The organism is Pseudomonas sp. B329 (assembly GCF_023127835.1).
GTDB classification, from domain to species: Bacteria; Pseudomonadota; Gammaproteobacteria; order Pseudomonadales; family Pseudomonadaceae; genus Aquipseudomonas; species Aquipseudomonas synxantha_A.
Map to the genome: position 1 here is coordinate 1 of NZ_SPKP01000027.1, position 55507 is coordinate 55507.

Annotated in this window: 40 protein-coding genes and 2 pseudogenes; 29 read left to right on the forward strand and 13 right to left on the reverse strand. The window is 54.9% G+C overall.

Translation table 11 applies throughout. From position 1 onward, the window contains the following. Window positions 1–1357: Ig-like domain-containing protein (locus tag E4P00_RS15660; RefSeq protein WP_248131964.1), on the reverse strand; the 1357-nt coding region annotated here is incomplete at its 3' end. A 729-nt stretch (window positions 1358–2086) separates the two neighbouring features. Between E4P00_RS15660 and E4P00_RS15665 the strand changes: the two genes are divergently transcribed. Beyond that, entirely contained in the window at window positions 2087–2713 is a 627-nt protein-coding gene (locus E4P00_RS15665; protein WP_248131966.1) for a response regulator transcription factor, read from the forward strand. After that, window positions 2714–6406, forward strand: a complete 3693-nt coding sequence (locus E4P00_RS15670; RefSeq protein ID WP_248131968.1) for a transporter substrate-binding domain-containing protein — start codon at window positions 2714–2716, stop codon at window positions 6404–6406. Here E4P00_RS15670 and E4P00_RS15675 read toward each other — a convergent pair. Beyond that, the gene (locus tag E4P00_RS15675) at window positions 6386–7315 is read right to left on the reverse strand and encodes a LysR family transcriptional regulator (RefSeq protein WP_248131970.1); all 930 of its coding nucleotides are present in this window, start codon (window positions 7313–7315) and stop codon (window positions 6386–6388) included. The two genes, E4P00_RS15670 and E4P00_RS15675, sit on opposite strands and share 21 nt — an antisense overlap. Window positions 7316–7441: 126 nt before the next feature. Here E4P00_RS15675 and E4P00_RS15680 point away from each other — a divergent pair, with 126 nt between their 5' ends. The 4 genes from E4P00_RS15680 to E4P00_RS15695 all read left to right on the forward strand — a co-directional run bounded on the left by E4P00_RS15680 (window position 7442) and on the right by E4P00_RS15695 (window position 13123). Beyond that, entirely contained in the window at window positions 7442–9193 is a 1752-nt protein-coding gene (locus tag E4P00_RS15680; protein ID WP_248131972.1) for a DUF1302 domain-containing protein, read from the forward strand. Window positions 9194–9231: 38 nt separating this feature from the next. Next, window positions 9232–10593, forward strand: coding sequence for a DUF1329 domain-containing protein (locus E4P00_RS15685; RefSeq protein ID WP_248131974.1), 1362 nt, complete (start codon window positions 9232–9234; stop codon window positions 10591–10593). Between the two features lie 78 nt (window positions 10594–10671). Then, the gene (locus E4P00_RS15690) at window positions 10672–11901 is read left to right on the forward strand and encodes an MFS transporter (protein WP_248132134.1); all 1230 of its coding nucleotides are present in this window, start codon (window positions 10672–10674) and stop codon (window positions 11899–11901) included. A gap of 43 nt (window positions 11902–11944) precedes the next feature. Continuing rightward, the gene (locus tag E4P00_RS15695) at window positions 11945–13123 is read left to right on the forward strand and encodes a M20 aminoacylase family protein (RefSeq protein ID WP_248131975.1); all 1179 of its coding nucleotides are present in this window, start codon (window positions 11945–11947) and stop codon (window positions 13121–13123) included. A 13-nt stretch (window positions 13124–13136) separates the two neighbouring features. Here the strand turns inward: E4P00_RS15695 and E4P00_RS15700 are convergent. After that, window positions 13137–13250, reverse strand: a pseudogene (locus E4P00_RS15700) (outer membrane lipoprotein carrier protein LolA); the annotation flags it as partial. Window positions 13251–13265: 15 nt separating this feature from the next. Here E4P00_RS15700 and E4P00_RS15705 point away from each other — a divergent pair. The 9 genes from E4P00_RS15705 to E4P00_RS15745 all read left to right on the forward strand — a co-directional run bounded on the left by E4P00_RS15705 (window position 13266) and on the right by E4P00_RS15745 (window position 26522). After that, window positions 13266–14678: an amidase gene (locus E4P00_RS15705; RefSeq protein WP_248131977.1), complete on the forward strand. Its 1413-nt coding sequence runs from the start codon at window positions 13266–13268 to the stop codon at window positions 14676–14678. Between the two features lie 29 nt (window positions 14679–14707). Continuing rightward, a complete protein-coding gene (locus E4P00_RS15710; RefSeq protein WP_248131979.1) occupies window positions 14708–16609 on the forward strand; it encodes an acyl-CoA synthetase in 1902 nt (633 codons plus the stop codon). Between the two features lie 149 nt (window positions 16610–16758). Next, window positions 16759–17751 carry a hypothetical protein gene (locus E4P00_RS15715; protein WP_248131981.1) on the forward strand — a complete coding sequence of 331 codons (993 nt, stop codon included), beginning with the start codon at window positions 16759–16761 and terminating at the stop codon, window positions 17749–17751. After that, window positions 17748–18776: a hypothetical protein gene (locus E4P00_RS15720; RefSeq protein ID WP_248131983.1), complete on the forward strand. Its 1029-nt coding sequence runs from the start codon at window positions 17748–17750 to the stop codon at window positions 18774–18776. Before E4P00_RS15715 ends, E4P00_RS15720 begins: the two co-directional genes overlap by 4 nt. A 162-nt stretch (window positions 18777–18938) precedes the next feature. Beyond that, entirely contained in the window at window positions 18939–20123 is a 1185-nt protein-coding gene (locus tag E4P00_RS15725) for an EAL domain-containing response regulator (protein WP_248131984.1), read from the forward strand. 137 nt (window positions 20124–20260) lie between these two features. After that, on the forward strand, window positions 20261–20887 hold the full coding sequence (locus E4P00_RS15730) for a response regulator transcription factor (protein WP_248131986.1): 627 nt from the start codon (window positions 20261–20263) through the stop codon (window positions 20885–20887). A 180-nt stretch (window positions 20888–21067) separates the two neighbouring features. Next, complete coding sequence (locus tag E4P00_RS15735) at window positions 21068–24514, forward strand: transporter substrate-binding domain-containing protein (protein WP_248131989.1); 3447 nt, start codon at window positions 21068–21070, stop codon at window positions 24512–24514. A gap of 150 nt (window positions 24515–24664) precedes the next feature. Then, a complete protein-coding gene (locus E4P00_RS15740) occupies window positions 24665–25855 on the forward strand; it encodes an EAL domain-containing response regulator (protein ID WP_248131991.1) in 1191 nt (396 codons plus the stop codon). Between the two features lie 277 nt (window positions 25856–26132). Next, entirely contained in the window at window positions 26133–26522 is a 390-nt protein-coding gene (locus tag E4P00_RS15745; RefSeq protein WP_248131993.1) for a hypothetical protein, read from the forward strand. Between the two features lie 85 nt (window positions 26523–26607). Here the strand turns inward: E4P00_RS15745 and E4P00_RS15750 are convergent, their stop codons facing one another. Then, window positions 26608–26988 (reverse strand): type 1 fimbrial protein, encoded by a 381-nt coding sequence (locus E4P00_RS15750; RefSeq protein ID WP_248131995.1) that lies wholly within the window; start codon window positions 26986–26988, stop codon window positions 26608–26610. 703 nt (window positions 26989–27691) lie between these two features. Here E4P00_RS15750 and E4P00_RS15755 point away from each other — a divergent pair. The 5 genes from E4P00_RS15755 (at window position 27692) to E4P00_RS15775 (ending at window position 32482) form a co-directional block, all read left to right on the forward strand. After that, window positions 27692–28267 (forward strand): fimbrial protein, encoded by a 576-nt coding sequence (locus tag E4P00_RS15755; RefSeq protein ID WP_248131997.1) that lies wholly within the window; start codon window positions 27692–27694, stop codon window positions 28265–28267. Between the two features lie 80 nt (window positions 28268–28347). Further along, complete coding sequence (locus tag E4P00_RS15760) at window positions 28348–29085, forward strand: fimbria/pilus periplasmic chaperone (RefSeq protein WP_248131999.1); 738 nt, start codon at window positions 28348–28350, stop codon at window positions 29083–29085. A 40-nt stretch (window positions 29086–29125) separates the two neighbouring features. Next, window positions 29126–31831 (forward strand): fimbria/pilus outer membrane usher protein, encoded by a 2706-nt coding sequence (locus tag E4P00_RS15765; RefSeq protein WP_248132001.1) that lies wholly within the window; start codon window positions 29126–29128, stop codon window positions 31829–31831. A 97-nt stretch (window positions 31832–31928) separates the two neighbouring features. Then, window positions 31929–32210, forward strand: coding sequence for a hypothetical protein (locus E4P00_RS15770; RefSeq protein WP_248132003.1), 282 nt, complete (start codon window positions 31929–31931; stop codon window positions 32208–32210). A 44-nt stretch (window positions 32211–32254) separates the two neighbouring features. Continuing rightward, window positions 32255–32482 (forward strand): hypothetical protein, encoded by a 228-nt coding sequence (locus E4P00_RS15775; RefSeq protein WP_248132005.1) that lies wholly within the window; start codon window positions 32255–32257, stop codon window positions 32480–32482. Between the two features lie 65 nt (window positions 32483–32547). Here the strand turns inward: E4P00_RS15775 and E4P00_RS15780 are convergent, their stop codons facing one another. Beyond that, window positions 32548–32805 carry a hypothetical protein gene (locus E4P00_RS15780; RefSeq protein WP_248132007.1) on the reverse strand — a complete coding sequence of 86 codons (258 nt, stop codon included), beginning with the start codon at window positions 32803–32805 and terminating at the stop codon, window positions 32548–32550. A gap of 271 nt (window positions 32806–33076) precedes the next feature. Between E4P00_RS15780 and E4P00_RS15785 the strand changes: the two genes are divergently transcribed. From E4P00_RS15785 to E4P00_RS15800, 4 genes are all read left to right on the forward strand, one after another. Next, the gene (locus E4P00_RS15785; RefSeq protein WP_248132009.1) at window positions 33077–33631 is read left to right on the forward strand and encodes a fimbrial protein; all 555 of its coding nucleotides are present in this window, start codon (window positions 33077–33079) and stop codon (window positions 33629–33631) included. 127 nt (window positions 33632–33758) lie between these two features. Next, window positions 33759–35033 (forward strand): HlyD family efflux transporter periplasmic adaptor subunit, encoded by a 1275-nt coding sequence (locus E4P00_RS15790; RefSeq protein WP_248132011.1) that lies wholly within the window; start codon window positions 33759–33761, stop codon window positions 35031–35033. Between the two features lie 13 nt (window positions 35034–35046). Beyond that, on the forward strand, window positions 35047–37206 hold the full coding sequence (locus E4P00_RS15795) for a peptidase domain-containing ABC transporter (protein ID WP_248132013.1): 2160 nt from the start codon (window positions 35047–35049) through the stop codon (window positions 37204–37206). Continuing rightward, window positions 37206–38621, forward strand: coding sequence for a TolC family protein (locus E4P00_RS15800; protein ID WP_248132015.1), 1416 nt, complete (start codon window positions 37206–37208; stop codon window positions 38619–38621). Before E4P00_RS15795 ends, E4P00_RS15800 begins: the two co-directional genes overlap by 1 nt. On the opposite strand, the gene sfnG is transcribed toward E4P00_RS15800, so the two are convergent. From sfnG to E4P00_RS15815, 3 genes are read right to left on the reverse strand one after another with little or no spacing between them, the layout of a single operon-like run. After that, on the reverse strand, window positions 38622–39683 hold the full coding sequence (gene sfnG / locus E4P00_RS15805) for a dimethylsulfone monooxygenase SfnG (protein ID WP_248132018.1): 1062 nt from the start codon (window positions 39681–39683) through the stop codon (window positions 38622–38624). Window positions 39684–39685: 2 nt separating this feature from the next. Then, complete coding sequence (locus E4P00_RS15810; RefSeq protein WP_248132020.1) at window positions 39686–39994, reverse strand: hypothetical protein; 309 nt, start codon at window positions 39992–39994, stop codon at window positions 39686–39688. A gap of 11 nt (window positions 39995–40005) precedes the next feature. Continuing rightward, window positions 40006–41496 (reverse strand): sodium:solute symporter, encoded by a 1491-nt coding sequence (locus tag E4P00_RS15815; RefSeq protein ID WP_248132022.1) that lies wholly within the window; start codon window positions 41494–41496, stop codon window positions 40006–40008. Window positions 41497–41742: 246 nt separating this feature from the next. On the opposite strand from E4P00_RS15815, the pseudogene E4P00_RS15820 reads away from it, so the two are divergent. After that, window positions 41743–41901 (forward strand): annotated as a pseudogene (locus tag E4P00_RS15820) (IS630 family transposase); the annotation flags it as partial. Between the two features lie 3 nt (window positions 41902–41904). Here E4P00_RS15820 and E4P00_RS15825 read toward each other — a convergent pair. From E4P00_RS15825 to E4P00_RS15845, 5 genes are all read right to left on the reverse strand, one after another. Next, window positions 41905–43299 (reverse strand): efflux transporter outer membrane subunit, encoded by a 1395-nt coding sequence (locus E4P00_RS15825; protein WP_248132025.1) that lies wholly within the window; start codon window positions 43297–43299, stop codon window positions 41905–41907. A gap of 132 nt (window positions 43300–43431) precedes the next feature. After that, complete coding sequence (locus E4P00_RS15830) at window positions 43432–46527, reverse strand: efflux RND transporter permease subunit (RefSeq protein WP_248132136.1); 3096 nt, start codon at window positions 46525–46527, stop codon at window positions 43432–43434. Next, window positions 46527–47702 carry an efflux RND transporter periplasmic adaptor subunit gene (locus E4P00_RS15835; RefSeq protein WP_248132027.1) on the reverse strand — a complete coding sequence of 392 codons (1176 nt, stop codon included), beginning with the start codon at window positions 47700–47702 and terminating at the stop codon, window positions 46527–46529. Before E4P00_RS15835 ends, E4P00_RS15830 begins: the two co-directional genes overlap by 1 nt. A 564-nt stretch (window positions 47703–48266) precedes the next feature. Beyond that, window positions 48267–49673, reverse strand: coding sequence for an ATP-binding protein (locus E4P00_RS15840; protein WP_248132029.1), 1407 nt, complete (start codon window positions 49671–49673; stop codon window positions 48267–48269). Next, the gene (locus E4P00_RS15845) at window positions 49670–50389 is read right to left on the reverse strand and encodes a response regulator (RefSeq protein WP_248132138.1); all 720 of its coding nucleotides are present in this window, start codon (window positions 50387–50389) and stop codon (window positions 49670–49672) included. The genes E4P00_RS15840 and E4P00_RS15845 overlap by 4 nt, the downstream gene beginning before the upstream one ends. Before the next feature lie 596 nt (window positions 50390–50985). Between E4P00_RS15845 and E4P00_RS15850 the strand changes: the two genes are divergently transcribed. The 4 genes from E4P00_RS15850 to E4P00_RS15865 all read left to right on the forward strand — a co-directional run bounded on the left by E4P00_RS15850 (window position 50986) and on the right by E4P00_RS15865 (window position 55296). Continuing rightward, window positions 50986–51507 (forward strand): rhodanese-like domain-containing protein, encoded by a 522-nt coding sequence (locus E4P00_RS15850; protein ID WP_248132031.1) that lies wholly within the window; start codon window positions 50986–50988, stop codon window positions 51505–51507. Between the two features lie 80 nt (window positions 51508–51587). Then, window positions 51588–52601 (forward strand): serine O-acetyltransferase EpsC, encoded by a 1014-nt coding sequence (epsC, locus tag E4P00_RS15855; protein WP_248132033.1) that lies wholly within the window; start codon window positions 51588–51590, stop codon window positions 52599–52601. Between the two features lie 18 nt (window positions 52602–52619). After that, window positions 52620–53552, forward strand: a complete 933-nt coding sequence (locus E4P00_RS15860) for a family 2A encapsulin nanocompartment shell protein (RefSeq protein WP_248132035.1) — start codon at window positions 52620–52622, stop codon at window positions 53550–53552. Next, window positions 53527–55296: a family 2A encapsulin nanocompartment cargo protein cysteine desulfurase gene (locus tag E4P00_RS15865; protein WP_248132037.1), complete on the forward strand. Its 1770-nt coding sequence runs from the start codon at window positions 53527–53529 to the stop codon at window positions 55294–55296. Before E4P00_RS15860 ends, E4P00_RS15865 begins: the two co-directional genes overlap by 26 nt. Window positions 55297–55507 lie beyond the last annotated feature (211 nt).

Sequence of the window (55507 nt, forward strand, 5' to 3'; positions counted from 1 at the left end):
GGCCAGTTGGTGCAGGCGGTGGTGTGGTATCGACGCTGTTGTCCGCAACGAAACTCACTGTGGCCGGGGCACTAGGATTACCCGCCGCATCAGTAGCAACGGCGGTGATCGTGCCATTAGGCTGTGCGGTGTTGCTGGTCAGTTCGAAGGCACCGTTAGGCCCTGCGGTGACCTGTTGGGTGGTGCCATCGGGCAAGGTCACGGTGACCTTGCTGTTGGCTTCAGCGCTGCCGCTGACCTTGACCTTGCCATCGGGCAAGGTGACCGCAACCAGGCCTGCGGGGGCTGCTGGCGGCGTAATATCTACGGCCGGATCAGCCGTGAAATGACCCGTGACGGAAGTACCTTTATTGCCCGCGGCATCGCTCACAGTCACGCTGTAATCGCCATTGGGTTGTGAGGTGCTGCTGGTGAGCGTAAAGCTGCCGTCCGGTTTTGCGATAACCGAACCCGTAGTGCCGTCCGGAAACTTGACATCTACTGTGCTGCCCGGCTCGGCCTTGCCGGTGATGGTCATCTTGCCGTCCCCCAGCGTTTTGACAAGCAAATCGCTGGCAGTCGCGGGTGGCGTAGTATCAGATTTAGGGTCAGCAATGAACTGGCCGGTAGTCGGTTTACTGGCATTATTGGCCGCATCTGTCGCCGTGGCGCTGTATGTACCCTGTGGCTGAGGGACATCACTGGCAAGGCTGAAGCTTGCATCGGCGCCAACCATCACGCTCTTTTTGGAGCCGTCAGGAAATGTGAAATCAATGCGGCTACCTGGCTCGGCAGTACCGCTAACGCTCATTGTACCGTTGGCCTTGGTCCCTACCTTGATTTGCGGTGCATCAGGGGCCGTCGTATCAACGCCGCCGGGACTCACACCTCCGCGATTATGGGAACCGCCACCACCGCTGCCACCGGCTTGCGTCAGTGCATAAACACCCAGGCCTGCCCCCGCCAGGACTGCACCCTTGCTCAGCGTCGACAAATCACCGAATGCGGCGCCAAGCTTCTCCAGTACCGAGGTGCTGTTCGCTGCCTCGGCAGCGGCATGTTCAAAAGGTTCATACTGCAGGACCAGCGAGTCTCCCAAGCCGGATGACTCAGCGATGACCACTTCTGTCAGTTGGCCCGCGTCATCTATGACAAGAGTGCTTTTCTCTCCATCGGGGCCATCGAAGTAAGGCTTGATGACCAGTTTTTCCCCCCCGAGAAACTCGATGACCAACGATTGACCGTCGCGCGTCATCTGTTTGATGGCACCTCGCGTAGTGGAAATTACCACCGTTGAGGCAGAATCGAGCGCTATCGTTGGGCTGGCAGCCGAGACTTGTACGCCAGTTTTTTTATCAATGACTAGTACGTTTGGCATTACAAACCTCTTGGCTATTAGGGGCGAGCGGGCATACTTATCAAACCCCCACTGGGGGTGGGAGTAAAATTAGCTTTAAAGCGCCTCGGCTGCGTTAATCGTAGTTGACCCATGAAATGTAGCAACGACGAGTGAGGTTGGCTGTGGGAAAATTCACCACGACCCTTTCCGTACTGAACTTGGGCGCTGTGACGATTGTGGCGCCCCGGGCAGGCACCACGTCGGTTGAGTATCCGAAAGTGGCTATTTAGAGCCATCTGCTTAAAAAAGCCTGAAGGATAGGATGCCCCTTTGCGGGCCACGTTATCAGGGCGAAATAGACAAGGCTTTTGAGGGCCTCGGCGCCTGGCAGAAAAAAATCCGCCAACCTTTTGGAAGAAGCGATTCGGGCGGCACTGATACGTTTAGTTGATAATCGTACAACCTGGAAAAACTAATGGATTAACTATAATTAAATACAATCACTGGATTTTTATATCGATCTGTCTAGTACGCGACCTGGTAGTTGAAATTCCTGTTTTTCAACGCGCAACAAGGCGTAGCAGGGCTGTTTGGTCTCAGGCCGATCGTTCATGCCGGTATCCGTCGCTCAGGCTGATGAGAAGGCAGGTTTGAATCGATAAAAAATGACGTCAAAAAAACAACTCTTCCAATTTGAGCTATTTTTAAGCAGTGATGCGACGAACATTACATTGCTTATAACTAATTCATCTATTAGGCAGGGGTGGTATGTTAAAAGCGTTGGTGGTAGATGATCATCCGTTTATTCGGGCTTCCGTAAAAATGGTTTTAGCGAGCGCAGGCCTTGAGGTGGTTGCCGAGGCGGGAAATGGTGTGGAGGCCCTTCACTTGGCGCGCACACATAAGCCTCAATTGATTTTGTTGGATATTTCCATGCCCCTACTTGATGGGTTGGGTGTGATTGACCGTGTAACGAAGCTTGAGTTGAACAGCAAGATTCTTGTCTTAACAAGCCTAGAGCCAGCTTTTTATGCCCAGCGTTGTATGAGTGCCGGGGCACATGGCTATGTCTCGAAATCCGATGATTTGAAAGAGCTGAGTCGGGCGATAAAAGCGCTGATGAGTGGTTATACTCATTTTCCAATATTGTCCAGCAGCTCGGTACGTCAAATCGATGCGGCCAGCTCCGAGCAGGAGTTAGTGCAAAAGCTTTCAAATCGTGAATTAGCGGTCCTGCAACAACTTGCACGAGGCTTCAGTAACAAAGAGATCGGCCATGCCATGTTGCTGAGTAACAAAACGGTCAGTAATTATAAAAATCGGTTAATAGAAAAGCTGAATGTAAAATCACTGATTTACTTGGCTGAGTTTGCCAAGCGTAATAAGCTGATTTAAATGAAGCTCCTTCTGTGGTGCCTGATATTGGTATGCAGTTCTTCAGTGTATGCTGACCACGCGGCAGTGCCTGCCGAAGGGTTGAAGTTGCTGGGGCGCTCGCATGCTGCGGACATACTTGAATTGAGTGAGGCTGATCAGAAATGGTTGCACGCTAAAGGTTCGTTTACGCTTGGCACTTCGATGGAGAGGCCAGCTCCGTTTGAGCTGTTGTCCAGTAAAAACGACTATGAAGGAATAACCGCGGATTACGCCGAACTGCTGGCTGATTTGTTACATGTAGGAATTCATGTACGTCGTTACCGTGATGAACATGAAACAATTGACGCATTGAAACGAGGGGAGATTGATTTAATGGTCACAGGCGGGGAGGGTAAGTCAAGGGACCCTCAACTTCGCTTTTCAAATGTCTACGCGAGTGATCAGCCGGTGTTGGTAACGCGTAGAGATATTAAGCAGCCAATGCCTGAGCACTTAAAAGGGTTGCGGTTGGCGATGTACGAGCATTACCTCACTTCCTCTAAGGTCGCTGAACGCTACCCGGAGGCGGCGCTCACTATTTATCCTTCAGCAGATAAAGCAATGAATGCGGTCGCGTTCGGTCAAGCGGATGTTTATATGGGTGGATACATCGAGGCTAATTACTTAATTAAGAGGAATCATTTTACTGGCTTGCATTCTTCTGACATTGCCATCGCCAAGAAGTACAGTGTCGGATTTGTCACGCGTCAGAAAGAAACGCAATTGTTGGCATTTATAAATCGCGCGTTAGATGCTGTTTCCCTTCAGGAAAAAATGGCGATTATTCGGCGATGGAGCGCCGTGCCTTCTGACGCGCTAGGTATGCAACCCATCCGTTTTAGCCCGGAAGAGGAGCAGTGGCTGGCTACGCATTCGAAGGTCAAGGTCGCCGTGATGGACGCCAATCCACCTATCGCATTTATTGACGGCGCGAAACAGTTTCGCGGTATCAGCGCGGACATTTTAGAAAAAATCAGCAGTCGCATTCCGTTGACATTTGACGTCGTACTCGGCAGGTCAAATGAAGAGCTGATTGACATGGTACAGCGGGGGGACGCAGATATTGTCTCAACCTTTCATACGGCACATCGTAAGTTGAATTTTACCCGACCGTATTGGACCAGCCCTTATGTATTCAGTAGCCGCTTGGGGGCAGAGGCACCCGATAGTCTCAACGACATGGTGGGTAAACGATTGGCTGTCGTCACTAACAGCAGGATGCTTGATTATGTCACCAAGTTCTACCCCGGCGTTATTTTTGTGCCATCGGCGAACGCTGCGCAATCCTTGGCGCTACTGGCTTCTGGCGACGCCGATGGCGTCATCAGCCCGCTGATAAACACCCAGTATCTGATTTCAAATTATTATAAAGATCAAATACGAATCATCGGTGCCGTTGGATCGTCGTTGGCGCAACTTTCGTTGGGTACACATCATGGCGAAATGGAGCTGCATTCAATTCTGGAGAAAGTTTTGATCAGTATTCCTCCTGATGAGATTGAAGGAATGACTAATCGTTGGTTCGGTAGTTCAATCGTGGAGCGCGATTATTGGAAAGAGCATCGAGTATTGATCTTTCAAGTGGTTGCATGTTTTGGGTTATTGCTGGTAGGTGTATTTTGTTGGGTTTTTTATCTAAAACGGTTGATCGATAAGCGCAATGCCGCCGAACTTAAATTTAACGAGCAGATTGCGTTCATGCGCACGCTCATCGACAGCTTGCCCCATCCGATTCTTGCACGTGATTACGAGGGTTATTTGCTGCTTTGCAACAAAGAGTATTTGCAGGTTGTGGGAGGGGCTGCTTACGAGGCGGTAGTTGGTACCCGTGTCACCGATTGTGAAGGCATCAGCCCTGAGGAGGCTGCAAGATTCGAACAAGAGTACCAGGAGGTCATGGAGAGCGGTGAACCCCGGATAGAAGACCGTTTTTTCTTGACGGCAGAGGGTGCATCGGTCGCGTTATATCACTGGACTGTCCCTTTCCGGGGGATGGATGGGAAAGTCCGGGGTGTCATTACAGGCTGGATCGATATCAGCGAGCGTGCGCGCTTGCTTGATGAATTGAAGAGTACCCAGTTGGACGCAGAAAACGCCAACCGTGCGAAGACGACCTTTCTGGCGACGATGAGTCATGAAATCCGCACACCCATGAACGCGATTGTCGGCATGCTCGAACTTGCGATGAAAAAAGCTGACAAGGGTGAGCTTGATCGCTTTGCTATCGAGGTTGCGTTCGGTGCCGCGCAAGGGATGCTGGGCTTGATCGGCGATATCCTGGACGTGGTACGCATCGAGTCAGGGCACTTGGTGCTGAATCCTCAGAGAACGTCTTTCAAACCACTGGTTGAATCGGTAATACGCGTATTTGAAGGCTTGGCGCGGCAGAAGCAGCTGGAACTGATATTACAATTCGATGTGCAGGCGGAGCGGGAGGTGTTCGTTGACCCCCTGCGCTTCAAGCAAATCCTCTCCAATCTGGTCAGCAACGCGATTAAATTTACCTTGGAGGGGAAGGTCGTGGTTGAGGTGTGCGCGACGTTAGTGTCGGACGGTGCATATCTGCGGATTCAAATACACGTGCGCGATACCGGCGTCGGCATTTCCAAAGAGGATCAGGAGCGCCTGTTTCTTCCGTTCAGCCAGGTCGGTGCCGTCGGACAGCAGCATAGTGGTGGTTCGGGGCTGGGGCTCATGATCAGCCGCACTCTGTGCGCGATGATGCAGGGTGAATTGAGCCTGCACAGCGTTTCAGGCATTGGCACACAGATCGATGTGGTGCTTGAGGTACCGATTCTGGACGCATTGCCTCAGGTGGAAGCCGAGGCCGTGGTGGAACCACCCCACAGGGTATTGAACGTCTTGGTGGTAGATGACTACCCAGCCAACCGTCTGCTCCTGCAGCAACAGTTGACCTATCTGGGGCACGAGGTCAGTGATGAACCGGATGGTGCCCATGGTCTGAGAGCCTGGCGCTGCGGTCATTTTGACGTGGTGATCACCGACTGCAATATGCCGGTTATGAGTGGTTATGAATTGGTCAGAAATATCCGTGCGGAAGAGGCGCGTTCCGGTGCGGATCGCTGCCTGGTGCTGGGGTTTACTGCCAATGCTCAAGTCGACGAAGTCGAACGCTGCCGTGAGGCGGGCATGGATGATTGTCTGTTCAAACCTATCAGCATGCAGGCGTTGGCTGCCAGGATTTCAGGTGCGGTGCCGATCTTTACCTCCTCGACCGATAACGATGGAGAAACGCTGAAGGCGCTCGACGGTTTTGATCTGAGCAGCCTGGAGCAATTGACCTACGGCAACAGTGCATCGATTGCGCATTTGCTGGGTGACTTGGCTCAAAGCAATGAAGAGGATATGTCGCGTCTGGTCAAGCTATTCAGCGAGGGGGATGTTTCTGCCATCGCCGATCTCACACACCGGATCAAAGGCGGTGCACGGATCATCAAAGCTCAACGGTTGATCCAGTGTTGCGATCAAGTGGCTCACGATTGCAGTGAGCACGATGCAACCGCGCTGACGGAGTCTGTCGATACCCTGCATCAGGCTATGGACGCGTTGGCGCAGATGCTGGCGAGCTACATAGATGACGTCGAAGACCAACCGGGAGGCGAGGTGAGCCGCAACAGCAATAAGGACATTCTAGGTGCTACGGGCATTTGAAACGATCGAAGCGACGGCCTGTTGAGCGATAGGTGACAGCGTACGTCCTGCCTGGCATACCACGGCGTTTCTGATGGTCAGCAGCTCTGCTGGCCAGCCAGGCTTTATGCGCGGCACCAGGTCCACCAGCAAGCCTTCACACAGGTCGTTGTCCAACCAGGATCGCCAGGTTAGAAGCAACGAGTCGCTGGTCAATGTGGTTTCGCGCAACAGGCTTAAATCATTGGAACTCAAGGTCCACGGCAGCAACGTTCCGGGTGTCAGGTCGAACAACGCGTACAGTGACGCTTCGTTTGACGGCACAACACCGCTCCATGGGTAACCCAGAATCTGTGCACGGGAAATCGGGCCGTCCTGCTGCGCCAGGGGATGGGCGCTGCGACAAAAAATCGAGGCGGGTTGTGGTGACAGGTGGGTGATGGCGAAGCGTGGGTCGAACGTCTGGTCGGCCCTGAGCGTAGCCACCACAAATTCCAGTTGATCGGTTTCCAGTTGATGGGACAGGTGTTCCCAGAAATTAACCTGAACATTCAGTACCAGCCTGGGGATGTCTTTGCGTAGCTTGATGAGCACGTCGGTCGTATTGAGATTGGCGGCCATCGGTGTAACGCCAAACTTCAGTTCGCCACCCTCGGTACCGGCAAGATCATTGGCTTGGGCCTGCATTTTTTTCGCACAACTGAGCAGCTCATGGGCGCGCCCGATCATTTGTTTGCCGGCTTCGGTGAGCGTCACCGAGCGGGTATCGCGGTCGAACAGGCGAACTCCCAAGTCGGCTTCCAGTGACTGAATACTCCGACTGAAAGCGGTCTGTGACAAATGGGCACGGGCTGCCGCCCGAGAAAAATGTAACTCCTCGCTCAGGTAGACCAGATGGCGCACCCGTTTCAAGTCGATTAAGTCGTCCATCGCATTAATTCCCCATCATATTTGCATTGGACACTGTTATCACGCTACCAGAAGATTCTCCAGCGCCAACATCGCTCGGCAGACGACACGTACTGCCTCCAATAATAAAAACGATGGGGAAGTTTTGTGGCAAACCAATTTCAGCTTGATCGCATGCGCCCCTGGACATTCACGGCCGCGCTGGTACTCGGCGTCAGCAGCCAGGTGCAGGCCGTCACCTTCAACGTGGGTGAGGTCCAGGGGCAGTTCGATTCGTCCTTATCCATCGGCAGCAGTTGGGCGCTACGCAATGCCGATCCGGCTTATGTGGGGACCTGGAACGGCGGCCACGCCTCCAGCCAGAGCGCAGACGACGGGCGTCTGAATTTTCGCAAGGGCGAAACGTTTTCGAAAATCTTCAAGGGCGTGCACGACTTGCAACTGAGCTACGGCGACAGCGGCATCTTTATCCGCGGCAAGTACTGGTACGACTTTGAACTCAAGGATGAAAGTCGCCGTTATTTACCCATCAGCGACAGCAATCGCAAGGAGGCGGCCAAGTCATCCGGCGCGCAGATCTTGGATGCGTTCATCTACCACAACTACTTTATCGACGGGCAACCGGGCAACGCGCGGGTAGGCAAGCAGGTGGTCAGTTGGGGTGAAAGTACCTTTATCGGCAACGGAATCAACGTGATCAACCCCACCGATGTGGCTGCCTTTCGCCGGCCGGGAGCCGAGATCAAGGAAGGGCTGATTCCGGTCAACATGCTGTTTTTATCCCAAGGGTTGAGCGACAGCTTGTCTGCCGAGCTGTTCTACCAGTTGGAATGGGACCAGACCGTGGTGGACAACTGCGGTACGTTTTTCGGCTCCGACGTGATGGCTGACGGCTGTAACACGCGCATGGGGTTTTCGCCGCCTTGGGACCCGACCGGGCAGTACCATTTCACCCGCGGCGCTGATCGTGATGCGCGCGACAGCGGCCAGTTTGGCGTGGCCCTGCGCTGGCAGGCCGAGGCGCTGAACAATACCGAGTTCGGGTTGTACGCCATGAACTATCACAGCCGCGCGCCTTTTGTCGGCGGTCGGGTAGGGGACAGCCCGTTTGCGGTGAAGCCTGGCAGCCGCGCGTCGAGCGCTGAATACTTTGTCGAATACCCGGAAGACATCCGTCTCTACGGCCTGAGCTTTTCCACCACCCTGGGCACCACCGCCGTCTCCGGTGAGCTCAGTTATCGGCCTAACATGCCGTTGTCCCTCAATGGCAGCGATGTGACGATTTCCGCCATGGCCGGGTCGATGGCGGCGGATCTGGGCAGCCCGATTTTCGCCAGTGGCTTTGCCCGGCCAGTGCCCGGTGAAGACTTCCACGGCTATGTGCGCAAGCCCGTGAGCCAGGCACAGGTGACGTTCACCCATTTTGTCGATCAGGTATGGGCTGCCGAACGCCTGACGCTGATTTCCGAGGTGGGCTACAACCACCTCAGCGACGTCAACAGCAGCGCCCTGCGCTTTGGTCGCGACAGCATCTTCGGCAACGGCGAGCTGCCGGATAACCGCAATTGCGTGACGGCGGGCAACCCGGTCAATCCGCAAAACTGCAATAACAAGGGCTTTTACACCCGTAACTCCTGGGGCTATCGCGCGCGGGCGATTCTGGATTATCAGAACGTATTCGCCGGGGTAAACCTCAAACCCAGCCTGTCGTGGTCCCACGATGTAGAAGGTTATGGCCCCAACTTCAACGAAGGCAGCAAGGCCGTCAGCCTGGGTCTGGACGCGGACCTGAAAAATACCTACACCGCGAGCCTTTCCTATACCGATTTCTTTGGCGGTGATTACAACACCGCGACTGATCGCGATTTCGTCGCCCTGAGCGTCGGTGTGAGTTTTTGAACCTGCCATCCAATAACTAGAAAAAAGGATTGAGCCCGATGAATGCATCGACCCCCGTTCTGTATGGCAGCACCTTGGCGCTGCTGCTCTGTACTTCTGCGATGGCCGCGGTTTCCCCGCAAGAGGCCGCCCGTTTGGGTACGACATTGACGCCACTGGGTGCCGAAAAGGCCGGCAACGCCGACGGCTCGATCCCGGCCTGGACCGGCGGGTTGCCCAAGACGGCCGGCGCGGTCGACGGTGCCGGGTTCCTGGCCGATCCGTTTGCCAATGAGCGGGTGCTGTTCACCATCACCGCGCAGAACGTCGGGCAGTACCAGAAAAACTTGTCCCCGGGTCAGGTGGCGATGTTCAAGCGCTACCCCGACTACACCATGAATGTGTACCCCACGCACCGCAGCGTCAGCGTGCCACCGGCGATTGTCGAGGCCGCCCGCAAAAATGCCTTGAACACCCAGTTGGTTGCCGGTGGTAACGGCCTGGAGAACTTCACCAAGGCCTATCCGTTCCCCATTCCCAAGGATGGCCTGGAGGTGATCTGGAACCATATCACCCGCTACCGTGGCGCCAGCATGAAGCGCCAGATGGTGCAGATTGTCCCGGATGTACGCGGCGTGGGCACGCCCGTTACCTTTGATCATCTCTATGCGCTGCGCGAAAGCCTGGCCGACTACGACCCGGCCAAACCCAGTAACGTGCTGTTCTACAACAAACAGACGATCACCGCCCCAGCTCGCCTGGCCGGTAACGTCGAATTGGTTCACGAGACCCTCGATCAGGTCAAGGAGCCCCGCCAGGCGTGGATCTACAACGCCGGCCAGCGGCGTGTACGCCGTGCGCCGCAAGTGGCTTACGACGGGCCTGCCGGTAGTACCGACGGCCAGCGGGTGGTGGATAACTACGACATGTTCAACGGCGCGCCAGATCGCTACGACTGGCAGTTGGTGGGCAAGCAGGAACTGTACATCCCCTACAACAGCTACAAGCTCGACTCACCCAAACTCAAATACGCCGACATCACCAAGGCCGGTCATATCGATCAAGGGTTGGCGCGTTATGAGTTACATCGGGTCTGGCACGTAGTCGCAACCTTGAAGCCCGGCCAGCGGCATGTCTACGCCAAGCGTGACTTCTACATTGATGAAGACTCCTGGCAGGCAGCAGTGATTGACCACTATGACGGCCGCAATACTTTGTGGCGTGTGGCTGAAGCCCACCAGCAGTCCTATTACAACGATCAGGTGCCGTTCTACACCGCCGAAACCCTGAATGACATGATCAGCGGGCGTTACCTGGTGCTGGGGCTGAAGAATGAAGAGAAGCGTAGCTATCAGTTTGATGTGAAAACCCTGGAGGGCGAATTCACGCCCAATGCCTTGCGTCAATCGGGGGTACGTTGAGCCATGAAAAGCCCTTCGGTTCCTTCCGCCTCGTTTGACTATGTTGCCCCTGTGACGGCAGTGCCGCCGCGCGCCAAGATGCGCCGGGTGGTGGTGGCTTCCTCCCTGGGCAATGCGCTTGAGATGTATGACTTCACGGTCTACAGCTTTTTTGCGGTGATCATCGGCAAGTTGTTTTTCCCGGCTGACTCGCCCTTGGCGTCGTTGATGATGTCGTTGGTGACCTTCGCCCTGGGCTTTCTGATCCGGCCGCTGGGCGCGGTGATGATCGGGCGATTCGCTGACCGTTATGGGCGCAAACAGGCGTTGGCCTTGACCATCGCCCTGATGACCGTGGGCACGGGCATTATTGCTTTTACCCCGACCTATTCCAGCATCGGGATTGTTGCTACCGGGCTACTGGTGTTCGGTCGCCTGCTGCAGGGCTTCTCGGCGGGCGGTGAGGTGGGCGCGGCCTCGGCCTTTCTGATGGAGTCCGGGCGTACCGATAATCGCTGCTTCATGGTCAGCTGGCAAGGCGCAAGCCAAGGTGCCGCTGCGCTGTTGGGCGCGCTGTCCGGGCTGGTATTGACCACTATGTTGTCGGAGCAGGCGTTGCACAGTTGGGGCTGGCGTGTGCCGTTCATTATCGGTTTGTTGATCGGGCCGGTGGGCTGGTACATCCGCAAGCACCTGGATGAAACCCACGAAAATATCGACAAACCGACGCCCTTTCGGGATTTTGTGCGCGAACATGCACGGACCCTGGGGTTGGGCATTTTGCTGATGGCCAGCTCTACGGTGAGCTCGTACATGGTGGTGTTCTACATGCCCACCTACCTGACCCGTACATTGAACTACCCCGGTAGCTTCGCCTTCGCGCTGGTGGCTTTCGCTTGTGTGTTGCTGGCTGTTATCCCGCCCATTGCGTCGCGTTTCGCCGACCGCATGCCACGGCGCAAGCCGTTGTTGTATTGGCTGTGTGGCCTGCAGGCGGTGCTGACCTATCCCGCGTTTGTGATGCTTGGCCAGCAAAGCGCACTGCTATGTCTGGTGGCCGTTTCGTTGTTGATTCTGCCCATGGCGCTCAGCGGCGGGGCAGGGCTGGCGTTGCTGATGGAAGCCTTCTCCCGCGATAACCGGGTGACGGGGTTGTCGATCATTTACAGCTTAGGTGTCACGTTGTTCGGCGGCTTTTCTCCACTGATCGTGACGTGGCTGATTGCGCTGGCGGGCAGCGCGTTGGTGCCGGCCTGGTACTTGTGTGCGGCGATCGTTATCAGCGGCGTGGCATTGAGGTTTTACCCCGAACACCCTGGGCGTCCTTGATGCGCCGCATTGTTGTCCTGAATCCAAGAATAAGGAATCTACCGTGAACTACAGCCCTCTACATACACGCCTGCAAGATAGCGCAGAGCGTTTTGTTTCGATTCGCCGCTCCATCCACGCCGAGCCTGAGCTTGGGCAAAACACCCGCGAAACAGCTGCCCTGGTCACGGGCATGCTCGAAAACTGGGGCTATGAAGTGCATACCGGTATCGGCGGTTGTGGCGTGGTGGGCGTATTGCGGCGTGGTACTGGCACAAAGACTCTGGGGCTACGGGCAGATATGGACGCGCTGCCGATCATTGAAAGAAACGGCTTGCCCTGGGCCAGCCGCCGTGAAGGCTTGATGCACGCCTGCGGCCACGATGGGCACACGGCAACCTTGCTTGCCGCTGCGGAACAACTGGCGCTGCACGCCGAGTTCAACGGTACAGTGAATGTGATTTTCCAACCGGATGAAGAAGGCCTGACGGGGGCCAAGACCATGATGGACGATGGGTTGTTCCGGCGTTTTCCTTGCGATGCGGTATACGCCTTTCACAATATGCCAGGGTTCCCCGTGGGCCACGCGATCATCAAGAGTGGCGGGGTCATGGCTTCGTCAGAACGGGTGTTAATCACGTTGACTGGTCGTGGTGGGCATGGCGCGATGCCCGAGCGCAGTATTGATCCGGTTCCAGCATTGGCCAGCATCATCACTGCACTGCAAACCGTGGTATCGCGCAATATCGGGGTTAACGATTCTGCGGTTATCAGCATCGGCAAGGTGCATGCCGGGACGGCCGTCAACATCATTCCGGAGACGGCGATGCTGGAGTTGAGTGTGCGTACCCTCGACCCGCAGGTACGTGAGTTTGTCGAGCAACGTATCCGCAGTATTATCGAGGGGCAGGCGGCTTCATTCGGCGTGACCGCCCATATCGACTATCAATTGCTCGCGCCGGTGCTGGTCAACACACCCGTCGAAACCCAGCACATGCTCGATGCGGCCAAACGGACATTGGGTATTGCCAATGTGCTGGAAGAGGTGACATTTAAAACCATGGGTAGCGAAGATTTTGCCTGGATGCTGCATGAAGTGCCGGGCTGCTACTTCGGGTTGGGTAATGGTATCGGCGAGTTTAATGGCTGCTCGGTCCATAACGATCACTATGACTTCAATGACGAACTGATCCCGTTGGGAGCGGCTTGTTGGGTGGCATTGGTGGAAGACTACCTGCGCTGAAACCACGCCCCCTTGTAGGAGCGAGCTTGCTCGCGAAAAACGTGAGGTCACCGCGTTGAATCAGGTTGCCTGCGTCATCGTTGATGATTTTCGCGAGCAAGCTCGCTCCTACAGGAATTAACACCATCATAAGGATTTCGCCATGACTCAAAACGCCGGTATTGCGGATATGAGCGCCGTTGAATTACTCGGGCATTTTCGCGCCAAGCGGCTTTCGCCTATGGAAGTTACTGAGGATGCATTGGCCCGCATTGAGCAGTTCAATCCTCTGGTCAATGCCTATTGCTATACCGACCCGCAAGGTGCGCTGGACACCGCACGCGCTGCCGAGCAACGCTGGTTCAAGGGCGAGCCCTGCGGTGCGTTGGACGGTTTGCCGACGTCAATCAAGGAGCTGACAGCAACCCGTGGCATGCCGACTCGCAAAGCCTCACGGGTGATATCCGCTGACGGACCGTGGGAGGACGACGCTCCGATCACCACGTTTTTGCGCGAGGCGGGCGCGGTCATCCTGGGCAAGACCACCAGCCCGGAGTTCGGTTGGAAAGGCGTAACCGACAGTCCACTCTATGGCATCACCCGCAACCCCTGGGATGTGCGCATGACCTCGGGTGGTTCATCCGGTGGCGCGGCAGTAGCGGCGTCGCTCAATCTTGGCGTTTTGCACCAAGGCAGTGACGCTGGTGGCTCGATTCGCATCCCTGCCGGTTTCACCGGGACGTTCGGCTTCAAGCCCACGTTTGGCTACATCCCACACTGGCCCGCGAGTGCGACCACGCTGGTCTCTCATCTGGGGCCGATGACTCGCACCGTAGACGAGGCGGTGTTGTTTCTCCAAGCCGTGGCACGGCCTGACCCCAGGGACGGGTTGCTAGGGGCGCCACGACAAACACCTTGGCTACCGGAAAGTACAGACTTGCGCGGGCTGCGCATCGCCTATAGTGCCAATTTTGGTTATGTGCAGGTTGACCCGCAAGTGGCCCTCGCGGTCGCGCAGGCGGTGGAGCGTTTGGCGCAATTGGGCGCGCATGTCGAGGCGGTTGACCCAGGCTTCGGTAACCCATTGGAACTGTTCAAGACCGTGATCAATGCAGGAGCCATCGAGTTGGCCAGGCAATTGAACGATGAGCAAAAGCGCTTGCTGGACCCCGGCCTGTTGCGGTTTACCGAGCAATGCCAGCACACCACCCTGGCGCAGTTCACCGCTGCCCAGGCCGCACGCGCCGAGCTGGTGGCTCACATGAACAGTTTCCATACCCGCTACGACCTGTTGGTGTGCCCAATGCTGCCGATCACAGCGTTCCAAGCCGGGCACGACGTGCCGCCCGGCTCAGGGCTGGATGACTGGATGAAATGGTCGCCATTCAGCTACCCCTTCAACCTGACACAACAACCTGCCGCCTCGTTGCCTTGTGGATTTTCAGATGAGGGCCTACCCATCGGGCTGCAGGTCGTAGGTGCAAGATTTGCCGACGACCAGGTACTGCGGCTGTGTCGAGCCTACGAGCAGGCGTTTCCCACAACCCACCCGCAGGCGCCTATAGTTAAAAACTGAAATCGTCGTATATCCAAAGGCCCAAGAATATGCGTGTACCTGTTTCCCTCGCCCGGCTGGGCGACATCGAAGCGTTTGAACAACAATATCCACTGGCCCAGCGTGATCTACCCACCAGCACCTATACATTGCTGCAGCGTTCGGCCGAGCGCTTTGGCGACCTGCCAGCCTTGTGTTTCCTGGCGACTGGCAGCATCGAGGATCAGCCATGGCGTATCAGTTATGCCGAACTGTTCGCCAAGGTCACGCAAACCGCGAATGCCTTGCATCGTCTCGGCCTGCGTCCGGGGCAGGCCGTCTCCTTTCTGCTGCCTAACTTGCCGCAGACCCATTTTGTGATCTGGGGCGGCGAGGCTGCTGGAATTGTGAATGCCATCAATCCGCTGCTGGAACCCCAGCACATTGCAGAGCTGATTCGCGCCTCCAACACCTCGGTGCTGGTCACGTTAGGGCCCTTTACGGGTACCGATTTATGGCAAAAGGTGGCCGCATTGTCTGATTTGCTACCACAGCTTCCGACTATTGTGACGGTCGACCTGGCCAATCTGTTGCCAGAACCGCAGCGCAGTGTCGTGAAGGCCAAACGTCCCCCGATGCCTGAAGGCGTATTGGACTTCGACGAACTTCTCGCCGCCGCCCCGGCCGACCATTTGGAAAGTGGACGTATCATTCAGCCTGGCGACATTGCCTCCTATTTCCACACTGGAGGAACGACCGGCACTCCGAAACTGGCGCCCCATACCCACTTCAACGAGGTGGCGATGGCCGAGATCATTGGCTTGCACGGCCGCTATGTGCCGGATGATGTGCTGCTGTGCGGCTTACCGTTGTTTCACGTCAATGGCGTGATGGTTTCGGGGCTTGCAGCCTTTCACCAGGGCGCGCAGGTCTTGCTGCCTGGTCCTCAGGGTTATCGCAATCCTGCCCTGATCAAGGATTTCTGGAAGCTGGTGGAGCGTTACCGGGTCAGTAGTTTCAGCGGTGTGCCTACCATTTACGCGGCTCTGTTGCAGGTTCCTACCGACGCAAATGATATTTCGAGCCTGCGCTTTGCGCTCTGCGGCGCCGCGCCGATGTCGGTAGAGCTGATCCGCCAGTTCGAAGCCCGCACGGGGTTACGCATCATCGAGGGGTATGGGTTGACCGAAGGCACATGCGCCACTGCCTGCAACCCTTACGAGGGCGAGCGGCGACCGGGCTCCATTGGCCTGCGTCTGCCGTATTGCCAGGTCAAGATCGTGGTGCTCGACAGTAATGAAAACTACCTGCGTGACGCTGCCACGGACGAGCCGGGCACGCTGTGCCTGCGTGGGCCGACGGTGTTCAATGGCTATCTGCAGGCGGACAAGAACAGAGGCATCTGGGTAGATGGCGACTGGTTCAACACCGGCGACCTGGGGCGCATCGACGCCGATGGCTACATATGGCTGACCGGCCGCAGCAAAGACCTGATCATTCGCGGTGGTCACAATATTGATCCGCAGATAATCGAGGAAGCGCTGCATCGTCACCCTGCGGTGGCCCTCGCGGCGGCCGTGGGCAAGCCCGACATCAGGGCCGGTGAACTGCCGGTGGTTTATGTGCAGCTCAAAGCCGGCGAGCACGCGACTGAGGCTCAATTGATGGAGCATGCCCAACAGCATATCCATGAGCGTGCAGCGTTGCCGAAAGACATCTGGCTGGTGGAGCACATTCCGTTGACTGCCGTGGGCAAGACCTTCAAGCCAGCATTGCGCCTGGATGCTATTCGCCGGGTCTTTGAAGAGGAAGTCGGGCAGGTCACCCGTGGCGCGCAGGTCGATGCGCGCGGTGACGAGCGCCATGGTCAGCGAGTGGATATCCGCATACCCAACCTTAGCGTTTCGCAGCACCAGCAACTGAAGCAGCGGTTGGATGGCTACGCGGTGCGTTATGCCGTGCATTCGGCCTAAACCACAAAATGGAGTGGCAGAAGGCATCCGCTGGCCGGGAAAATTCCCGTAGACAATACTCTGGGACACCCGCCATTCTCTGCCAGACGTAACATCTGGCGTGGACCGTAATACGGTCCGCCCTTCATTTCCCAGGCAGAGCTGACCGCATGAGTAAATCGCCCCGGCAATTGATGCTCGACGAAATTGCTGATTGGCAGCATCGGGGGCTGATCGACGGCGCTACCCGGCAGAGGCTGAGTGCGCCCTATCAGCGCCCGGGTCAACTGCTGTCCACGGTGTTGCAATGGTTAGGTATTGGCTCGGTGTTGCTGATAGGCATGGCGGTCCTGAGCGGTGTGAGCTATCTCAGTGAATCGGTGACCCTCGGGGTGTTGTTGTTTTTTGCTGCGGGTGCCGGGTTATGGTGGGGTGGGGTGCGCCTGGCACGTGATCCTGCCGGGCGTATGCCGGTGACCGGGGTGGCTGTTTTGACTATCGGTCTGATGCTGATCGGCGGCAGCCTGTTGCTCGGCGGCATAGATGACGAAGATGGCGGGCTAAATCGTGTTCCATTGGCGCTGCTGGTCACCGCCGTGTTGAGTGCTTGCACGGCCTATCGTTATCACTTGCGCTGGCCCTTGTTCCTGGGGCTGCTGTGCGTATTTCACGCGCTTGGTTCCTGGGGGCGTTACAACGGGGGGGGGGCGTACGACTTCGGTATCCACGACCCGCGCGTCATGGCCGTCATCGCCGGGCTGGCGGCGCTTCTGGGGTTATGTCACCAGCATGCAGAAGAAGGGCCGCTGCGCCACTGCCGTGGTTTTGGGCGTTTGTACGTGATTTTCGGACTGCTCTATTTCAATTGTTCATTATGGTTTCTCAGCCTGGAACGTTATGGCTGGTCCGAGTCGGCGTTATGGATACTGCTGTTCACCCTAGGGGCGATCAGCCAGTTGGTGATAGGCGCTCGTTTCAAGCATCCCAGCTTCATCGGCTTCGGTGTGGTGTTTCTGGGGATCGACCTGTACACGCGTTTCTATGAATACGCTTGGGATCAGTTGAGTGTCGTGGTTTTTTTTATCGCGGCCGGCGTGACGGGGATTTTGCTGGGGTGGCTGTTTGAGCGTGCGGCACTGCGTGCCAAGGAGGATCGGTCATGAGCCTGGGTCGTCGTAATCGACAGGTTCGCAATGCCCTCGATCAGTGGCTGCGCGAAGAGCAGATTGATCCAGCAGCTCACAGCCGCATCGGTGAGCTGTACCCCTTGACTCGATGGGACTGGCGCTCACTCGGGCGTTGGTTTCTGCTCTTCGGCGCCATCAGTGTGGCAGCGGGGCTGTTGCTGTTTCTGCGCGAACACCTGACGTTCACCTTACCCAAACTGGCGATCAGCCTGTCGCTCCTGACCCTGGGGCTCTTCGCCATTGGGCGTTGGTTGCCGGGCAAAGGCTTACGGATGCTGGGCAGCACCGCAGAGTTGCTGGGTGGCTTTGCCCTGATCGGTTTAAGTGTTGCAGTGGGCATGATCTATTCGGACGGTTCCGGTAACTGGCCGGCGCTGCTGCTGGTCGACCTGCTGATACTGTTGATGCTCAGCTATGTGTTGGGCAACGTGTTGTTGCTAACACTGTGTACCGTGTTGTTTTTTTTCTGGTTTGGCGGCCGCAGCGGTTATGTGTCCGGCTGGGGCGCTTACTGGTTTGGCATGAACTACCCATTGCGCTTTTTCGGTGCAGGGCTGGTACTGGTAGCGGCGGGGGCCTTGCATCTGCGTGGTGAGACAGCGCTATTGGCACGCTACAGCGGCTTCGCCAAAGTGTGGATTTCCTGTGGTCTGTTTGTTGCCGAGATGGCCCTGTGGCTGCTGTCGTTGTTTGGCAGCTACGATTTGATCTACGGTCCGTGGCATTTTGCCGATGACAGTGAGCTGCTGCTGTTCAACCTGCTTTGGGCCGGATTCAGTCTTGGCGTGTTGGCATTGGGGCTGCGCCAGCGGTTCGGCATGCTGGTGGGTTATGGTGTGACATTTTTGATCATCCAGTTGTATACCCTGTTCTTCACCCAGTTGGCCGAAACTCTGGGCTGGCTCCTCAGTTTGCTGGTCGCCGGCGGCAGTTTGCTGATGCTGGTGATTTGGCTCGAGTCACAACGTCAGCGACGTCGAGCGATGACCTGCGCCGACTGAACTGGCCTGCGGTATTGGGCGCGCGTCGGTCGTTTGAAGCTGCGTTTCCCCAATGACTAACCCCTAGGTGGTGAATTTTCCCTTGGTGAATAGGGAATTTTCCCCGGTCTTAAAGTGAACAAGAACGTCAATATCTCCTCGCTCAATCAGAGAGGGTGAGAGATGAAGCCGGATTGCGTTCTCATCATAGAGAGCCACGTCTTTCAGCGCGGGGTATTGGTTAAGGCGCTGCAGCGCTTGGGTGTCAGGTGCGTTTTAGTTGCGGACGACACTGCGCAAGCGTTAGCGCATATGCAGGATGGCGTCAGCATCGACATCGTATTTTTTGACCTGAACGATGGCGCACTCAATATGGTCGATTTCTGGCAACTTTCCCTGACGCTGAACAGTGTTCGCGCTACGGTTTTGTACAGTGACTTACAACCCGATGTTTATCGCGCGGTCGCCCACATGAGTTCATTGTCAGGCATTAAATTACTAGGCGTTTTAGACAAACCACTGCAGCTGGAAAGACTCGAAAAACTATTAAATTTTTATGCCCAAACAAAAAATATTTTGCCACCCCGGACGTCAATGCCCCCAGGCTTGCTGTCGCGTGAAGAGGTGTTGCGTGGCTTGGCGAAGGCCGAGTTTCGAGCCTGGTACCAACCCAAGTTCAATCTGCGTGACGGCACCTTGTTTGGTGCTGAGGTGTTGGTGCGTTGGAATCATCCGACCCAAGGTTTGTTGTTACCCAAGGACTTATTGGCGGCGGTATTGGGCCACGGCCTGATCAACGAGGTATTCGAGCAACTGCTTGATCAAGGCGTGGAGCTGTTGCTCAAGCTGAAAGCGCGAGGTGTTTCGTTGCAGTTGGCTTTTAATCTGGCGGCCTCGCAGTTAAGCAGTGATGAGTGGTTTACCCATGTAGATTCGGTGTTGAAACGGCGAGGGCTGCCGGGCGCGGCCTTGATGTTTGAAGTGACCGAAAGCGGTTTGCTCGAGCTGCCTCTGCCAGTACTGAACAATCTCAACGCCCTGCATCGGCTTGGCTGCGGTTTGTCGATTGATGATTTTGGCATGGGATTTTCGTCGCTGAGATTGTTGGCACAGTTACCGTTCAGTCAGCTCAAGTTGGATGGTGTATTTGTCCAGGATCTTTCGGATGCACGCAGCCGGGCGGTAGTGACCAGCAGCCTGGCATTGTCGGAAGCCCTCGGGATGGACCTTGTGATTGAGGGGGTGGCCACGCGTTCTATCAACGATACGCTCGTTAGCCTTGGATGCTCGTTCGGGCAAGGGTTTCACTTGGCGATGCCCATGAAGGATCAGGATTTTTTCCACTGGCTGGAGTGTTTTCAACAGTAGCCCGACTTTCAATAACTTTAAAAAAGACGCCATGGCGTCGGCACATCAACTTTATCTGCGCTTAGGTAATCAGACCGCGCGTAATAGCCAGTGCATAGGCTCTGAATTGGCGGTACGTCGCTCGAAAAGAGGTTCATATGTTCAAAGCGTTAGTCGTAGATGATCACCCGTTTATTCGGGCGTCCGTCAAAGTGGTTTTGGCCGCTGCACAATTTGAGGTGATTGCCGAGGCAGACAACGGTGTCGACGCGGTTCAACTGGCACGCAAACATGTACCCGAACTGATCATGTTGGATATTTCAATGCCCTTGCTGGACGGGCTGGACGTTATCAGTCGAATTACAGACTTGGGGCTGCCGAGTAAAATTTTAGTGTTGACTGGACTTGAGCCGGCATTTTATGCAAAACGCTGCATGAACGCGGGAGCCCATGGCTATATCTCTAAATCTGACGATTTGAAAGAGTTGAGTCGAGCGATCAAGGTGGTGATGGATGGCTATACGCACTTCCCGATTTTGAGCAGCAGCTCTGTGCGGGGCGCTGACGTCAGCACGTCCGAGCAGGAGTTGGTACAGAAGCTGTCCAATCGAGAGTTGGCGGTACTCCAGCAATTGTCGCGTGGTTTCAGCAATAAGGAAATCGGCGAGGCCATGCTGCTAAGCAATAAAACGGTCAGCAATTACAAAAATCGGTTGATTGAAAAGCTCAATGTAAAATCGTTGATCTACCTGGCCGACTTCGCTAAACGCAATAAGCTTCTATAAATGAAAAGGCTTGTGTGGGCGGGCGTATTCTTATGGGGACTCAGTTCGTCGATATATGCGGACCATAGCGCACGTGTTGCCGAGCCGCTGACTTTATTGGGTCGCTCTCACTCTTCAGTGCAAATGTTGGGGTTGGATGAGGCCGATTGGCGTTGGTTACGCACTAAAGGTGTCTTGACATTGGGTACCTCAAAAAACGCGTCCGCCCCTTTTGAATTGACCTCCAGCGAGCGCGAGTATGAAGGCCTGACCGCCGATTACGCTGAATTGTTGGGGGACTTGCTGCATGTCACCATCAAAGTGCAGCGCTATCGAAACCGGGTGGAGCTGATCGAAGCACTCAAGACAGGTCAAGTCGATTTGGTGGGCGCTCTGGAGGCCACCGAGTTAAGTGACCCGCAACTGACCCAGTCAATCGCCTATTTTGATGACCCCTCAGTGTTGGTAGCGCCTGGCAGCAGCGCTCGTGGTTTACCAGAAAAGCTCACGGGGCTTCGGCTTGCCATGCTTGATCAGTATATGAGCCCTGCGGAAGTGGCGGCGTTGTATCCGTATGCAACATTGCAAACATACCCGACGGCCTTTGATGCGATGACAGCATTGGCGTTTGGCCAAGCCGACATTTACTTGGGGGGCGGTATTGGCGCGAATTACCTGATCAATAGAAACCATTTCGTGGATTTGCAGTTTTTGAGCTTTATCGACGACAAATCAGGGGCTTTCGGTTTTGTGATGAACCGAGAGGACACGCGCTTGCTGCAACTGGTGAACCGTGTGCTGAGTGCGATTTCTCATGAGGAAAAAAACCGGATCACTCGACGCTGGAAGGCGAGCGCTGTGTCCGTTCATGGTCGCGAAGAAATACAGTTCGACGATGCCGAACAGCATTGGCTGGAGGGCCATCCGCAGATAAAAGTGGCAGTCATGGACGGCAATCCGCCCATGTCCTTTTTTGACCAGAGTAAAAAATTCCGGGGGATTAGTGCAGATTTGCTGGAAAAAATCAGCCAGCGCATTCCTATAACATTCGACACGGTAGTTGGAAATTCCAATGACGAACTGATCGACTTGGTACTGGCGGGTAAGGCCGATGTGGTGGCAACCTTTCATACCTCACATAAGCGGCTGCTTTTTACCCGACCCTATTGGACAAGCCCTTATGTGCTGAGCACGCGTATCGGTACGGGCGCACCAGGTAACCTGAGTGAGTTGTCAGGCAAAAGCCTATCTCTGGTGGCCAAGAGCCCGATGGCCGAATACTTGAGCATCTATCATCCAGGCATCAAGGTTGTTCAGTCGGTCAATGCCGCAGACTCCATGTCGATGCTGGTCGCCGGCAAGGTCGATGCTGCTCTGAGCCCGCTTATCAGCGCGCAGTACCTGATCACCAACTACTACCGTGACCGATTGCGCATGATAGGTGCCATTGGTTCGCGGCCGGCGCAACTGGCCTTGGGCACAAGCCGAGGCGAGCCGGAGCTGTATTCGATTCTCGATAAAGTCATGGCCAGTATTCCTCTCGATGAAATAGATGAGATGACCAATCGGTGGTTCGGCAACGCGGTGGTGGAAAACAACTATTGGGACACGAACCGCACTGTCATGTTTCAAGGGTTCGCCGTGGTGTTGGCGCTGTTGATCGTAGCGTTTTGTTGGGTGGCCTACTTGCGGCGCCTTATTCGCAAACGCGTGACGGCGGAACGGCAATTGAACGAACAGATGGCGTTCATGCGTGTGTTAATTGACAGTTTGCCTCACCCTATTTACGTGCGTGATCGCCATGCTCAATTGATGTCCTGCAACACTCAATACCTGCTTGCCCTAGGCGTCAGCCATGATGATGTGCTGGGTAAGGGGGTAATTGATGGCCTGGGCGATAAAAGCCCATACGCCCGTGTCCTTGAGCAGGAGTACTTCGAGGTTATACAGAGCGGTGAGCCACGGATCAGCGACCGGCTCATGTTTGTCGCGCAAGGTCAGGAGATCATGGCCTATCACTGGATTTTGCCGTTTCGCGACAATGACGGTGATGTAAAGGGCATCATTGCAGGGTGGATAGACATCAGTGAGCGGGACCGCCTCAATGGCGAACTGCAGACAGCCAAGCTGGACGCGGAAAACGCCAATCGAGCAAAAACCACTTTTCTAGCGACGATGAGCCATGAAATTCGCACGCCCATGAATGCGATCGTAGGCATGCTTGAATTGGCCATGAAAAAAGCCGATCAAGGCGCGTTGGATCGTTTTGCGATCGAAGTTGCGTTCGGGGCTGCTCAAGGCTTGCTGGGATTGATCGGCGATATTCTGGATGTTGTGCGTATCGAGTCCGGACGCCTTGAACTGGCACCCGAGCGGGCAGCTTTCAAACCTCTGGTGGAATCTGTTGTGCGCGTGTTCGAAGGATTGGCGCGGCAAAAAAAGCTGACACTCATAGTGGAGTTTGACGCTCAAGCTGATCGAGATGTGTATATCGATCCTCTGCGTTTCAAGCAAATCCTTTCCAATTTACTGAGTAACGCCATTAAGTTCACCCAAGAGGGCAAAGTGGTCGTCAGTGTGCACGCTCAACCGTCGGATAGTGCGGATCAACTGATGGTCAGAGTACAAGTGCGAGACACCGGAGCAGGCATTTCCAAAGAGGATCAGGAGCAACTGTTTCTGCCATTCAGCCAGGTTGGCACGCCAGGCGAGGGCCAGCAGGGGGGCTCGGGTCTAGGGTTGATGATCAGCCGGACGTTGTGTGAGTTGATGCACGGTGAGTTGAGCTTGCACAGTGTCCTGGGAATCGGAACACAAATTGACGTGGTGCTGGTGTTACCGGTCCTTGAGCGCGTGACGCAGGTGGCACAGGATATTGAAGCAGGTATTCCTGGCAAAGTGTTGAACGTGTTGGTGGTGGATGACTATCCGGCCAATCGTTTGTTGTTGCAGCAGCAACTGGCCTATCTAGGTCACATCGTCTGCGATGAGCCCGACGGTGCTCATGGGTTGCGGTCCTGGCGTAACGGGCATTTCGATGTGGTAATCACTGATTGTAATATGCCGGTTATGAACGGCTATGAGCTGGTCAGGCACATTCGTGCGGAAGAGCAGCGCACGGGTACATCTCGTTGTCTGATACTTGGGTTCACGGCCAACGCGCAGGCCGAAGAAATTGATCGCTGCCTGGCAGCGGGCATGGATGATTGCCTATTCAAACCGATCAGCATGCAAGAACTGGCGGCCCGTCTTCTACCTGTAGAGCCGATTTTCATAAGGGACATCAATGAGCCGAGCTCGCTGGGAGGCCTCGATGGTGTAGACCTGACAAGTCTGGAGCAACTGACTTATGGCGACAGGGCTTCGATTGTTCATTTGCTGAGGGACCTTGCCAAAAGCAACGAAGAAGACCTGTCGCGCTTAGTGAAGCTCTTCAGTGATGGTGATCTTGCCGCGATGTCTGACCTCACACACCGAATCAAGGGCGGGGCACGAATCATCAAGGCCCAGAGGTTAATTCAATGTTGCGAGCAGGTACAGATCGATTGCCAAAACTTGGATCACGATCGGCTTACGCAATCTGTTGACGCCTTGTACCAGGCAATGGAAGCGCTGGCGCAGACATTGGAAGAGCGTTTAGACCAATAGCCATCAACCTCCAGCAGGCAGATCGTGCGATCGGCCACTCATGGAAAATGCTTATCAGTGGTCCGCACGCGATGAGCCGCTTCAATCAGCGTATTCGTGCAAAAGAAGCGTTATGCAAGACGCACTCATTACTTTGTGGAGAACATAGCCATGCCTGTACTACCCCTACGGGTCCTGGTTTTGGAGGACCATCATTTTCAACGAACCATTGCGGTGAACCTGCTCAAACAGTTGGGGTGCGATACGGTACTGGCCGCCGCCAACGGTGCGCAGGCACTGCGCACCCTGCACGAAGTCGGGCCGGTGGATATTGTCTTGTGCGACCTTCACATGGAAGGAATGGACGGCCTCGAGTTTCTGCAGCGCGCGAAGAATGCCGGTTTAGTCCGCTCGGTGATCATTAATAGTTCCCTGACCGAAGACGTGCGTCGGGCCGCTAGAAAACTGGTGCCGCTGTTGGGCGGAGTACTCTTGGGTGATGTAAGCAAACCATTGGAAATCAATGCGATTGAGCCGTTGTTGAGACACTACTTGAAAGAGGCGAGTACCTACCAGAACGTAAGCGCCTGCAGCATCGCGATTGGCGCCGAGGATGTACGTTTAGCCATGGCCCATCAACAGATGGAAACCTACTTTCAACCCAAGGTCGATCTGCGCAGTGGTGACGTGACAGGTGTCGAGGCGCTGGCTCGCTGGAACCATCCTTTCAGTGGTCTTGTGTCGCCTGCTGTGTTTATGCCCGCAGTGGAAAGCTGCAATTTGTTGAACGAACTCTTTTTTGCCCAGCTCGAGGACGGTATGAAATTGCAGCGCGAAGCATTGAAGCGCGGCTGTTTTCTCAATGTCGCATTCAATGTACAGCCTATCCAGCTCACTAACGTCACTTGGGCGCTCGAGGTGAAATCGCGTTTGGCCAGCCATGGTTTGAGTGGGGCAGGGCTGACTTTCGAGCTGGCTGAGAACGGTCTGATGGAAGCGTCATCGGCTTGCCTGGAAAACCTGGTGCGTTTACGGATGCTCGGGTGCCGATTATCTATTGATGACTTCGGTGTGGGCTTTTGTTCGTTGCAACGTTTATGTCAGTTGCCGTTCAACGAAATCAAGTTGGATGGGGAGTTTGTGCGCACGCTCGATCGTGAGCCGTACTGCCGTGCCGTGGTCGTCAGCACACTGGCCTTGGGAAAAGCCTTGGGAATGACGGTCGTGGTCAAAGGTATTGAAGCACAACGCCAACATGAGCAGTTGCTTGACCTGGGATGTACGCAGGGGCAGGGCTTTTTGTTTGCCCTGCCGATGAGTTGCGAGCCGTTGTTGGATTGGATCGAGGCAAGATCCAAGTGAGTTGCGTGGGCATTCATTTATGATCCCCCCTACACCCGGCAGATATGGAACGGTGGGCGACCGTATTTTTTGGTGGTGAAAATTCCCACTGGTATTAGTGCTTTTTCCTCAAGAAGGTATCCCTCAAGAAAGCGACAATCTACGCAGGATCTGGGCTGGCTAAAATCTCTCATAGATTTTGAGTTTTAGGTCGATGCTGGTTTTCATTGTGTTGTGCCGCGACCTGAAATAAAAAACTTTGAAGGGTAAAGCAATAAATTTGTTGAGGGAGTTGAGCGTGGCTACCCCGTATTTACGAATTCTGATTGTGGATGATCAGCTGTTGCAAAGCGTATACATAGAAAAGCTTTTCAATAGCAATGGCTATTACCGAGTCGCGCCTGTTGCGTCATTTAATGAGTTTTTATTGTTGGCTTCACAAGCGATAGATAAATTTGATCTGGTAGTTTTAAATGGTGCGATAAAAGGGTGCACGCCGGCGAGGTTGGAGGAAGTGCAGCAGAATTGTTCGAGTATCGGCTATATATTGATTTATGGTGCCCGGATTGCTGGAACGGCCAACAGTGGCACTGTTGGTGAGCGTCAAGCAGTGATTGAATTATCTGGAGTGCCAGGCATCGAGTCGATAAAAACGGTGATGCAATCTGTCGATCCGAGAAAAAATTAAAGCGTAATAACGAACGACAACGAACCCGTTTCGTCATTTGTAACACCTCTTTGCCCTGCTGTCAGACGGCGGTATGCATTGCCCCTTATGGAGAGGTGAGGGTTATAATGTAAGCGCCTGAGCGGATAAGCTTACCTTTGCGATCCAGTACTTCATATTGACGATTGTAGTAACGGCTGTTAGATCCGCTGTCACTGACTAAGCTGACATGGGCCGCTGCGTACTCGGGTGTGATACCTGCTGTCGGATTATCAATACTCACAATGTCAATGGATGTGTCGCGCACTACAGTCGGGCAATCACTCAACGTAAACGCGGCATTTGAAAGAGGGCCCGAGTTACAACCGGACTCATCAATCCCTCCAACGATTCGAATAGTGCCGTGCTGGTCTGGATAATCTGCCAGGCACACGCCACTCAAGGCAAACATAAAACTGAGACCTATCGGCCAATATCTACCGTTCATCGCAAATACTCCGTATGGGTTTTGGATGCTTACGTTGACAGTATAGGCGACCTTCTTGACATTTTTATGACCGGCTTTTTTTGTTGGTTGCCGTGTAGGTCGGCGTATTGGCAAGGGATGCAAAGAATGGGCCAGAAGCTGAAGCCCGCATGAGACGGTAGCGCGACAATAATTTTATTGCCTTGTTGCTCTGGCTTATAGGAAGGGCGGCGTCATCGATTATCACGCATGCCGGGGTTTGTTATTGTCATCGGTTGGGAATTGAATCAATCCATTTGGATAGCATCAAGAAAAGCCGGGTTAACCGATTAGTTGTCGTTGTTAGATGTTGTTTGAAGGGTGGATTGGCGCTATTCAATACTTTTTAGGTTTGTCGTGAAAATTCCCATGTCGCCGGGGGAAATTTCCTCTAAAAGTTTAAGCTCGGGACAAATACAATAGATCATCTTATAAATGCTGTGGATTTTTGAGCAGGTAGATTTGTTTGAGTGCTGTAGATTGATCGCTTGGCTGGAATTTTATTTTTAATTGTAAGCAGAGAAGGTGTTCTTCTCTAGTTGAATTTTTTTGCGATTTTTAAGATTGTAGTCTCGTCGGAAGCTTTGAGTGTGCTAATGGCCGCCTTTACGGATAAAGCGGTAACCATGGATGGCATTTAGTATGTTCTTGAGAGGTTTTTGGCGGGTGCTATTGGGGGTAAAAAATGAAAAATCAATTAAGGAAGTATAAAATGAAAGCTAAAAATTCTACGTTGTTGGGCGCGCTGGCTATTACGCTGGGCGCGGCATTTATTGTGCCAGTGGCTGGTGCAGCAGATGGCCTCATTAACTTCGAGGGCTCGATTACGGCGCAAAGCTGCACAATCAACGGCGGCGCGGGTAGAAACTTCACCGTCACACTGCCTAAAGTTTCCAGTGCCTCACTGGCAACCGCAGGTGATCGAGGCGGCCGTACGCCATTCCTTATAAACTTGACTGATTGTGGTGCGCCATTGGATGGGGCGGTGAAGGTCTTTTTTGAGCCAAGCACCGACGTCGATATTGCAACTGGTCGTTTGAGGATTACGAGCGGTAATGGCAATGCTACGAATGTTCAGGTCGGCTTGCTGACTGAGCAGCAAGATGATATTCAAGTCGGTCAGGCTGCCTCTGCATACCCATCAACTAACTTGGTGGCGGGCGCGGCAACATTTAAGTATTTTGCTGAATACCACTCCCTGGGTCTGGCTACCGCAGGCGGAGTTACAACTCGAGTAAACTACAGCATCATTTACCCGTAATTGATGTGGGTGCGACGGTCAATGGCTGTCGTACCTTTATTTATTTTTTTTCTCGAAAATTTATTTTAGTGGATTTCCTGATGAAGCGTAACGTTTCCTTGTGTGGGTGGGTGTGTCTATTGGCGCTGTTTTTAAGTGGTCCTGCAAAGGCCAGCGTAGTTATCGGGGCCACTCGAGTGGTTTACCCGGCCAGTGAGCGAGATGTTTCTATTAAATTAACGAATAATGGTAGCTCTCCTGCACTTGTACAGGCATGGGTCGACGCTGGGGACCCCGCAGTGTTGCCGGAAAACAGCGACGCCCCATTTGTGTTAACCCCGCCAGTTTCGCGTTTGGACCCTAGCAAGGGGCAAACATTACGATTGATGTTTACTGGCGCAGAATTACCACAGGATAAGGAATCGCTGTTCTGGTTGAATATCTTGGAAGTCCCGCCTGTGTCTACCAGTGGTGTAGAAACTGAACTGCAGCTGGCGTTTCGTTCGCGCATTAAAATTTTTTTTCGCCCGGACAATTTATCTGGGGCAGTGATAGACGCGCCGAAACAACTACGTTGGCAAGTAAAGTCGGTAGCCGACGGTTGGGTGCTGGAGGGTTATAACCCTACGCCTTATTACATTACGCTCGTTAAAGCGGGGGTAGTAATAAGCGAAAAAGTTTTTAGCAGCGAAAACGGCGAAATGCTGAGCCCAGGCGGCAAGGCTACGTTTTCTCTGAAGGGATTGCCTGGCAAGCCAAGCGTCGGTACCCAGGTAGATTTTACCGTCATCAATGATTTTGGCGGCGGCGATGCTCATAAAAGCAAGCTTGAGCAGTAAAACCGGCTAATAGCATGCAAGGTGAAGGACATCACAGCATATGAGCATGGCAAAAGCTGTAAAAAAATCTCAAGTACCCGAGTTTTCGATATCGTTAAATTGGTTGTCCTTGAAATTCGGTGAGAAATGCTATTTTCGGTTTTTGCAAATGACCGTTGCTAGCTGTGTATTGCTGTCGCACGTTGACAGTGCGCGGGCCGAGTTGCAAGGCGATGCGTTGGCAGATGTCAGCTTTAATAGTAATTTTTTCCGAGGCGCAGAAACGGTAGACGTTTCACGTTTTGCCAACGGTAACCCCATCTCAGCGGGAACGTATCGGGTAGATACCTTTGCGAATGGTATCTGGATTGGCCGCGATAATGTGCTGTTTCGTGCTGTGGCGGGGAAAAAGAATGCCGAGCCCTGTTTCACATTGAGGCAGCTGGACAGCATGGCGGTAGATACAAGTAAAGTGCCGGCGAGTGGAAATAGCGACGAGGAGTGTCGGGGCATCGATCAGTGGGTAGCCGATGCGTCGTTCAGTTTTGATTCTTCTGATTTGCGCCTGGATTTAAGCTTGCCGCAGGTTTCGTTGCGTCGTAATGCGCGGGGCTATGTCGATCCAAAATACTGGGACCCAGGTATTAATGCTGCTGTATTGGGCTACGATTTCAATACCTATCAGATGCAAAACGATGGCTTGAACAGTACGTCTTCCTACCTGGGGATTGACTCCGGGTTGAACATAGGTGATTGGCAGCTTCGCCATCGCTCGTCGATGACTTGGCAGAGTGGTCAAGGTCGGCAGTGGCAAAAAATTGCAACTTATGCACAACGCAACATTGCTCCGTGGAACAGCAAGTTAACTATTGGGGAAACGAATACCAGCGGTGAGCTGTTTGACAGCGTTGCGTTCCGAGGCGTGCAGTTGGCCACCGATGACCGCATGCTTCCAGACTCACTGCGTGGTTATGCCCCTGTCGTTCGTGGCGTCGCCAGCACCAATGCATTAGTTGAGATTCGTCAGAACAACGTTTTGATCTACCAGGCCCCGGTTGCGGCTGGCGCGTTCGAATTCAATGACCTGTACTCAACCGGCTATGGTGGCGAGTTGGCGGTCACGATAATCGAAGCCGACGGCAGGGTACACGGCTTCAACGTTCCTTATGCTTCTGTGGCGCAATCGTTGCGCCCAGGCACTTTTCGGTACAGCCTGACGGCTGGTCAGGTAAATGAACGTTTTTTGCATGACCGGCCGCAGTTTCTGCAAGCCACTGTGCAGAGAGGGTTCACCAATCTGGTTACGGGGTACGGTGGTGTACTAGCCAGTGATGGTTATGGCGCTGGTCTTATAGGTGCTGCGCTTAACACAGAATATGGCGCATTTTCGCTGGATCTGAGTCATGCCCGCACAGAGATCGAGGCTCAAGGTACGCAGTCTGGGCAGAGCGCCAAGCTGGGTTACAGTAAGTTGCTGACTGAGACCGGCACCAATTTTACGGTGGCAACCTATCGCTACTCAACCTCCGGTTACCTGAGCTTTCGTGATGCATTGAATCAGCGCGAGTTCGCCAGCAATGGGCAACTGGAATTCAACCAGTTCAATCCGGCACGTGATTCGCTCGACGGGCCTCTTGATCTTCGCCTCACTCAACAGGCGCGCGATTTTGCCCAGAGCCAGGCGCTACGTCGTCAACGTAACAGTTTCGAACTGACGGTTTCACAACCCTTGGGCGAATTTGGCTCGGTGTATGTCACCGGATCCAAGCGTAACTACTGGGCAGGGGGCGGTACTGATACCCAGTACCAGATTGGTTATAACAACCATTGGGGCAGTCTGGGTTATTCCGTCTCCGCGTCGCGCACACGAGATGTAATAGGCCGTACCGGTACCGAATACTATTTGAGTTTTTCGTTACCCTTGGGTACGGGGAGCCATGTGCCCTCGTTCAGAAGTATGGTCACACGTGATAATCAGGGGGATACCAATACACAGGTCGGGTTGAGCGGTACCGCAGGTGTGGACAGCCAATTTGATTACGGCGTGACGGCTACCAATAGTACCCGTGATGAAACCGGCAGCAGCGCATCGACTAACGTGCAATACCGTAGCCCGGTTGCGACGTTAAGAGGATCTTACGGGCAGGGGAGTGGTTTCAAACAAGGTTCCGTAGGGGTTAGTGGGGCGATGGTGGCACACAGTGGTGGCGTGACCCTCGCGCCTCAGTTGGGGGAAACCATGGCGATTGTCGAGGCTGATGCCGCCAAGGGCGCACGGGTCGTTAACTCCTCAGGGCTACGTGTGGATGGTAATGGTTATGCGGCAATTCCTTACCTGACGCCCTACAACACAAACATCATTGAATTAGACCCGACAGGTTTGTCCAATCATGTCGAATTGCAGAGCAGCAGCCAGCAGGTTGCACCTTATGCGGGCGCAGTGGTTAAGGTCAAGTTCGCAACGGTTAGAGGGCGGGCTGTGTTTATCCGGGCTCTGGGCCCTCAAGGTGACGCGTTGCCCTTCGCCGCCGATGTGCTTGATGCCAAGGGGCTGAGCGTGGGTATCGTGAGCCAGGCAAGTCGCTTGTATGTCCGGGGTATCCCAGATAGCGGTGTGCTGACGGTGAAATGGGGTGAGAAGGCCGAACAACGGTGTTTTGTAAGTTATCAATTGCCTCCGTTAAATGAAAAAGACGAGGCCAGTAAAACACTCGAAACTCTCGACGCGAAGTGTGAGGCGGTGGGGCCTGCGCCTAAAAAAGCATAGTGCAATAGGTACAACAGTTTTATAGCATGGACGTAAGCTGACGAGTTGCGTTTGCAGCGTAAACGGTTAATGGCATGGATGGCTGAAAAGAGTTGCAATGGCAAAGGTTGCTTTGCCTGTAACACTGACGCGACACATGTCGCAACTTTCAAGAGGAAGTAATGCAATGCAAGAGTTGAACGCACAAGAAGTTGAAATTGTTTCGGGCGCTGGCATTTTTAAAGCAGTTGAAGGCCTCATCTTTGGTCTGGAATCCGGCACTCTTGAAGGCGCACAGATTGGTAAAGGTGCGCTCGGCTCTGCGGTCGGTAGTATTACCGTCGGTATTGGCGCCGGTGTGCAAGGCTTTTTCCGAGGGCTGTTTGGCGGCTGGTGGTAACAGCGACCAATCAAGCTTGAATGACTATTAATTTTAGAGGTTGAATGTTTATGCAAAATCTTAATTGTAAAGAAATCGATGCTGTTTCCGGCGCCGGGATTGTCGACGGTCTTATCGGGTTCGGCGATGGTCTTTACTCAGGCACACGTGAAGGCGCCCAGATTGGGACTGCCGACGGACTTGGCGTTGCCGCAGCTGTTGCTTCGGTTACTGTTGGTGTGAGCCGCGCTCTTAAAGGGCTTTGGGTTGGTTTTTGGGGTTCTTGGTTCTAATGTTTTCGACACGCAGGTGCTCGCGCGCCTGTGTGTTGTTTGATAGCGGGCACAGAGGATTAACTTCATGTTTTTACGCACTCGATGAAAATTAAAATGAGCATAAATCCCAGCTTGATTAAAAAACCCGAGAGCGACAGGCTTAACAATGAATTTAAGTCTGCTTTTTCAAAAGTATTTCTACTGAGCCTGTTTTCCTTAGGGTGGGCTCCGGAAGCATTCAGTATCTGCTCGACTCCGTCAAATACACCGACTCGCGGATTGAATTTGAGCGTGGGTGGAAATATTCTTGTATCACCTGACGCGGCGATAGGTTCAGTCATCTATTCCAAAACAATTGAATATGTAGGTGATTCAGTCAGTCCCTACCTAACCTGTACTGGGAATGCCACAAGATTCCGGTATTGGCGCTGGAATACTGAGGGTGGAGGAGCAGTCCCTGGGTATGCGGATGTGGTGTTTCCGACATCCACTAGGGACGTTGGCGTTCGAGTAAGAGGTCCTAACGGTGTTTACATTAAAACACGAGGCCTGTATGACCAATACCCACTGCCCTCTGGGTCTATTTCGCTTAATTATGCAGGTGAAACTCGTATGACGTTTGAGCTTGTAAAGCTTACACAGAATGCAAGCACACTTTCATTGCGCGGGTTCAGTATTCCAACCATCGATTATCAGGTAAATGAACAGGGTAGTGTATATCAGAATTTTAATGCTTCTTGGCAAGGGGATATAAACGCCAGTGCGTCAACTTGCAGCGTCGGCAATGTCAACGTTAACTTGGGATCACACGCCTCTTCGGTTTTTGTTAACACAGGTGATAAGTCGCCCGCCGTCCCCGTCGTTGTCAATGTGACATGCAGAAGAGCTACGCCTGATGTAGGAATAAAAATTGACCCTGTTTTTTTAACGGTCAACGCTTCCAATGGAATTTTTTCACTTGATCCTGGCTCAAGTGCAACGGGAATCGGGGTGCAGCTCATGACGCAAAACGGGACGCCAGTGAACCTGGACCTTCCGATCAAAAACTCTACCGTTGCAGCAACCAGTTTTTCTTTCCCTCTTCAAGCAGCGTTCATAAAAACTGGCGCGACGGTGAGGAGTGGGAGTGCAAGGTCCTCACTCAGGACCACCATTACTTATCAATAATCAGCCCCGTCTTGCGATGCAGAGGCTGTAGGTTGGACGGCTGTCGGCATGGTTAAGTGAGTGACGCTTTCTGATTGAACGGCTGAACCCGGGCGCCGGTTGGGTCCCTGCACAATAGTTGAAAAAAATGACTCTTGAAAAACCATTATTCCGTCTGAAAGCCCTGGAAGCTCATAAACAACAGTGGCTCGGCGAAATTATGATGATCCGTCCGACCTCTTTCACGTTTCTCACGCTGATGGCGGCCGCCATGGCCGCGTTGGTCATTGGCTTCCTGTTTTGGGGCAGTTATACCAAGCGCAGCACTGTGACGGGTCAATTGGTTCCAGCCAGTGGCCAGGTGAAAGTTTATGTCCATCAGCCCGGCATAGTGCTCGAAAAATTCGTGAATGAAGGCCAGATGGTTCAACGTGGGCAACCGTTACTGAGCCTCAGCAGCGAGCGCTATGGCAGCGATGCCGGGCCTGTACAGGCGGGCATCAGTCAACAACTGCGCCAACGGGGCGATTCCTTGCGCGATCAACTGGAGAAACAACGTCATCTGCAAGTTGACGAACGTAACAGCCTGACCAGCAAGGTTGCCAGTCTGCAGCAGGAGGTCACTACTTTAGTGGAGCAAGCGCAAAGCCAGCGTCGTTTGGTTGCACTGGCCACAGATGCCGCTGAGCGTTATCAAGGGTTGATGGACAAAGGCTACATTTCCATGGACCAACTCCAGCAGCGTCAGGCTGAGCTGTTGGGGCAACGTCAGAGCCTTCAGGGCTTGGAGCGTGAGCGTACATCGCTGCAACAACGTCTGGCCGAAAGTCGGACCGAACTCGCAGGCCTGCAAAACCGGCAGGCTAATCAGCTGGCGGAGGTTCAACGTCAGCAGTCTGCGTTGGAGCAGGAGCTTGCAGAAAGTGAAGCCAAGCGCAACCTGTTGGTCACTGCGCCGGAAGCAGGCATCGCTACCGCAGTACTTGCCGAGGTAGGGCAAACCGTTGACAGCTCACGTCCGTTGCTGAGCATCGTCCCAGCCGACACGCCCTTGCAGGCGGAGCTCTACGCACCGAGTAAATCCATCGGTTTCATTAAACCGGGAGACTCGGTACTGATTCGCTATCAGGCCTATCCCTATCAGAAGTTTGGCCAGTACCAAGGCCAGGTTCAGTCCATCTCGCGTGCCAGCATTTCCTCCACCGAACTGACGAGCATGGTTGGCAGCGTGCCGGGGTTGGCGCAGCAGGGCGAACAGGTCTATCGCTTGCGGATCCAGTTGAATGACCAGTCGGCACTTGCCTATGGCGAACCACGGCCGTTACAGAGTGGAATGCTGTTGGAGGCCGATATTTTGATGGACACCCGATTTCTTTACGAGTGGGTGCTTGAACCGTTGTACAGCTTGACCGGCAAACTTTAGGAACTCACACCTCATGGCTTTTCTTGACACACTCGCGCTGCGCTTTGGGCGCCGTTTGCCGTTGGTATTGCAGACCGAGGCCACCGAATGCGGCCTGGCGTGTCTGTCTATGGTCGCGGGCTACTATGGTCATCACAGTGATCTAATCGATTTACGTCGCCGATTCAGTGTTTCTCTCAAGGGCATGTCCTTGCGCCAGTTGATTCAGGCCGCGCATCAAATGCAGCTGGGCACTCGCGCATTGAAGCTGGAGCTGGAAAGTCTGGGCGAGTTGAAACTGCCGTGCGTGCTGCATTGGAATTTCAGCCATTTTGTGGTTCTGCAGGCCGTTGATTCGCGCGGTGTCACCCTTCATGACCCGGCAATGGGCCTGCGCCGATTGAGCCTGGAGGAGGCCTCGAAGAGCTTTACTGGTGTGGCCCTGGAATTGTGGCCCGACCACGGCTTTGAGAGGCAGGAAAGCCCGCCGCGCATCCGCTTGTGGCGGATGATGGGCAAGGTGTCCGGGCTCTACCGTTCGCTGGGCCAGGTGCTGCTGCTAGCCGGGGCACTGGAGATATTTTCGCTGATCAGCCCGTTCTTTCTGCAGTGGACGCTGGATCACGTTATCGTCAGTGCGGATCGTGATTTGTTGAGTACCCTGGTCCTGGGCTTCGGTTTGTTGCTGTTGATGCAACAGGCCGTCAGCGGAGTTCGTACCTGGGTCATGATGCATATGAGTACATTGCTCAGTGTGCAATGGCAGGCGAACGTTTTTACCCACTTGCTACGCCTGCCAACCCAATACTTTGAGAAGCGTCATCTGGGTGATGTGGTCTCGCGTTTTGGCGCGGTGAGCAGTATCCAGCAAACGCTGACGACGGCTTTCCTCTCGGCGGTGCTGGACGGTCTGATGTCTATCGCCACCCTGGGGATGATGTTGCTCTATAGCCCGCGCCTGGCGGCGATTGCCGTAGCAGCCATGAGCTTGTACGCACTAGGTCGTTGGCTTTGGTACCGGCCACTGCGTAATGCTACTGAAGAAGAGATTGTCCACGCAGCCCGTCAACAGAGCCACTTTCTCGAAACGGTCCGCGGCATTCGCACGTTGAAACTGTTTCAGCGCCAGGACGAACGCCGCTCGGTGTGGCTGGGTTTGTTGGTGGCACAAATCAATGCCGGCCTGCGCACGCAAAAGCTGCAATTGTTTTACCAACAACTCAATGGCCTGCTGTTTGGGGTGGAAAACCTGCTAGTGATCTGGCTCGGCGCGATCATGGTTATGGACGGTGCGTTCACAGTGGGGGTGTTGATCGCGTTTACCGCTTACAAGTCGCAGTTCGATACACGCGTGGCCAACCTGATCGACAAGTTTTTCGAGTTGCGCATGCTGCAACTTCAGGGGGAACGCTTGGCGGATATCGTCTTGCAGCCGCCGGAAGACAATCGCAGCAATCTTGACCCGGACAGTCTTCGTGAGCGAGAGGCGAGTGTCGAGGTATTGGGGCTGAGTTATCGCTATTCGGAACAGGAGCCCTGGGTTATTGATGGCCTGGACCTGCGTATTGAGGCTGGGGAGTCGGTCGCCATTATCGGCCCTTCCGGTTGCGGCAAAAGTACACTGTTCAACGTGTTGTTGGGGGGCCTTCCTCCAGATAAGGGCAACATCCGTGTGGCGGGCTTGGACTTGTCGCAGCTGGGTCTGGAGGGATTGCGCGAACTGGTGGGCACAGTGCTGCAGGACGATGTGCTATTTGCCGGGTCACTGGCGGAAAACATCAGCTTCTTTGACCCGCAGGCGGATATGACTTGGGTGCAGGAGTGCGCGCAGATGGCGTCTATTCACGATGACATCTTGAACATGCCGATGGGTTACAACACCCTGGTCGGGGACATGGGTACAGTACTTTCCGGTGGGCAGAAACAGCGCGTGATGTTAGCGCGGGCTCTTTACAAGAAACCGAGTATTTTGCTTCTCGACGAAGCTACCAGCCATCTTGATGTGGCGTGCGAGCAACGCGTCAACGCTGCCATTCAGGCTTTGCGCATCACCCGCATCATGATTGCACACCGGCCGGAAACAATCGCTTCGGCGGACCGTGTAATTGTGTTGGGGCAGGGCAGAGTGGTGAGCGACGTCAGGCCAGAACATCCGCTTCCATCTTCGGGCGCGATTTCTCGGGAGCAGATTTGATGCGTGCATTATCTGCGGTGTTGTTCGGGTTAATCGGTGCGGGGTCCGGTGCCAATGCTTATGAGCCGGATGTGTTTGGGACGGCTGGCGGAGTTTCCGAGCAAGCCGCTTATGATGTTGATCGTGGCCGGCTCTCTTGTGGGTTCACTGCTCTGCCAGATGCGTTGACCCTGGATGAGGCTATCGAGCGAATCCTGTGTATCGATCCACAAACACGTCTTGCCTGGGCCAATGCAAAAGCGCAGGCGGCGCAGGTGGGTGTCAATCGTTCGGCTTATTTACCCAGTCTGAATGGGCGTGTTGAGCAAAACCGTGGTTACAGTGATCGAGATAATCTGGATGTTCCACAGCAATCGGTTAACGGCTCTCGCCGGGGGCAAAGTGCAGGCATTGAACTGAGCTGGGTGTTGTTCGATTTCGGTCGCCGTAGCGCCGCGTTGCGTAGCTCTCAACAACTCCTGTTGGCTGCGAACGCGAGCCAGGACGCAACCCTGCAAAACACGTTTACGCTGGCAGCTCAAGCCTACTACAACGCATTAGCCGCACAGCGCAGTCTGGTGGCGTCGCGCCAGGTCGCCGTGCTGGCTGCACAGAATCTGGAGGCTGCCGACGCTAAGTTTAAAGCCGGTGCTGCCGCGCTTTCGGATCGGTTACAAGCGCAGACTGCGTTTTCCCAGGCGAGTCTGAAGCAGGTTCAAGATGAGGGGCTGTTACGCAATGCTCTGGGTGCTATTGCCCTGCGTATGGGGTTGGCACCAGATACGCCATTGCGCTTGGCCAGTGAGCTTGATGTAACACCCGACACCGCCTTCGTGAAGGCTATTGATGAACTCCTCGCCCAGGCTCGGCGTGAGCATCCGGCAGTGTTGGCTGCCGAGGCTCGTGTACGGGCGGCCCAGGCGTCAGTTGATGAAAGTCGCGCTGCGGGACGGCCCAGCCTGGCACTAACCGCTAACCTGACGCGTGGCTACAACGATCAGGCCGAAGCTTTTGGTGGTGATACGCGTACATTCGACCGCAGCGTTGGGCTGCAGCTGCGTATCCCGCTCTTTGAAGGGTTCGGACGCAATTATCAAACCCGTGGCGCTATTGCACGCCAGCAAGCGAGCGAGGCGGAGCTGGCCAATATTGAGCAACGAGTCTCGCTGGACACTTGGGATAACTATCAGTCGCTGAGTCTCGAGACCCAGAGCCTGACGCGCACCACTGAGCTGGTTGAACAAGCACGCCAGAGCCTCGATGTGGTGCAGGGTCGCTATCGGTCCGGGATTGGTAGCATGATCGAGCTGCTTAATGCACTGACCGCCTATGCCAGCGCTGAAGAGCAACACACCCGAGCACTGGGCAACTGGCAGACTTCACGGCTGAAGCTCGCCGCCAGCCTTGGACGGCTAGGTTTCTGGACCTTGCAATGATCACCCTTGCTCCAGCTGCCGTACCAAAGGAATAACCTCCCGGCCAAACGCCAGCAGCTCGTCGTCATAATGTAAAAAACCGGTCAAGAGCATATCCACGCCAATCTCGGTCAGCGCCGCAATGCGTTCGGCAATCTGCTCAGGTGTGCCGATCAACCCCGTTTTAAAACCGTCGTTGAACTGGATCAAATCTTCGAACCGAGACTCGGCCCACATGCCTTGTTTCTCGGCGGTCGCCTGGCCGGCGTGCTGAACGTTCTTGCGAAAACGCTCGACGACCTCAATGTCGGCATTCTCGATGATGGCTTCCAATACCTCTCGCGCCTGTGCTTCGGTGGGCCGGGAGATGACGAAAGCATTGACGGCAAAACGGACCGTACGATTTTGCCTAGCCGCCAGGGCCTTCACATGCGCGATATGTTCGCGCAGCGAATCCAGCGGGGCGCCGTTCATAAAATAAAAGTCGCTTTGACGGGCGGCCATTTCTTGGGCCGCGACAGAGTTTCCACCTTGGAATACCGGGATGGCGCCGGGCCGGGGCTTGGGGCGGAAATCGGCGTTGCGCAGGCGGAAAAAGTCACCGGCGTATTCGGCCTGGCCATCGGCCCAGGTTGCACGCAGTACCTCAATGAATTCCTCGGTGCGCCGATAGCGCTCACCGTGTTCGAGCCAGGGTTCGCCCAGCGCAGTGTATTCATCCTTCAACCAGCCGCTGACTACGTTGACTGCCGCACGGCCTTGGCTGATTTCGTCCAGGGTGACCAGTTGCTTGGCAACGATCGCCGGATGTGCAAGGCCGGTGGCAACCGCGACAATCGGCACCAGTCGCGTGGTGACTGCGGCGATACCGGCGGCCATGACCATTGAGTCGTAGGTGCCTTCATTGCCCTCCAATGAGGACACGAAGCGTGTGGCGAGCAGGGTGTATTTGAAACCGTTATGCTCCGCGATCTGCGCGTACTCCCGATTGGCAGTAAAGGTGCCACGGGTGTGATTGGCGATACGTGTGGCCACCAGTGAGGTACCGAGGTTTGGAGCCCAGTAACCAAATTCGATAGGCATGTTCAAGCGTCCTTATCGGCGCGTTTTTCGATAATGAAAGCGATGATGATGCCCGCAGCGGCCGCGATGCCGGAAAAGGGCACCCAGTACCAGAATGCAGGGGCAACACTTAGGCTGAAGATCAGTGTGGTGGAGCCGACGATGCTGATCAGGACTTTGTAATCCAGACGGGTAAACGAGGCCCAGTCAGGGTTGTGATCCTGTTCGGTGTCGATCTCGCGGGCGGCGCGTTCCACGCCGTCGTAGACCATGTAGAGATAGGCAATTGACACCAGCACAGCAAGGGCCGTGGCGGTAAGGGCGTAGGTCATGGTGAAAATCCTTATGCGGGGTGGCTGACACGCGACTCCACGTCGTTGCTGGCTTGCAGTTGACGTGAATAGTCGTCGAAGTTAAAGGTCTTGCGGCTCATCAGGCCCAGGGTCAGCGGCACGATGGCGCTGATGCCGGTGATGGTCAAAATCCCCGCCAGCTCGCCGTAAAAGTGCCGTACGCTCATACCGATTACGACGGCGAGAATGATCCCCCAACTGAATCCGGCGGCTGTGGTGCGATGCCAGCTAATGGCCAGTAGCAGCGGGAACAAAATCGACGCATTGAGCGATTGCGCCAGCAGTACCAGGCTGACGAAGTCCCAGCCGGACATGACAATGGCACCGGCGATGACACCGAAAATCACCATGCTCAATTTGGTCAGCGTAAACAGTGCCTTGCCAGGCAGGCGCGGGAACAACGGCATCAGTACGTTGACCGAAACCAGAGAGGAGATGGCGGAGAATGCGCCGTCGATGGTGGAGTAGCTGCAGTTGAGCACCACAAACACATAAAGCGCGACCAGCGTGACCGGCAGGCCGATATTCGCGATCACGTAGGGCCCGATTGAGGCTGCGTCACCGCCTATCTGCGGCAGGGTTACGCCGTAACCCAGCCCCACCAACCCGAGGATGCCGGCGATGATCGGAATCGGGTAGAACAACGCGCCGCCCCAAATGAACGTCCGTGACAAATGGCGCGGTTTGACTGCCCAGGCTTTTTGCCAAAAGCTTTGGTCAGAAATGGACGCGCCCAGCAGGCCCAGCGAGAGGGTCAAGCCGAAGGCTGCGGCGGCCTCATAGCTGAAGATGCTTAAGTATTCGGCATTCTGCTGGGCCAGTGAGTTGAACACCCATTCGGCACCGCCGATCTTTTCCAATGCAAAAAGAACAATCACCGCGAGCGGCACCAGGATCAGTAATGTATTAAGTGTGCCGGTAATGGTCGAAGTCCATAACCCGCCCAAGTAGGAGTAGAGGGTCACGATCACCAGCACCACGGCAACAACCGCCAAGGGTTTTAAGCCGAAAACAGCGCTGGTTACCAGAACCGTGCCCTTTAAGTTGATCAGAATTGAGAATAATAACGCCAGGAGCATGATCAGCGTGGCCAGGGCGGCCGAAAAGTTTGAAGCGAGGCGCGTTCGGATATAGTCGGGGATGGTGTAGCCATTAGGCACCACCTTGCGTAAACGCAATGCCAATGGCGCCAGCAGGATTATGGCGATACCGTTAGGTATGGTAAACCATAACAAGCCCGACAAACCCCATGTATAGGCGGAAGCGGCGGACATGACGATGGCCATTGACCAGGTCCAGACGGCAATGACGGCGCCGATACTAAAACCCAGCCCCACTTTACGGTTGGCGATAATATAGTCCTTGGTGTTTCGCACTAACCGGGAGCGAACAATAAGCGCCACCGCAGTAAGAAAAATACCTAAGCCTATAATTAATGCCCACCCCAAAGCGGCAGGCAACGGTTGAGTGATTGAGAGCATCAAATGGATTTCCATTAACTTGGATAATGTTCAGAGGGCAGGCAGTATGCGCAGCACCTTAGTATTTCCGAAGTAACGAATAAGCATAACCATAGTGCCGGAACTATAGCGCTGGCGGTCTGAGCGGCTAACCAATTTATGTATAGCTTGGTCAGGAATATGCTAATCGCCCACTATGAGGGCTTGGTTAGGCGCATGGCCTGACCGACTTCCCCCTTCGCTTTAACGGCTTCTGATCGCGCTGCCCTGCAAGGCTCTTTGCGTATGAGTACGCTGGAACAGAGCCTCGCCCTGCGTGCACGTATCTCGCTTCTACTGGCGGATGGATTGATGACGCCCGAGATCAGCAGCGAGCAGTTGCAGGTCACGCCGCCGATAGTGGTCGCGTGGCGATACCGCCAGCTCCCGCTACTCCTTCCAAGTACCCCCCAGCGCAGTGTAAAGATTCACCTCAGCAATCAGTTGCGTAAGGCGATCATTGATAAGTGTTTGCTGCGAGTTGAACAATAACCGCTGTGCATCGAGAAAAATCAAATTGCTGTCGAGCCCGAGTCGGTGGCGGTGCTCGGCCAAGTCGTAGTAATGTTGGGTCGCTTCCACGAGGTTGTGCTGAGCGTTGAGCTGATCGCTATAGGTCTTGCGTGCAGTCAAACCGTTTGACACTTCCTGGAATGCTGTCTGGATCGATTTTTCATATTGCGCGACGAGTATGGCCTTTTGCAATTTCGCGTTGTTGAGATTGGCCCGTAGGCTGCCGGCATTGAAGATCGGCAGGTTGATTTGGGGCTGAAAAAACCATCCACCGGTGCCGCTCTTGAACAGCCCCGACAATTCGGTACTGGAACTCCCTGCGTTGGCTGTCAGGCTGATGCTGGGGAAGAAGGCTGCACGCGCGGCACCGATGTTGGCGTTGGCCGCTTTGAGCTGGTATTCGGCTTGAAGAATATCGGGGCGGCGTTGCAACAGGTTCGAAGGCAGGCCTGCCGGTATCTGGGCGACGAGGTTACTGGCCAGCGGGCGGCTTGGTAGCGAGTCGGGTACGGTAGCGCCCACCAGCAAGGTCAGGTTGTTCAAGTCCTGTGCGACCAAGCGTTGATAGCGTGCCAGGTTGGCGCGAGCGTTTTCTACACGGGTCTGGGCCTGGTAGACGTCCAGGGTGGATACCGTACTGATCTGGTTGCTGCGGGAGGTCAAATGCAGGCTGTGTGTATCTGCCGCCAGGGTTTTCTGGGTCAGCGCCAGTAACTCCTGATCGGCACGCCAGGTCAGATAAGCGTTCGCAACATTGGCAACCAGAGTGATCTGGATACTGCGCCGCGCCTCTTCGCTGGCGAGGTAGGTCTGCAGCGCCTGCTCACTCAGGCTGCGTATGCGGCCGAAAAGGTCCAGTTCGTAGGCGCTGATCCCCAACGTCGCCGAGTAAGACGACTGGATGGTAGACCCTGCGTCATCCGCCACCGCTTGCGACTGTCGTTGGCGAGTCCCAGTACTATTGGCGGAGACGGCAGGCAGCAGATCTGCACGCTGGATTCTATATTGCGCCTGGAATGCTTCTACGTTCAAAGCTGCGGCACGCAGGTCTCGGTTGTTGACCAGTGCATCTCGGATCAGTTGCTGCAAGCTTTCGTCCTGAAACACGGTATGCCAGTCTGATGTTGAGCCAGTTGCGTTTGCCTCTGCATAGGCGGCTGCCCTCGGGTAATGCCCGGGTATGGGCGCATCGGGTTGCTGGTAATCGGGAATCAGAGAGCAGGCGCTGAGTGTCAACGCGAGGGGTAGCAAAGTTATTGAGAGCTTATGCATCGACCCATCTCATTTTGAGGAGGCGCAAAATGTTCACCGGAGTGAGCCGCGCGGATGAAGTGAAGGTGAATCGGGGTGTAGAGCCCGACTCACCAGCAGAACCAGCACAAATTGACGGGCTGGTTGACTCATTTACTTGGAGGGCTCCAACACAGCCTGATGTTGTTTACGCTTCTGAGACAGCCGATCAAGAGCCAGAAAGACCACAGGAGTCGTCAACATCGTCAGCACTTGGCTGAGTAACAAGCCGCCAACAATAGCGACGCCCAGCGGCTCGCGCAGTTCAGCCCCAGTACCGAACGCCATCATCAACGGTACGGCACCAAGCAGGGCCGCCAGGGTCGTCATCAGAATTGGCCGAAACCGTACCAGGCATGCCTGATGGATGGCCTCCTGCGCCGACAGGTTTTGTTCGCGCTGGGCCTGGATGGCGAAGTCGATCAGTAGGATGCCGTTTTTCTTGACGATCCCGATCAGCATGATCAAACCAATCAACGCCATGATCGAAAAGTCCAACTGCCAGGCCCATAGCAGTAAAATCGCGCCGATACCGGCAGAGGGCAGGGTGGAGAGGATTGTCAACGGATGCACCAGGCTTTCATACAGCACACCCAGGATGATGTAGACGGCCAACAGCGCCGCGAGGATCAAGAAGGGCTGGTTAGCCAGTGACGATTGAAATGCCTGTGCCGAGCCCTGGAAGGTGCCGCTTACCGAGGCGGGCATATCGATGTCTGCCTCGATACTCTGCAGGGCTTTGACCGCCTCGCCCAAGGCGACACCGGAACGCAGGTTGAACGACAGGTTGGAAGCCGGCAGCATGCCATTGTGATTGATCACCAAAGGTCCGTTCCGGGGCGGTTCAATTCGGGCAAACGCCAGCAGCGGTACCATCTCGCCGGTCTGCGGAGCGCGCAGATGAAAATAACTCAAACTCTCGATATTTCCGCGCTGAGCACCATCGAGCTCAAGCACGACCTGGTATTGATTCACCTCCGTCTGATATTCAGAAATCTGTCGTTGGCCAAAGGCATCGTACAGCGCATTGTCAAGATCTTGAGCAGTAAAGCCGTAGCGGGCGGCCTCGTTACGATCCAAGGTGATGCGGGTAACGTTGGCGTCCAGTTGCAAGTCATGGGAAACGTCCAGGAACAACGGGTTGGCCCGCAGTCGGTCGGCCAGGGCGGTGGTCCAGGTCGCCAACTCATTGCTGCTTTGAGCCCGAAGCACGTATTGGTATTGCGCTCTGGGCTGACCAGCGCTGAGGTTGATGTCTTGGACGGCGCGCAAGAAAACCTGGATACCCGGTACTTGCGCCAATTGCGGACGGAGCCGATCGATGACCTCACTGACTGATGCATCGCGGCTCCCAGGGTCACTCAACACCAGCCAAATACGGCCGTTGCTGATCGAATCCGTCATGATGCCGCCAACCGCATGGTTATGGCTGATAACTGCCGGATCTTTGCTGAAAATCGCCTCCAGCTGTTTGTGTTTGGCCACCATCTCGTCATAAGAAATATCTGGAGAGGCTTGGGAAAAACCCATGATGAAGGCGGTGTCTTGCAGTGGAAAGAATCCTTTTGGGATCATCACAAAACTGGTCCCGCTCAGCAGCACGCTGCCCAGAAACACACCTAATACAAAACGCTGATGCCCTAATGCCCAAGTCAGCGCTCGGTCATAGACGCCAATCAGTCTGGCGAACGGGCCTGTTTTTGAAGTTTGATGCTGAGCTGGCGCCTTCATGAACAAAGATGCCAACGTAGGCGCAAGCGTCAGGCAGACGATGACCGAAATGCTGACCGCAGCAACGGCAGTCAGGGCAAACTCACGGAACAGCCTCCCGATCACTCCACCCATAAACAGTAGGGGCGTAAAGGCTGCGATCAATGACACGCTGATCGAGACCACTGTGAAGCCAATCTCCTGGATGCCTTTCAATGCGGCCGTTCTTTTGTCTTCGCCCAGCTCCAGGTGACGGTGGATGTTCTCAATGACCACGATGGCATCGTCGACAATGAAGCCAACCGAGATGACGATGGCGACCAGCGTCAGGTTATTCAACGTAAATCCCGCGAGGTACATCACCCCGAACGTCGATACCAACGATACGCCCAGCACCGTGGTGACGATCAGCGTGGCTGACCACTGGCGCAAGAACAGCGCCATCACCCCCAGCACCAGAATGATGGCAACTGCCAGGGTCAATTGCACTTCATGCAAGGAAGAGCGAATGGTACGGGTACGGTCATTCAATACTTCTACCGTCATGTCTGCGGGTAACGCAGCCTGGAGTTGGGGTAGGGCATTTTGGATGCGATCAACAGTGGCGACGATGTTGGCTTGCGGTTGACGTCGAATCACCAGTGCAACCCCCGGCTGGCCGTTTGGCCAAGCCGCGGTATAGTCCTCTTGTGATCCGAGGGTGACAGTTGCAAGGTCGCGCACATGAACAGCCGAGCCGTTGCGATAGGTGACGATAACGTCGCCATATTCTTCCGGTTCGAACAATTGGTCGTTAACTTCCAGTGTGGATATCCGGTTTGCACCGTACAGGACACCTTTGGGTAAGTTGACACTCGCTCGCTGCACGGCTTCGCGGATGTCAGCCAGCGTCACACCCGCTGCCGAAAGCACCTCCGGGCGTGCCTGGATACGAATCGCTGGGCGACGCTGGCCCACGATGCTGATCTGGCCCACACCCTCGATCTGGCTCAGTTGGCGCGACAGTACGGTTTCGGCAAGATCGCTGATTTCAGTCAGCGGCATATTGGTTGAGTAGGCGCTGAGAATCAGGACCGGGCCGTCTGCGGGGTTAACCTTGCGCCATACCGGCAAACTGGGCATGTCGCTGGGAAGACGTGCCGATGCATTATTGATTGCTGCTTGAACTTCCTGGGCTGCGGTGTCGATATTTTTTGCAAGGTTGAATTGCAACGTCAACGTCACCATACCCAGGGAACTGGATGAGGTCATTTCGCTGATGCCGGGGACTGAGCTCAGCTCTACTTCCAGAGGGGTGGCTACAGAAGTTGCCATGGTTTGAGTGCTGGAACCTGGCATGTTGGCGGTAATTTGAATGGTCGGAAAGTCGGCTTCAGGCAGCGGCGCGATGGATAGGCGCGGATAGGCGATCGCACCCAGCATTGCCACGGCCAGGGTCAGCAGTATGGTGCCTATGGGGTGATTGAGGCACCAGGAATAAACACTGGGCTTCGTCATAATCAAACGCCTCCTTTCGGAGAAGGAGGCACGCTGCTGTCGTTCGTCTCGACAATACGAACACTGATTTGTGGACGTAAGCGTGAGTAACCATCAGAAACGACTGTATCGCCGGTCTGAATGCCTTCGACGACGGCGACCTCCGCATCGGAGTAAGTCACTTGCACCGGATAAGGAAGCGCCTTGTCCTCTTTGATCAGCCAGACAAAACTGCCTTTTGCACCCTGGCGTAATGCACGTTGCGGTATCACCAACGCATTGGGCAAGGTGTCGGCCTGCACTTTGACAACGACCGACTGGTCCGGCCATAAAAGTCCTTGGGAATTGGCAAAGTTGCCTTTGATTCTCAAGGTTCCGGTTGTATCGGTAATTCGATTGTCAATTAGGGCTACATAGCCTTCGCCCAAAAGTGCACCTCCATGGCTTGAGTACGCCAGCATGGGGGCAGGGGATTGTTCCAGGCGGGCTGACAGCGCCTGTAACTGTGCTAGCCGGGCTTGAGGTAGGGCCGCCTCAACGCTGATTGGGTCCAGCTGAATTACCGAAAATAAGGCTTGGACATCATTCGCCTGTACATAGCTGCCTTGATGAACATTACGGATACCCACACGCCCCGTGACGGGAGAGTGGATCCGGGTGTGGGAAAGTTGTACTTGATTGGCAACTACGCTGGCTTGCTGGCTTTGAACAGTTGCGCGTAACTGGGCAACCAGAGCGATCTGTTGATCAAGGGTCTGGCCTGAAATTGCTTTTAGCTCCCCCAGCGCACGGTAGCGTTGCAGGTCAACATTGGCAGCGGCCAGTTGGGCCTGCGCAACGGCTTGTTGTGCTTTCGCTTGCTCAAGTGCCGCAACGATTGCGCGATCGTCGATGCGCGCCAGCAGGTCACCTGCCTTTACCAATTGCCCTTCGTTGATGGGGAGTTCGAGTAGTAATCCATCTACCTGAGTACGAACCTCGACGCTGTGCAGAGAGCGGACGCTCCCAAGCACCGGGATCATGACCGGCATATCGCGTTGTTGTACTTGGGTCACGTGAACGGGTACAGGCGGCGGCGAAAGCGCGTCGACCGGCGGTTTTTCCAGCGACCAGTAGTAGGCTGCGGTGCCGGTGGCAATCAGCCCTGCGAAAATCAGGGAAAGTCGGGATGGACGTGAGGGCAGTTTGAGTCGCGGCATGATGGGCATATCTCCGACAGATGGAGTAGTTACATACCGTAACTACTAGCCGAGCCGTTGATGGCGACGGCAATAAAAAACGCTGCGCCCGGACTGTTGAGGCTATAGCGCAATAATTGCTCCGGGTTCACAGCCGTAGTAAGAAAGGGCGGTATCACTGCGGCCCATGTTTCGGCTTCAAGGCTGCGCGCGTATGATGTGTTGCTCCTGGGCTATCAGTTATTACTACAGACGTCGGCGTGTTTTCTGTAAGTAAGGGTTTTAAGTTGGCCCAAGCTGTTCAAATAGGTCATCTTCGCTTCGACGACTTTGCAGGTGCGGCTATCAGGCTCTTCCAGGGACACTATGCGTGCGATATCCAGCGGCATGCCGTAGGCATAATTTGGGGGGGGCACCGGGTTTGACACGTCTGCGAACGAAACAGGGGGTATCAGAAGAAATACAATGGCTACTGCCGCTGAATGGTTGTTCATTTTTGAGTGGCTCAGTACCCAGATTTCCGAAAATTTTACCCCTTGTTTGTGTGGTGGATTTGTCAGGAGTGATCGTATTTGTCGCAAAGTGTCAGTGATTAATCGGCAGCGTTAGTACCGCGCGCATACCACTTTGCAAATTGTTGAGGCTAATATCGCCGCCATGGTGACGTGCAATGGCTCGTGCGATGGATAACCCCAGGCCCACACCTCCTGTTGCAAGACTGCGCGAACTTTCAAGTCTGAAAAAAGGGGAAAACACTTGTTCATGTGCGATTTCAGGAATGCCCGGGCCATCATCCTCGACTATGATATCGAGGCTGCTTGTTGCGTAGCTGATGCTTACTCGCGCTCGTTCACCATAGCGAACGGCATTTTCAATCAGGTTGCGTAGGGCTCTTCGTAGTGCATCTGGACGGCAGCGATAGATTGTTTTCGGACCGCCGCTATAACTAACCACCAGGCCCAACTCAGCCAAGTCATCGCATAAACTTTCGACGAGCGCGCAGACATCTACTGCACGCGTCGGCTCAACGGGGGCTTCTTCACGGGCGTACGTGATGGCGGTTTCCGTCAGGCTTCTGATTTCTTCGATGGTGACCAGTAATTTTTCCTGGATATCAGGATCGGTGACAAATTCTGCACGTAAACGTAGCGAGGTAATCGGTGTGCGTAGGTCATGACCTATGGCCGCTAGTATTCGGATCCGGTCTTCGATAAAGCGTTGAATGCGCGCCTGCATACGATTGAACGCCTCGGCCGTCTGGCGTATATCGTCGGGGCCTGACTCGGCCAGCGGTGGAACTGTTTCGCCGCGCCCCAATAGCTCGGCTGCGGCGGCGAGGTGACGCATTGGCCGAGTTATGCCACGAGCCACCACGATGGCGATCAACGACAGAGCAAACGCCGTAATGGTAAGCGTCAGCAGCGACTGTGATGTTAAGGAAAAATGATGAGTGGATTTTGAATAAACCGCATTGAGCCATGAGCCGTCGGCCAGCGGGACGGCCAACCCCCATCCATTGAGCGGCTCCAAAGCCAGATACCTGGCCGGAGTGGGAATGGGCCAGGTTTGCGCAGATAGACTGCTCCAGAGTCGCGGCCCATCCAGGGTTTCTGCGGGGGGAGATTTCACATCGATAATACATTCGCGTTGATCGGATAAGGCGTCTTCATAGGGCAGTGGTTCGATCAGATGCGCGCGGGCTTCGCTCCACCAGGTCGAGGCGTCGTTGGAGGCATCAGGTGAAATCCAGAATCGGCTGAAGTTGGTTCCACTGGCGAGGAGGATATCCTGTCCAAGTGCGGTAGGGGTGCTGTCCAGTAGAAGTGCCAATGATGCTGTTCTGCTGAAAAATTCGGCTTTGGATGATGCCCGTTGCCCTTGGTCGCGTTCATCCCAAGAAATCAAGAACCCCACACCCTGAGAAACGACGAGTGCCAGCAGCAGCAGGAGAATGAAGCGCGCCGCCAAGCTACGTTGCCATATACGCTTCATGCCCGTTCAACTTGAACCGTGAAACTGTAGCCTCCCCCCCAGTGGGTCTTGATCAAAACCGGTGCACGCGGGTCGCTTTCGATTTTCTTGCGCAGTCGGCTGACCTGATTGTCAATACTGCGATCGAAGTAATCCGAGGTTCGACCTACTGTCAAATCAAGCAGCTGATCACGGTTAAGGACAATACCCGCGTAATCCAGAAACACGTTCAACAGCCGAAATTCCGCAGTGCTCAGGGGAATGGCAATGCCGTCATCGCCGAGCAATTCTCGACGTCCCACATGCAGGATCCACTGATCGAAGCGAAGTGTGTTCGATTTTGAAATGCCACGTTGTGGTGGAAGACTATTGACCCGTCGTAGCACCGCTTTGATACGCGCAAGTAGCTCCCGTGGGTTAAAGGGTTTGGAAAGATAGTCGTCGGCGCCGAGTTCGAGGCCGATTATTCGATCAAGCTCTTCGGTCATCGCTGTCAGGAAGATGATTGGAATCTGGCTGGTGGCGCTTAACTGACGGCATATGCTCAGACCATCCTCACCGGGCATCATGACGTCAAGGATAATCAGGTCCGGCGCGTGACGTTCCATCAAGTGACGTAACGCCACGGCGCCTTCGGCCATGCTGATTCGGTACCCATGTTGGGCGAGATACTTACCTACGAGATCACGAATGTCACGATGATCGTCAACAATGATGATGTGTGGGGACGACTCCATGAACACTCCAATCGAGATTTTCGATGCGCTGACGAGGTGTATAAAAAACGTATGCCATGGCATCGATTCTTGGGCATTTAATTTGTAAGAGCAAAGCCCCAGATCAGTCATTTCTTATCAAGGTGTATCCCAGGTCGGATTTGGCACAGTTTTAAACATTTCTGTGGTGGGTAGAACAATAAGTATGCTCAGCACCCTTGTATTTCCGAAGTAACGAATAAGCATAACCATAGCGCCGGAATTATGGTGCTAGTGGTTTTTCAACGTTTGTCTGCGTTCTGAACGGAGCGGTTTCGGTTGAGCTAAATTAGCGGTGCCGACTCTTTTTCAGGAAGAGAGCGTTTTGGTGAAATTTCCCCTATGAATCAGATTTCATACATCGACAGAATGAAAGAGCATTTGGGTATGAGATGCGAAGAACAGTTGGCTTTTTCAATCCGCCCGTTGGTAAGGCTATGGATAGGTCGCTTAGTCGTTTTGGTTATATAATTAAAATAAAATAATATTTTATGGAATATGAGGGCGGCATATATTCAGCCTGAATATGGCACTGCCCAACCTTTGCAGAGCCCGACCAGACGACTAGAGGACGAACCATGCCAGGCACCAAAACCATTGACGCCGTGACTATCAATACTCAGCGTCCCCAGGATTTGACTTCGGTTTTTACAACCAGTGCGGATGTGCTGTTTGCCCGGGCCCGGGCCCGGGCTGCTGAAACCGGTGCTGCCCACGCCGGTAGCCTTTACCCGCCCGAGGCTTGGGCTTTGGTTCAATCTGGAGTGGCAAAGTTGATCGACGTGCGTACTGTCGAAGAGCTCAAGTTTGTCGGCCACGTCCCTGACAGTCTGCACATTGCCTGGCAAATTGGCCCAGCGATGATCAAGAATCCGCGTTTTTTACGCGAGCTTGAAAGCAAGACCGGGCGGCAGGCCGTTTTGATTTTATTGTGTCGCAGCGGTAAGCGTTCCGCTGCAGCAGCCAGTGCTGCCAGCGCTGCAGGTTTTACTCAGGTCTTCAATGTCCTCGAAGGCTTTGAGGGAGACCGTGATGTTCAGCAGCAACGTGGTGAAAGTGGTGGCTGGCGTCACTGGAACTTGCCTTGGATTCAGGACTGAAAACCTCTGAAACGCATTCTTCCAACTGTTCTCCTCTTACCTTGATGACACCTCCCAGCGGGCGGCTCTATGGAATTTTTATGCTTGATGAGTTGACGGAAAATGTTGGCCGAGTGGCATTACCCGTTGCAGAGCTACCTGTTGAACGGGCAGGCTGGCAACTGAACCAGATCGTCAACGAGTTGAGCGAAGTCCGTGCTCAATGGCGCAGAACCACTGGGCGCGCGAGCGAGCTTGCGGGGCGTGAACTCCCATCACGCCAGTCCATTGGACAGATACTCGACCTGCTGCACGGTGCGTTGTTTCCGATGCGCCTTGGGCCAATGGACTTGCGTGAGGAGAGCGAAGATTTTTATGTAGGCGATTCGCTTGATCGTGCGCTGAATGCATTGCTGGGGCAGGCTCGACTGGAGTTGCGCTACGCCGCTCGGCAGCGTGGCGAACTCTTAACGGATGTGGAGCAACCGGCGGTAGGGATTATTCGTGATTTCGCAGCGGCCCTGCCTGGCCTGCGGCGCCTGCTGGATCTGGATGTTATCGCCTCCTTTCGCGGCGACCCCGCCGCGCGCAGTCTGGATGAAGTGTTGCTGTGCTACCCAGGCATCCTCGCTGTAATACACCACCGCCTGGCACATCATCTGTATCAGGCCGGGCTGCCATTGCTCGCGCGCATCAGCGCCGAAATTGCCCACAGTGCTACCGGCATTGATATCCATCCTGGCGCGACAATAGGCCACAGCTTTTTCATTGATCACGGCACCGGCGTTGTGATCGGCGAGACCGCGATCATCGGTAATCATGTGCGCATTTATCAGGCGGTGACGCTCGGTGCCCGTCGATTCACGACGGATGAGTCCGGGCAATTGCTCAAGGGGCAGCCACGTCACCCGATCATAGAAGACCACGTAGTGATCTACGCCGGGGCAACCATCCTCGGACGCATCACCATCGGTAACGGCTCCACCATTGGTGGGAACGTCTGGGTGACCCGTAGCGTGCCGTCAGGCAGCAACGTCACCCAGGCGACCGTGCAGTACCAGCCAGACAGCGGAGGTAGTCATAGGGACGAACTGTCCGGTTCTGTGCGTCTATAACAATCTATGGAGTGATTCATGTCTGAAAATCAGGATGTACGTCAAGCGCTAGGCGACAATGCTGCTCGCCAGTTGGCGAACGCGACAAAGACCGTCCCACAGCTTTCAACGATCAGCCCGCGCTGGCTGGTGCACTTGTTGCAGTGGACGCCTGTCGAGGCGGGGATCTTCCGGTTGAACCGAGTGAAAAACCCGCTGAACGTTCAGGTTGCGTGTTCGCAGCGTGATGAATCGGTGTTGCCACAGACGTTTGTCGATTATGAGGAGGCGCCACGGGAGTATTTCCTCAACGCAGTCAGCACAATTCTTGATGTCCACACACGTGTATCCGACCTCTATAGCAGCCCGCACGACCAGATTCGCGAACAACTGCGCCTGACCATCGAGACGATCAAGGAACGTCAGGAAAACGAGCTGATCAACAACCCGGAGTATGGCCTGCTTGCCAGTGTCGATCCGGTCCAGCGCATTTCCACACTGACCGGCGCGCCGACGCCGGATGACCTTGACGAGCTGATCACCCGCGTCTGGAAAGAACCTGGTTTTTTTCTTGCGCACCCGTTGGCCATCGCGGCTTTCGGCCGCGAGTGCACCCGTCGCGGTGTGCCGCCACCGACCGTCAGCCTGTTCGGCTCGCAGTTCTTGACCTGGCGCGGACTGCCGCTCATCCCCTCGGACAAGGTGCCCATCGACGACGAAGGCAAAACCAAGATCCTGCTGCTGCGTGTCGGTGATAAGCGCCAGGGCGTGGTTGGCTTGTACCAGCCAGGAGTGGCCGGCGAGCAGAGCCCAGGTTTGTCTGTGCGTTTCATGGGCATCAACCGCAATGCAATCGCTTCGTACCTGATCTCGTTGTACTGCTCGCTGGCGGTGCTGACCGAGGATGCCCTAGCGGTGCTCGATGATGTGGAGGTCGGCAAATATCATGACTATCCAGACACTTACAAGTAATTCACCTGACGCCTCGGCGACGCAAACACCCGATGGTTTACTGGATATTGGCGTGTTGGGGCAGTTGGCCAACGAACTCTTTGCCAGTTTGCCGGGTGGCGGCGCTCGTTCGCCGCGACCGGGTAATGCGCCGAGTCTGGAGGCGTTGCCGCACGCTGCTCCCTTAGCGCCTCCGGCGGGCACAGCAGATGGTCTTAATCTTGGCTCACCTGAAGCGTATACCGCAGCTATCCCTCAGGTTTATCCGGGGAGCAGTATTGCGGGTACTCCAACCACCGGTGTGCCAGGTGCCTCTTACTATTTTGGCGGCGAGTCGACCTCGGTTGATCAGCCTGTACTACTGCTGGAGCAACCCTATGGGGGGCTGGACGGCGATGCGCTGAGGAGTTTGCTCACGCACTCGCAGCCTGCACCTTCACCCACGCGGTCGTCATCCGCAGCGCAGTTCTACTTTCTCGAGCAGGCGCAGGCGCCAGGACTGGAAAAGGCGCCACAGGCGGGCGGGCAACCTCAAGCCCGGGCGAGTTTTGACGTACAGGCCATCCGCCGGGATTTTCCGATCCTGGCCGAGCGGGTCAATGGCAAACCCTTGGTATGGTTTGACAACGCCGCCACCACCCAGAAGCCTCAGGCGGTGATCGATCGCCTCGGCTACTTTTACGCACACGAAAACTCCAATATCCACCGCGCCGCGCATGAATTGGCCGCGCGGGCGACCGATGCCTACGAGGGCGCGCGTAATACCGTGGCGCGTTTTCTTGGGGCGCGTTCATCGGATGAAATCGTGTTCGTACGAGGTGCAACGGAAGGCATCAACCTGGTCGCCAATACGTTCGGGCGCAAGTACATCGGGGCGGGTGATGAGATTATCGTCTCCCAACTCGAGCACCACGCCAACATCGTACCTTGGCAGCAGTTGGCGGCCGAGGTCGGGGCAAAAATCCGCGTGATTCCGGTGGACGACACCGGGCAGATCATTCTGGAGGAGTACGTAAAACTTCTCTGCCCGCGAACCAAGTTGGTGGCTATCACGCAGGTTTCCAATGCCCTTGGAACCGTCACGCCAGTGGCTGAAGTGATTGCGCTGGCGCATGGCGTCGGCGCAAGAGTATTGGTGGATGGTGCGCAATCGGTATCGCACCTGCGGGTGAATGTACAGGCTCTGGATGCCGATTTTTTTGTGTTCTCCGGGCACAAAATCTTTGGGCCAACCGGCATCGGCGTGGTGTATGGCAAGAAGGATCTCCTCGAGACCCTGCCGCCCTGGCAAGGCGGTGGCAACATGATTGCGGACGTGACGTTCGACAAGACGGTTTACCAGCCCGCCCCTGCGCGATTCGAGGCGGGCACCGGCAACATCGCTGATGCTGTGGGATTGGGCGCGGCGCTGGACTACGTCGAGCGTGTCGGTCTGGAAAACATTGCGCGTTATGAGCATGATCTGCTGGTGTATGCCACGCATGGGTTATCGGCGATTCCAGGTTTGCGGTTGATTGGCACGGCGGCTCACAAGGCCAGCGTGTTGTCCTTCGTATTGCCGGGTTACCGTACCGAAGAAGTCGGCACTGCCCTCAACCAGGAGGGCATTGCCGTGCGTTCCGGGCATCATTGCGCGCAGCCGATTCTGCGGCGTTTTGGTGTCGAAGCGACCGTGCGGCCCTCGTTGGCGTTTTACAACACTGTCGATGAAGTCGATCTACTGGTTGCCACTGTGCAACGCCTGGCACACCGCCGGGGCAGGTAGATTCCAGTCTTGCCGGGGCGCAATCTTGCGCCCCGGTGGGGCAGGTAACGGTTATTGTGCTTCGAGTATTTCCTGGTACTGCTTGCGTTGTTTTACCCGTTCTGGAGCGACATCAAGCCACGCCTGCTTCCTGACCATAGAAACAACTCGCCAATGAGTTCACGCTGTGCCGTGATTTTTTGGGTAGCGGGGGGGGGGGGGGCAGGGGGTT

Coding starts and splice junctions, on each gene's coding strand:
- E4P00_RS15775 (WP_248132005.1), top strand. CDS start 32,255: ATGTTTATGCAAAATCTTAATTGTAAAGAAATCGATGCTGTTTCCGGC.
- E4P00_RS15845 (WP_248132138.1), bottom strand. CDS start 50,389: ATGGAGTCGTCCCCACACATCATCATTGTTGACGATCATCGTGACATT.
- E4P00_RS15825 (WP_248132025.1), bottom strand. CDS start 43,299: ATGCATAAGCTCTCAATAACTTTGCTACCCCTCGCGTTGACACTCAGC.
- E4P00_RS15850 (WP_248132031.1), top strand. CDS start 50,986: ATGCCAGGCACCAAAACCATTGACGCCGTGACTATCAATACTCAGCGT.
- E4P00_RS15815 (WP_248132022.1), bottom strand. CDS start 41,496: ATGCTCTCAATCACTCAACCGTTGCCTGCCGCTTTGGGGTGGGCATTA.
- E4P00_RS15800 (WP_248132015.1), top strand. CDS start 37,206: ATGCGTGCATTATCTGCGGTGTTGTTCGGGTTAATCGGTGCGGGGTCC.
- E4P00_RS15780 (WP_248132007.1), bottom strand. CDS start 32,805: ATGACTGAACCTATCGCCGCGTCAGGTGATACAAGAATATTTCCACCC.
- E4P00_RS15760 (WP_248131999.1), top strand. CDS start 28,348: ATGAAGCGTAACGTTTCCTTGTGTGGGTGGGTGTGTCTATTGGCGCTG.
- E4P00_RS15810 (WP_248132020.1), bottom strand. CDS start 39,994: ATGACCTACGCCCTTACCGCCACGGCCCTTGCTGTGCTGGTGTCAATT.
- sfnG (WP_248132018.1), bottom strand. CDS start 39,683: ATGCCTATCGAATTTGGTTACTGGGCTCCAAACCTCGGTACCTCACTG.
- E4P00_RS15685 (WP_248131974.1), top strand. CDS start 9,232: ATGAATGCATCGACCCCCGTTCTGTATGGCAGCACCTTGGCGCTGCTG.
- E4P00_RS15785 (WP_248132009.1), top strand. CDS start 33,077: ATGACGTTTGAGCTTGTAAAGCTTACACAGAATGCAAGCACACTTTCA.
- E4P00_RS15705 (WP_248131977.1), top strand. CDS start 13,266: ATGACTCAAAACGCCGGTATTGCGGATATGAGCGCCGTTGAATTACTC.
- E4P00_RS15730 (WP_248131986.1), top strand. CDS start 20,261: ATGTTCAAAGCGTTAGTCGTAGATGATCACCCGTTTATTCGGGCGTCC.
- E4P00_RS15770 (WP_248132003.1), top strand. CDS start 31,929: ATGGCAAAGGTTGCTTTGCCTGTAACACTGACGCGACACATGTCGCAA.
- E4P00_RS15865 (WP_248132037.1), top strand. CDS start 53,527: ATGACTATCCAGACACTTACAAGTAATTCACCTGACGCCTCGGCGACG.
- E4P00_RS15790 (WP_248132011.1), top strand. CDS start 33,759: ATGACTCTTGAAAAACCATTATTCCGTCTGAAAGCCCTGGAAGCTCAT.
- E4P00_RS15740 (WP_248131991.1), top strand. CDS start 24,665: ATGCCTGTACTACCCCTACGGGTCCTGGTTTTGGAGGACCATCATTTT.
- E4P00_RS15690 (WP_248132134.1), top strand. CDS start 10,672: ATGCGCCGGGTGGTGGTGGCTTCCTCCCTGGGCAATGCGCTTGAGATG.
- E4P00_RS15715 (WP_248131981.1), top strand. CDS start 16,759: ATGAGTAAATCGCCCCGGCAATTGATGCTCGACGAAATTGCTGATTGG.
- epsC (WP_248132033.1), top strand. CDS start 51,588: ATGCTTGATGAGTTGACGGAAAATGTTGGCCGAGTGGCATTACCCGTT.
- E4P00_RS15710 (WP_248131979.1), top strand. CDS start 14,708: ATGCGTGTACCTGTTTCCCTCGCCCGGCTGGGCGACATCGAAGCGTTT.
- E4P00_RS15840 (WP_248132029.1), bottom strand. CDS start 49,673: ATGAAGCGTATATGGCAACGTAGCTTGGCGGCGCGCTTCATTCTCCTG.
- E4P00_RS15755 (WP_248131997.1), top strand. CDS start 27,692: ATGAAAAATCAATTAAGGAAGTATAAAATGAAAGCTAAAAATTCTACG.
- E4P00_RS15860 (WP_248132035.1), top strand. CDS start 52,620: ATGTCTGAAAATCAGGATGTACGTCAAGCGCTAGGCGACAATGCTGCT.
- E4P00_RS15675 (WP_248131970.1), bottom strand. CDS start 7,315: ATGGACGACTTAATCGACTTGAAACGGGTGCGCCATCTGGTCTACCTG.
- E4P00_RS15665 (WP_248131966.1), top strand. CDS start 2,087: ATGTTAAAAGCGTTGGTGGTAGATGATCATCCGTTTATTCGGGCTTCC.
- E4P00_RS15720 (WP_248131983.1), top strand. CDS start 17,748: ATGAGCCTGGGTCGTCGTAATCGACAGGTTCGCAATGCCCTCGATCAG.
- E4P00_RS15765 (WP_248132001.1), top strand. CDS start 29,126: ATGAGCATGGCAAAAGCTGTAAAAAAATCTCAAGTACCCGAGTTTTCG.
- E4P00_RS15750 (WP_248131995.1), bottom strand. CDS start 26,988: ATGAACGGTAGATATTGGCCGATAGGTCTCAGTTTTATGTTTGCCTTG.
- E4P00_RS15835 (WP_248132027.1), bottom strand. CDS start 47,702: ATGCCGCGACTCAAACTGCCCTCACGTCCATCCCGACTTTCCCTGATT.
- E4P00_RS15725 (WP_248131984.1), top strand. CDS start 18,939: ATGAAGCCGGATTGCGTTCTCATCATAGAGAGCCACGTCTTTCAGCGC.
- E4P00_RS15795 (WP_248132013.1), top strand. CDS start 35,047: ATGGCTTTTCTTGACACACTCGCGCTGCGCTTTGGGCGCCGTTTGCCG.
- E4P00_RS15670 (WP_248131968.1), top strand. CDS start 2,714: ATGAAGCTCCTTCTGTGGTGCCTGATATTGGTATGCAGTTCTTCAGTG.